Here is a 52567-nt window from a genome sequence, read left to right as displayed (position 1 = left end):
AGCACTCGATTGCAATTACTTTACCGTATTTGCTGTGCTGTTTCTTAAATCCTTTACTAGTAAGCCTTTCAAGACTTAACGGGAAAAGTCAGGATCAATATAAGTTTTGAGTTCTTCTTGTTCGTAATATTTCTGAAAAGTATTGCGGCGTGTCACAATGCCATCATTGTAAGCAAGTTGGGTTTTGCTGGGAGCGTTAATCAGTATTTGAGCCGCGACAATTAAAACTTTTCCGGTGAGTTCCCAAGCTTGGCGAAGGCTTTGACGGCGTTCTTCTGAATCTTCAATGACGTTGAGGATGTAACCCAAATTGACCACATCGGCGGCGGTGCATGGTACATCGGGATAGTAGTAAGGGTCCCAGCCTGCACTGGTGTAACCTAAATTTTTTACTCGCTGCACATCACCACCGTAGCCGCAACCGTAGTCAAAAAAAGTGGTGTGTTGATGCAGAATTGCCCATTCTATTGCTAATCGGACGGGGCGAGATAAATCAGTGCGAGCGATCGCAGCTCTATGACGCTCGATTTCTAGCGCTTCAGGCATAATATTAGTTGTCAGTTAACAGTGAACAGTTAACACTCAACTAATATCCTTTCAATTTTTAACCGCTAGTTCAATTAAATCTTCAATTTTCTTGATATTTGGATCGCCTGCTAAGTAACCAATACCGCGATGCAAATGCAAGCGAAATTGGGTGGCGAGGGTTTCTTTGTCTGTGGGATAACCATCATTGTGACAGCGTTGCTTGAGGGCGAGGAGGAGAATATCGGACATTTCGCCACCAAAGACGCGCCAAGTCATTTCGACGTTGCTATCCTGGGGAATTGGGACAGGAGAGGGTGCGGTTGATTCTGCGAGGGAACGACAAAACGCCCAACGGCATAGGATATTCCATTGGTCGATTTTGGTGCTGCGTCTAAGTTTGGTAAGTTGGTCTTTGGCTGCTTGAGAAAGACGAATACGTTCTATTGGTGATTCCATAATTTTTAAATTGCGTAGACGCGTAGCGGCTTGTCCTTAGACATCGCTCAATTTTCTAATAATATCTACTACCAAAAATATCCTGCTTGGATAGTTGTTTGGCGGGTAGCGGAGTCATATTTGAGTAGGTATTCACGGGCGATCGCTTCGTTTTCTCGCAGTGTTTCTACTTCTTTCTTTCCAATCTCGGTATCGGTAGATAGCAGAATTACTTGGTGGCTGGCAGATGGAAAGTAACGTTCAACTAAGTTGCTGCGGTGGGAAGAGTCTAGTCTCCCTAGTGGCGTATCGATGGCTACTGGTAGGCGGTGTCCAGAGACTTTGGCTAAACCCCAGAGGAAGGCGATCGCTAGTAGTTGTTTTTCACCAGCCGAGAGGCGATGTTTAGGGACTGGTTTACCATTGAAATCATATAAGGAAAGTCCGAATGTATTGGTATCAATGGCGATGCGATGTACTAAGTCTGATTTATGAAGGAGATAAAGGAAGCAATTTTTAACTTCTTCCTCTAATTTATTGAGCTTTCTCAAAGTTAATTTTTCACGGAAAATCTTGAGTGTGTCTTGAACTTTAGCCGCAGAGGTAATAATATGTTCGTTATTTTTATGTTGAATATTTTCTACTGTATATTCACTTAATTCTTTTTTTGACTTGGCAATAATAGTTTCTAATTCAGCTAAACGGCGGCGAATTGTTTCGTAATTTGCTTTAGCTTCGACAACTTTATTTTGTGCCGTTTCTAGTGCTTGACGCAGCTTTGTATAATCTTCTGGTGCTGCTGCTGTTTGCACTTGTCTGTCCAAAGTGATAATTTCTTCTTCTTTATTTTTGATAATAGCTAATTTTCCTTTGGCATCAAGTTGATAATTTTGCAAGTGATAGATGATATTATCTAGCTGACTTAACGTTTCATCATCAGCTAATAGCCAAGGTGTTTCCATATCAAGAGTTTTTGCATATAAATTATTTATATCTTGGACTAAAAATGATTTAATTTTTTCAACTTTTGTTAGAGCAATTTCTACCTGATTTAGCCAAGAGAGGAAGCGCTGATCTCGCTCAATTAACAAATTTTTGGAAATTTGTATTTGTCGATGACGAAATTCTTTTTCTCCCTGTGCTTGCACCTGACTAAGCAAATTGGGAATTAATGCTAGGGGTAAAACATCAGCCGCCAATTCACACATTAACTGACGGACTTGTTCAACTTCCACAGTTTTCGCTTTCTGTTGTAGTTCTAGTTGACTGCGTTCTGCTGCAATCTTACCACCATCAGAAATGAATTTATCAAAAGCTTCCTGCTGCTTTAGTTCTAATTCTTCTAACTGATTTTTGAGTGATTCTAATTTCTCTCCTGTTGTTTGATAATCTTCTTGCTGTTGGGTTAACCGAGTTTCAATTTCCTCTATGTTTGCTAAATCCTTACTATTACCAACTTCTTTACGTTTGCGGTTGACTAAAATATCCAAATCAACTGCTAAACGATCAGATAATTCTAGCCCTAAAAGTCCCCGAATGGCTTCAATTACAATCTGTGGTGGTGATTCCTGTTCTGCAAGGTTTCTTACTTGTTCACCATCGAAGAGAAATAAATTAGAATTCCTAATGGCAGCAGATTTTCTATATAGTCATCCCAGGTATTCACCAAAGACTCAACAGGCCAAGTATCATCATCGCCTAAAATTCCCAAATAATCTTTACCATCTTTAGGGTTTTTTTCCCAAGTTCTGACAATCCGATATTTTACTGGTTTATCATCTTCGATGTGTTCAAAAACTAATTCAATCCGCGTTTTTTCGGCAGGGTTAGCTTTACTATTAACACATTGGTTCAGAAAATCGTTATAACTCAAATTACCACGGGTAGAACATTGAGCGCGATGACCATAAAGCGCAAGGCGTATAGCATCCATTAGCGTAGTTTTTCCCCCACCATTCATCCCACCTAATAAAATAATTGGGCGCGGATTTTCATCTTTTCTTGGATCAAGATTGATTACTTGTCTTCCAGAGTAAGGGCCAAAGTTTTGTAGTACAAGTTCAAGAAATATCATTGATATTTAAGAATAAAATATATGGCAAATGGAATTCACACGGTATTGTCCGGTTATTTGTGTAGGGTGTGCATTGCCCACCCTACCATATTTTTTACTAGCCGAATTAGAGTCAATTGGTCAAAATATACCTAGTTAAGATACTCATGACTTCTCCAGGGTTGGAACTAGGTAATAAAGGACTCCATTCATTAACTTGAGCAAAACCCAGCTTGTAAAGGGTCAAAATTGTGTTGTTAACACCTGTTTTAGAACCATAAATTACTACTTTTACAAACTCTCTCGTTGGTGTTATTTCTTGAGATTCGTTGGCGGAAACAAGCGGCAAGATGGTTGGAAAGGTATCTGCCAAAAAGCTTTTAGTCATTGGAACTCACATATTTTTCTAGAGATATTTATGTCCCGTATACGGGACATAAATATCTTACACCTTTTGTCGCTTATACGGGACATTTACTTGGTTAAAAGCCTTTGACACAATCAAAAGCATGGGAAAAGCAGGAAAAGCGCTGAAACAGGTATTAGAGACACATGGCATTAGCCAAAATAAGTTAGCAGTGACAATGGGAACTGGACGCTCAAATGTTAATCGCTGGGTAAATGAGATAATGGACCCTGTAGCGGAGGGGGTGCTAGAAATTCGGGATGCACTCAAGAAAATTAATCCAGCCGCAGCAGAAGAGTTTATCAAGCTGTACTTGGGAGATGCTGATAAAGATGAACAGCAAACTTAAAGCTTCGTCTCTCTATTTTTAAATTTTATATTTGTCCAAGTCTTAGCCTCATCAGCAGATTGTGTAGCATTGGTTACGTCAGATTCTTGTGTTGTTACGTCAGCTTGTGCATTCGTGACGACAAAATCTGCTAAAGTTAGCTGCTTGACCTTTTCAATATCACCTTGTTCAACAGCTGTTTTCAAATCCCGTTTCAAATGAGCATTTTTTACCGCTTCATCTTTAGAACGCGAACTAGTAATAAAGCATTTTTCCAATGTGTCGTAGATTCCCACACGACGTGACATTTTACGAAATTGACGTTCTGTATCCAAAAGCTTCGCCATCAGTTCTAGGTGCATCGCGTCATCTGCACAGATTTCTTCTAACACAGCCCATTCATCGCTACCTAATAAGCTAAGGTCAGCGCCAGGACGGGGGTCTTGAAATTCTTCACCAGTTACTTCTTGATAAATACGAGGTAAGCTATCATCAAATTCGTGTTTGTCTTCTAGCCAAATACGGCGAATTTCGCTCATTTCTTCTAAAGTAATTAGGGTGATGTCGCGCATATTTTCTGGCGCTGTACGACGGGTTTTTGTTTGTGCTTCTAATAATCGTCTGAGCCAATGTTCCCGCCAATATTTAGTATAAGGGCCAGGTATTGGTTCAACAGAAATTTCCCCGTTTTTATTGCGTTCAAATAGTTGGACATCTCCCCAAATTCTTCTAAAATCTCTTTTGTCCCAGTCATCTTTAATATCTAATTGATTGCGGATATCTAATAATGGCTGCATCCATTCTTTCTCTTCATCATTTTGGAGCATTGCCTCCATCGATTTATCCTTACTAACGATTGTGCAAACCCAGCAGCCAAATCGAGAATCACCACAGCTAGGAGTAGAAGTATCAACAACTAGTGGACATTCATTATCGGCTGTTGCACCTCGATACATAGTGAATAAGTCTTTATTACTATATCCCCAAGAATTTTGCCACTGATTTAAATAAATCCAAACTTCATCAGTACGCCAATCTTCGATAGGAAGATAAATCAATGAGTTAGGTCGGTTGGGATTAGTATTTATGTGATCACGCACCCGCCATTCTCTATGTTTAGCCATCGTAGCAGCACGTTTAGTACTTTCAGCCTTGCGTGTACCTAAGACAAGAATTACTTCACCACTAGACCTAATAACTGCACGGATAAAGCTGTCAGATGGTTGAATTTTAAGACGTTCAGTACACCATCTAAATCTGTTTCGCGGTGCTGGGTAGCCTTTCCCAATTAAGTTTACCCAAAAAGTATCCTTAATTGCAGGATAAAGCAAATGGGGTTCAATTGGCATTTCTTGCTCTTTAGCAGCAACTTTCATCTGTTCTAAAGAGTTACGTACCCAAACAGAGACCACAGGGTTTTCTACCAGCGTATCAGTTGTAATAACATGGATGGTTTTAGTTCTCTTTTCCTGGGGGAGTGCTACGATCGCATTCCAGATAAGCTGTAAAGTTGCAGTACTATCTTTTCCGCCCGAATAGCCCACCACCCAAGGTATCTCATCTAAACAATACAATTCTTGAATTTCAGTGGTGAGAGCTTGGATGTAGTCCACTAACTCTGCTACAGTACGTGGTTGCTTAACTTGATTTTCTGGTTGTTGTGCTGTAGTCATTTCTCCTTCTCTCTGGAAACACTGGCGTAATATCCGGGCGAATAGAATTCGCGGCTACACAGACAAAACCCACCTCCGTGGGTTGAAGAAAAGTTTTTAAAAACTTTACTAATATCAAGTTTTTTGGATAATTAAACTACATAATACTATTCTGTTTTTAAAATTTAACATGAAAGATAGTGCATCTGACCCAACTGTTGACATCGCTAGAGAGTATCTGGAACGAGAAAACAAGGAAAAACAGGTACTAGCTTTACTCCTGGAGAAGTTTTTAGGGAGAAAAGATCAGATTCCCGTTCAAAAAACCGAGATGGGTGGTACTGAAGCTTATGTTAGCTCTGTTACACTGGAATGGTTCGCAGGTCGGGTTCACTTCGCCTCTGGCTTACCTCTGTTTCAGAAAAAGTATAATCCAGAGACTGATAATGTCGAAATTGACGCGGATAGTATTGATGAAATTCAGCAGCGTCCCCTTGATTGGTCACGTCAAGCACCGCTAGTCCAGTATTTAGCGGCTCGACACAACCACAAGTTTCCGCCGGTACTGGTAGTGATTAATCAACCCTGGGTAGATAATCCCAAAGCTACTGAGTGGAATAACGAAGGACGCGCCATCAAGTCTACGACTGATTTTATACCTCTAGATAAAGATGGTAAGGTAGGTCTGCTAAATATTTCTGAGGATGATGTAACCATTTATGCACTAGATGGTCAACACCGATTAATGGGGGTTCAGGGGTTGATGGAGTTAATTAAAACTCGTAAACTCCAGCGCTATAAAAAAGATAAAGGTGCTGATGACAGTTTTATTACAGTAGATGATTTGATAGAAAAGTACCAAGTAGACCTTGCTTACTTGCAAAATTTACCCAAAGAAAAAATTGGTATTGAATTCATCTGTGCGGTAGCGGCTGGGGAAACTCGTACCCAGGCGAGGCGTAGAGTCAGATCGATTTTTGTTCATGTCAACCTGATGGCTGCACCCTTGACTAAAGGACAACTAACACAGTTGAATGAGGATAATGGTTTTGCGATCATTGCTAGAAAAATTGCAGTTACGCATCCACTATTAGAACAACGACAAGAGCGCAATCCCCGCGTTAATTGGAATAGTGCAACAGTGGCTTCCAATTCTACAGTTTTGACGACATTGCAAGCTCTACAAGATATGTCTGAGCGATATTTGGCTCAAAAGTTCCCTCACTGGAAACCCTTGGAGAAAGGTCTAATTCCCATGCGTCCAGAGGATGAAGAACTTGAGCAAGGAATTGAGGAATTTAGAAAACTGTTTAATTCTTTGGCTAGTCTTTCCAGTTATAAAATTTTAGAACACGAGGATACACCAGCTTTACGGCGCTTCAGCTTTGAGAAAGATGGAGGTGAAGGAAATATGCTTTTCCGTCCAGTTGCTCAAGTTGCATTAGCCCAAGCTTTGGGAATTTTAGTTTTTAAAAAGGGTTTTTCTTTGGAAGATATTTTTAAGAAACTGCGGAAGTTTGACCATAAAGGTGGTTTTAGTGGTATGGAATATCCCCAATCTCTCTGGTATGGGATTTTGTACGACCCAAATAAAAAGCGGGTGCAAGTTGCTGGACGAGATTTGGCGGCGAAGTTATTGGTTTATATTCTGGGTGGAATTCAAGAACAGATGGAACGTGCTGAACTTCGTAAGGCTTTGGCGGATGCTAGGACTGTGGAAAATAAAACAATAGGTTTTGATGGCGAGTTTGTTGAACCTAAGCAAGTAGGACTTCCATCTCTCCTGTAAGGATTGTATATAAAGTGACGTTTCTATAGTTGCATTTAGCCAAAGTATAAGTGTATAATTTTGTGAGTGTCCAGTTGGGCACAAAACATAAGCAAGGCGTTCCGTAGAGCGCAGGAAAAATAAATGGCTACAAAAATAACAGCTCCTTTCTTTGCTACTGCTGCTTGTAAAGCATACAAAGAGGACAAAGAGTCCAGTAGAGTAATTTGGAATCTGACAGTCCCTTTATGCGAAGTGCCTCAAGGTTTGCCTTTAGATCCCAATGCCAGACTAGCCAACGAAAATCGGCGGACTGTAAAGAGTATGTTGACTACTCTGGCACAAAAGCCAGAAGAGTTTATTTTCTACAACAATGGAATTTTAATTGTTGCAGACTCAATACAGGTTAAAGGTCATGGTGCCGGTGGAGGGTTTGATGTTGAGCTTTTACTTGTTAGTTTTGAGGAAGGACAGGAAGACAATTTCATCGGTAATGGTATCGTAAATGGTGGGCACACTTATACTGCTATCACAAAAGCCCGTAGTCATTACGATAAATTAAAATCAAAAGGATCTAAACCAAAACTTAACCAACAAACTGGTAAGGCTGACTACTCAGAGTTGGAAAATGCTAGTGTGCAAATTTTTGTGCTGGTCAACATCAGCCAAGAAGAAATATCAAATATCAGTAGGTATCGTAATACTAGTGAGAGTGTTGAGGAGTTTAGTCTTAAAAACCTAGCTAAAGATTGGGACATCATCGAAGAATACCTTCCTGCTGGATGTAAACCTTATGTTGCTTTCAGAGAGGGCGAAAATAAGCAATTCGATGTGACTGATTTGGTTCGTCGCCTTGCTTGCATTAATAACAAGTTGTATCCCTGGCGAGGTTCAGACGGTTCACCTAAAAATCCTAGTGCAACTTGCTCTGCATACGGAACTCTCATTAAGAATTGGAAAAAGGAAGACTTTAGTGAGATTGTGCCTTTACTTAAAGATGTACTCTATATTGAGGAGTGTCTTCGTGATGAGTATGATCGGCAAAAAGGGCTGAGTAAGTTAAACGGCGTTGAAAAAAAGACTTATCAGTTCATCACAGGTAAGCAATTTAATCACACCCTTCCCATTACTTTCGTATTTCCCATTCTTGCAGCCTTCCGTGTATTTATCAAAGATGGAAAGTGGGAGAGTCCTGTCGAAAAGTTATGGGATGAGATGGGAAACACCCTCTTAAATAACTTGCTAACTGCCTACAGAAATGAGGGGAGGGGAAATCCAGCCGCCTTTGGGCGTTCTGCTTCAACATGGTCTAACCTTCTTTTAGTTCCCATGTTGAAATTAACTGAATAGTTAAACTTATCTGAGCGTTAATAACTATACCCTTATTGGCAGTTAAACTCTTATATGGGTATAGTTTGATATTTATTTCATCTTGATTGAAATATGTTTTCACGATGCCATTGTAGCGCTTCCAGTTCTGGAAAGAGTTGCTCTGTATTTGGTATAAGTGTTGTTTCACCATGAAAATCTTTCATAGATTTAGTATAGGGAGATGCTTCTTCCAAATCATTACTAACTATAATTTTGTATTGTTCATCTACAGTAAACCAACCGCGATCAAATGCCCAATGATGGTTTTTACACAGTGCTATTCCATTATGAATTCTACTATCATAGAATTGTGATAATGGCTTTATATATGCGCCATCAACGATGTTTTTAGTTAGAGATTTACTTACTTTTAACCCACAAAAAGCGCATTTGTAATCATAAATATTTACAATGGCTTTCCTGAAAAAAGCATTTCTAATTACTGCTTTTCTTAACCTCCATCTATGATTAGGATCTAAATTACTAGAATCAATAGCTTTGTCTATTTCTAAGGGTACATCTTCAAATTTTGGTTAATGTTTAAAAAACCTTCTATCGTATTACCTTCAGATGTTAGCCAAGTTGAAACAAGTGCATCAATTAATATTTGCTTAGAAATTTCATTCAAGATGAAATTAAATAGTTCATCATCCAAATGTGCATAGTCAACATCTTCCTTGAGTTTGGAAATTGTTTGCGAACGACCACCATCATATCCAGAACTATACTTGAGATACCAAAATTTACCATTATCATTTTTTAGATGAAAAAAAGGAAGCGCAAAATCACTTCCCTTAAAAGTACTAGAAGCAAGTACTTCCCAATACTTCTTGAAGCTATCAATCAATTTATCTGATATAGTAATACGATTATCTGTGATTAAATCTTGTGTAATTAGGTCAATTATAGATAAAAGTAATATAGGTTTATTAAGAGCATCACCCTTTTTCTGACTTTTATATACCTTAATATTAGAGAAACATTCACAATAATAAACTAAACTTCTCTGATTTACTGGCTGTTGTGCTTTACTCATTGTTTCATATTTTTATAAATCACAAGTATTTTCTCAGTCTGTTTATAATTATTAAGCGTGGATTGATGGTGATTTATGAAAGAAATTTGCTTAAATCAAAATCCTCTTCTTCAGAGTTATCTTGAAACCTTTCAGAACTGAGTATCAATAAAATTCTTTCAGAATAATCTACTGCACCCCGGATTTCTGATTGTAGGATTTCAAGCCCGCCATTGGCATATTCTTCAAAGATATAATTACGTTTTTCATTATTGTTTCCTTCTTGGAGAGATAAAACTTTTATATCTTGAGTTTCAACAATTGCTATTAAATTTATTACCGTATTATATCCCCTGACTATGAACTGTTCTTGGGGTATTGGTGATGGTTCTCTTTTAGAAATCTCTCCCAAAGGCACACGTCTTTTATGCTTTGCACCCAAAGCTGCTGCAAACACAATCACATCAGCAAAAGTCTGAAAAGGACCTGTTCCACCATCTGAAGAAGTTAAATCTTTAACCAACTCAGCCTTATCTTTAGCAACTCTAATTCTGCCAGTTTCAGCCATTGTTTTAATATCTAAATTGTTGCTATTTTAACCAACAGCCAAAAGCGATGCTTACGCACTTACCAAAGTACTATTTTATATTAGTATGCAGGCGATCACTAAACAAACGGCGATACTGAATAAATTTACGACCTCTATCGTAAGCTTCTGTACTAGGAGAGAGAACTTCGACAATTAGACAAGGATACTGAATAAATTTAATCGCTTGTCTGTCCCTTTCATCACAACTCACCACAACATCTGGATAGTGAAATGATCCATTTTCAGATACACCTACTTTTGCATCCGCCATAAAAGCGCGACACGAACCTCCTCGTAAGTGGCTTTTTAACGCCGAAGCCAAATTGAGAACAATAGTAGTATGGGGAATAGTAGCCCCAGTCATGGCGAAGACTTCACCATTGATATATTCGTATTTAATATCTTGGTGTTCTTCCCATTCCAAGTATTCCTGGGGAGTCATATACTTTCCTTCTGCACTCGCAACCATAACTTCATCCTTTAAACATTACGTTCAACCGCGATAATTTCAGTATATTCATACTCGTTCGGACTTTGTTTTACCAAAGGATATCTTTCCCCAGCCAACTCAATATAATCTTGTTCGCAATCCGGCTTAGATGAATAATACGTAAGCACATATTCTCTACCGATTCTGTCTGTCATTTCTGCTTCTACTTCACCCCGCCACTGAGTCTTAGTAACTAAAACTATCAACTGATTCGCTAATTGGGGAATTGTTTTAGCAATATGTCGCCGCGAACTTTCATCTAAACTACCGAAAGGTGAATCCATGACAATTGGGAAAGTGCTACTATCGGGAATCATCATCATTTTACGCTTCTCACTCCATTCCCTTACTTTGTCAATGATGCTGGCAATAAAGGATAAACTGAGAATTTGATTCTCCCCAGTGGATGCTGCAACTGGCGCTTCTATACCTGTGGTATTTTCCACTAATGTCAGTTCATATTTATCGCTAATTCTAGGAATGTATGGAGTCACAGAAATTTCGGTGAATATCTCTTGGACTCGCTTTTCTAGTTGCAGCCTAAATTGTTGCTCTTGACGATTTCTAACTTCTGTTAACCTTTCGATTGCATCTTGAGTGGCGTGAATCCGTCGCTGTGCTAAAGTTTGCTTGTCTTCATTCAGCTTTTGTTTAGCAATTTGCTTGTTTAAACCTTCAATTTCAGTTGTGAGTTGAGCAATTTGCTGCTGATTTGCACCCTGTTCTCGATTCAATTCATCAATTTTACTTTCAATTTCATCTAACCGTTTTTGTAAACTGCTAATTTCTTCATTAGCATCTTTTCGTAACCGTTCTTGAATATTGTCTAAATCGCCTTCAATTTGGGATATGCTTTGCCTTAATTGATTAATTCTAGTTTGTTCTCTATCAACTTCTTCCCAAAATCCTATCGCTTGCTTATCAATTTCATCTACTTGAGCGCTCATCCGAATTGCAGTTTCTTCTACCGCCGAAGAACCTGCTCTATTTAACCAGGTACTCACATGAGTATGAGAATGATTACCCTCATGTAATTCTGCACCACAAATACAGCGTTGAGAATTGAGTAAATCATTGACAAATTCCCGCGAAATTCCTGATGTTAACTCGCCTCGCTGCTTCAAATCATTGATAATTCCTTGGAACTGTGCTGTAGTTTCTGACAGTAAAACGGTATAACCCCGCGCAGAAATAACTTTTTTTAGCGCTTCCTTAGTTTTTTTATATTCTTCTTGGTTCGCCGCTTTCTGAGATTCTAAATTCTGCCATCTTTCTTGCAATTCCTTAGCAGCACTCAGTTCTCGCAAACGGTTACTTGTCTCTTTTTTAAAAGTTTGTTGATATTCTAACTCTTCTTTAATTTCAGTTTGCCGTTTTGTAATGTGTTCACGCTCTCGCTCTATTTTTTCTTGCTGTCGTAACAGTTGCTTAGTTTCGGAATCACCAATGACTTTTAACTCATTTTCTAGAGTTTTTTTAGCATCTCCCAAATGTCTGATGGAACGATTAATTACCTCCACACCCAAGAAAATTTTTGTAGCTTCGGCAATTTCAGCTTTTTTGTCAGAACGGACTATTTCTTCAATTCGTTCACCGTCAAAGAAAAAATATTGATGTAAAGTAGCGGGTAAAATTTGATTAATTATATCATCTGGTTGCTGAATTGGTATATTCCATTTACCATCATCCGCACCAACCCACATGGTTAATTGAGTTTTGCTAGCGTCAAAGTCACTTTCGTTTTTGTAACCCCGACAGGTGCGTTTAACTCGATAGCGTTTACCTTCATGTTCCCAGCCAATTTCTACCCAACATTCTACAGCTTGAGCTTTTTGAGTTTCGGCGATCGCCCGCTTATTTACCAACTGCTCTATCGATGCAAACGCTGCACTAAATTTATCATATAATACCCACGTAAAGGCATTTAGTAAACTAGTTTTGCCAGAGCCATTATTGCCATGAATAATTGTCGTGTTGTGAACATCTCCACCAGCCAGGATCATCTCTGGTGTCATACCATAAAAGGAGCGAAAGTTGCATAGCTTGATTGAAGTCAGCTTCATCGCACCTCTTCCTTAATAATGTCCAAAATATTATCATTTATATGGCTGTTAATCTTCTTATCTAGCCTGCCTTTTTCCAGCTTCCATACCCGCTCAATAATTTGCCGTACTTCCGGTGGAGCGCTGGTTATTGGCTCCTGTACATCGTCGATATTCGCCTCTTGTGACATATTGAGTTTTGAAATATACTTTTTCTATATTTTAACTTTCTCTAGTGCTTGAATCGCCTCAGTAAAGCCACTGTTTGCGTTATCTTTTAAATCCTAATTTTCTTCAAAAAACGCTTTATTCTTTAATTGTTTTCTGTTATTATCAATTTCAATAATCTTTTTTATAATGGGATGTAAATAGTTTTTAGATTTTTAATTATATTGCATTATAATTAAGCTCATAAATTTATTATTTCATACTTAATGCTTCTTTTTTCAAAACTCGAAAAATTTTACAAAAAAAGACAACTATTCTCTGGTTGATCATCAAATATCTAATAACCCATATCGCTTTTGTAAATCAAGTAACTTCATTCTTGCTTCACCAGCGTTATCAGCCAAATCAGCAAACTCTACAAACCGACGTAATTCCTTTTTCAACAGATTGCGCTCAACTTCTATAGTTTCTCTATCTAAATCTGGTGGTAAAACAATCATGTCAAATATTGTCGCGCGTTCTTTAGCCGGATGAGGACGTAAAACTCGTCCCCGTCGCTGGATAAACTGGCGGGGATTACCAGAACTTGATAAAATCACCGCAGTTTTAATTGCCGGAATATCAACACCTTCATCTAAACAACGAATTGCGACTAAACCCTGCAACTCGCCACTTTCAAATTGACGGCGTAATATTTCCCTCTCTTGTAAAGTTGTTTGAGCGGTATAAGTGCTTACCTTATACCCTAAATCCACTCCCAAAATTTTAGCCACAGCTTTAACTTGGCGTAGGGATGAACGTTGTCCTGCATCATGTGAACCATCGCTACAATAAAAAAGAGTATGAGTAGTTTCGCGGCGAGTTGCCATTAATTCATGCAAGGCGGTTAATTTATTTTCTGCTGCACCAATTAATCTTGCTCTTTGCATTAACAACGGCTTTAAATCTTCATTGTCTTCAAATCCCGATTCGCCATTTTCTCGATCCCGATACAGTAGCGATCGCCCAATTCTTTTAGTTAACTTTAAATAGGCAATGCTTTCTGCTTCAGTTAACTCTACCAACACCGGATAATACAGATAATGTACCAAAGCACCTTGAGCGATCGCATCCCTCAAAGTAAACTCTGGCTGGAGAACTGGGCCAAAATAATCAAATATAGATTGCGTACCAAAATCATCAAAATACCTCTCCGGTGTGGCAGATAAAGCCAGTCTCAACCCAACGCGACGCGGTAAACTTTCTTCTAACTTGGGTGCGCCTAAATTATGCGCCTCATCCCCAATAATTAAAGTTTTGGCAGGAAAATATTTGAGTTGAGACTGAAAACCATCTCCAATTAAAGTGGAGTTCGTAGTAATCACAGTCACAAACCGTTGAGAACCAGAACGCAGATTATAAATTTGCGTAGAAAGTTGACTTTGCCAAGTGCGTAAATTCTCAAAGGCTAAAATAGGTTGCAAATTAAATTTTTCACATTCTCGCGCCCATTGGGTGACAAGATGGCGGTAAGGACACACCACCAACAACACTTGTAAATTAATCTGCTGATATAATTCACAAGCGATCGCTAGTGCAGTAATCGTTTTACCACTACCAGTAGCCATTTTCAGCGTCCCTCTGCCATTGTTGGTAAACCAGCTAGCGATCGCTTCTTGCTGATATTGCCGCAATTGCAGAGATGGAGGCATTTTTGGGCATCCTGGTAATGGTTGCGTGTTATAACTGCCCTTACTTTCCCTTGCAAATGGTAATTTTAATCGAAATACGCCACGGGGAGTATCCCCGTGGTCACTTTCGCGGAAAGTAGGCAGTTGCTGCACTGAATTTGGCGTCAGGTACATATGTTAAGCACAAACGTGGTGATGAACCCAAGTAATAAGTTAGGAGTTAGGAGTTGGGAGTTAGTAATTTAAAACTCATAACTGATCACTTTCTTATTACTCAGTTGTAACCGCGCCAAACACCAATGAGAGAACCTTGCACCTGCACTTGTATAGCGCTGACTTCAATGGGATTGTACTTAGGATTTGCTGGTTTGAGGGTAACGTGATCGCCTTGGCGATAAAAACGTTTTAAAGTGGTACCGAATCCATCAACTCTGGCGGCGACGATGGTGCCATTTTTCAAATGATTTGGTTCTGCTACTGGACGCAGGAATACCACATCGCCATCAGCAATTAAATCTTCAATCATGCTATCGCCAGTTACCCGCAAAGCGTAGGTTTGGGGAGGTAATGATAAATTAGAAAAGTCTAGATGATCTATAGCATCAGTAAATGGTTCTATTAAACCACCAGCAGCGATCGTCCCCAAAATTGGTACACCTTGCTTTACAGGACGCAAAATCCGAATGGTTCGCGCTTGGCCTTCAGTCCATTCTATATATCCCTTAGTACGTAAATGTTCCAAGCGACTTTGAATTGGTGCTGGTGACTTCAAGTTCATCCCTTGCATCATTTGCCGAATTGAAGGCGAATGCTGGTGCGATCGGATGTATTCTGCCAACCATTCGTAAAGTTCTTGTTGAGCTTCCGTTAGACGTTCCATAAATTTGCGGGAAGTAATTATAAATGTCTCTAGAACATTAGTACTACAAAAAACTCCCTATAACAAGAGAAAAGTAAAAATATGAAAGGCAAAAGAAACAATATTCTCTTTTCTTTTACCCATTTATTTTGGATTTTTTACCAAGATAGTAGTCAGGAGCCAATCGCACATTAGCTATTCTGACTCCTGTACAGACGCGATTAATCGCGTCTTTTTTCATTCTGCCCCTAAGATACTGGCAAGTAAAGCCTTTTGGGCGTGGAGGCGATTTTCTGCCTGTTCCCAAACTCGTGATTGGGAACCTTCAATAACAGATCCGGTAATTTCTTCACCACGATGGGCTGGTAAGCAGTGTAAAACAATTGCCTCTGGATCAGCAAGGCTCAATAGCTGCTCGGAAATTTGGTAAGGCTGGAAAATAGGCAGACGATCGCCTGCTTCTGCTTCTTGCCCCATACTCGCCCAAACATCAGTATAAAGTACAGCAGCTCCCTTAGCGGCTAATTCTGGATCATGAGTGAGGAGGACTTCAGTTTTGTGATTAGCGATCGCTCTTGCTTGTTCTACAATCCTTGAATCTGGCTCATATCCGCTAGGGGTAGCAATTTTAACATTTATCCCCACCAAAGCACAGCCCAACATCAGAGAATTAGCCACATTATTTCCATCACCCACGTAGGTTAAAGTTAACCCGGCTAGGGTGCCAAAGCCTTCTTGAATCGTCAATAAATCCGCTAATACCTGACAAGGATGTTCTGCATCGGTAAGCGCATTAATAACCGGAATCTTCGCATAGTGAGCAAAAGTTTCCAATTCCTGCTGTGCAAAAGTGCGAATTGCCAAAATATCCAAATATCGATCTAACACCCGCGCCGTATCCTGCAAAGGTTCCCCACGACTAACTTGAGTGACATTGGGGTTAAGATCGATTACCTGTCCACCCAGTTGGTACATCGCTACAGTAAAACTTACCCGCGTGCGAGTTGAGGCTTTGGAGAACAACAACCCCAAAACTTTATTACACTGCAACTTCAGCTGTTGTGATTTAAGTTGAGTTGCCAATTGCAGGAGTTCTTGAAGTTCTGTAGAACTGATGTCCGCTAGACTTAATAAATCTCGTCCGATCAACGCTGCCATGCTTCCGATGTGTAAAGAACAATTATATATTTCTGTTGCTTTACCAGCCGGATCAAAAAAATACAGTTTTAAACCTGTACCAGATATTTTTGCGTCCAGCCTATAATTTGAGTTAGCTTTTGTTAAGAATATTAATTTATCAACTTTATTAGTGATTCTGATCACTGATTTTTTTCTGTTTGATCACAATTGCTACGCAGCTTAAACCATCTACGGGACACAAAAGCAGTGATATTCCCAAAATATCTGGTCTTTTAGTCTAATTTAGGAAGAAGGAGATATTTTTTAGGAATTATAGCTAGACAAATAAGTTGATTATGGTATAATTAGAAATTGTGGTTGCTATTTTAGAGCGATCGTTAAACCCGCCAGCATAGCACAGTGGTAGTGCATCCGACTTGTAATCGGAAGGTCGCGAGTTCAAATCCCGCTGCTGGCCTTGACGTAAAATCAGTAATTTCAAGCGCCAGACCGAGTTCTGGTTTTTTATTATTTTGAGAATAAAACGATTTAGAGTAATAATATTATGCTAAATTACCCTAAATCATGCTAAATCGTAGAATCTTTTTAGCTCAAATTTAGCCAAGATGTCAGTCGATGAAATGGACAGTTGAAGCTATTAATGATCGCCTGAAAGCAGGTAAAGTGGGTGTGAAAGTGGAGATTAGGGGCGATCGCTTATCTCTTCGAGCTACATTTCCCCCCAAGCCGCGCAGTAACAAGGTTATTTGGCATCAACAATATTTATCTTTAGGCATTTACGCTAACCCTGCCGGACTTCAAAGAGCCGAAGCAGAAGCAAAAATCGCTGGGGGACTCCTGGCGCGTGGAGAATTTGACTGGAGCCGATATCTGGCAGAGTCCGAACAGACTTCGCTTAGGAGCGAATATTGGATTGCCAAATTTGAAGAAGACTATTATGCCAGGCGTGGGAAAAATCCCACAACTGAAAACACATGGAAATCTGATTACCTGAGCGCATGGAAACTGCTTTCTGGCGAACTAAATTTAGAAAACTTGATTGCCGCCGCTTGCAGCGTAAAAGCCAATACCAGAAAGCGAAAATTAGTCTGTGAAAAATTTACAACACTAGCCAAGTTTGCTGGACTGGTAGTTGACTTATCACCTTACACTGGCACCTACGGAGCGAGTGAGTCATTACCCCGCTACATCCCCAGTACTTCAGAAATTGAAGAGACGCGATCGCTTTTTGATGATCGTCCTGATTGGCAGTGGGCTTATGGTGTTTTGAGTTGCTATGGTCTTCGTCCACATGAAATATTTTTCTGCGAAATCTCATCAAAGCCGCCACACATATTAAAAGTATTGAGAGGCAAGACAGGAAGCAGGGAGGTATATCCCTACCATCACAGATGGGCAATTGAATGGGAGCTATACAAAACTTACCAGTTGCCTTGCATGGGCAAAACTTTTAAAGATTACGGTAACAGAGTAAGTAAAACCTTCAGCAGGCGGAAGGTAAGCTTTACACCATATTGCCTGCGCCATGCCTTTTGTATCCGCCTCAGCACAGAATATAAAATACCCGTCGCAGTTGCAGCAGACTGGACGGGGCACGATAGCGCGGTATTCCTGAGAATTTATAATCGTTGGATATCTGAATCTGAGAAGCGACGCGTGTTTGACGAAAGCTTGGCATACTCCCCCTTGATTAGTCGCTCCAATTATTAGCCACCCTTAGTTAACTCCACTTTAAACTCAGCAAAAATTGTCCTCATTTCACATAAAGACAGCTTGCATTCATTGCGTGCTCTCGCCCATAGTCTTTTGGCTTGAGCTTCTGTGATTGTTTGGGCGAGACCATGACTACTATCAGAACCGCCGTAGTTCGGTGGGACATACCCACCATCATCTTTAACTTGCACCACAGGACATCCTTCTCTTCTACTGTTAGCCTTACCACACCACTGTTGAGCATGGAGAGGCAAGGCATTTACGCAAAATAAGACGGTTTCAGTAAGCAGCATTGCGGACACTAATATTGATGTTGTTATATACTTATACTTCATGGTGTTTATTCCTTTTATTGGTTTGGACAAGTGCGTAGGCGTAAGCCTGTCGATGCGATCGCCAATCTTTGCCGGGCAGGCGATCGCTTAAAACTAGTTTTCGATACCCCAGGAAAAATTTTTCCTGGGGTTAATTATTCAGGCTACAATTAATTCCAACTCCGGCTTACAAATCCGCTCCCAATCCTCGACCACGAGCTCGTCAAAGGGTTTATCTAGTAAGTCGTCGAGCGTTACTACATCCTCTAGTCGTTGATTCAAAAAGGTTTCCACAGCTATTTGATGCTTGCACTTGGAGCCTCGATAATGGCAATCAGCACACTCGCAGCGTTGATTAACTTCAGGGTGATTGGGGCGAACGACGTAGTGATTTCCGTTCTCGGAGTTAGCAACTACAAATTCATTACCGTTTTGTTCAAGCACCTGGATGGCTTCGGCGCGTTCAGTGCGCTCTAACAACCTCTTCTCCTGAAGTCTGGCAACAGCTACTAATGACCCCTTAATCGCCGATTCATAATCAGCGAATACAGTCTCGACAAGATTGCAAATGTAACCGTCATTTGCAAGAGTGATGCGAACCAAAACACCATTTACGATGCCTGCGGCGGTAAACAACGCCTCCCATGTTTCAGGAGCCACTTTCTCGAATGCGATGACTTCATCCTCAAGGGTGAAGGCTTGGAGTGATTGACGCGAAAGTGTCCACGGGGATACTCCCCGGTGGCGCATTTCGCGCAAATCAATAACAGCTTCTTGGGGCGTGGCGAACGTATCAAGGCTCATGGTGTGACACCAGTTGCAATCCCAGCCCATCGCAAGATCACCCATCACCACATTCTTTTCATCAAGCACATCCCACACAACTGCGTATTCACAATTTACTTGGGAGCAACGAAGGAGGAGACCACCGATAAAATGAGTATCGCCTACTATGGGCAAGTTGGTGGGTTGTTCGTTGTTTTGTTGTTCAAGGGGTTCCCCAAAAATTTTCGCTTGTGCAACTACCTGGGGCTGGGCTGCAAGGATATCAGTGATGCAATTTTCCTTGGAGCGACGGCGAGGGATGGTGAGGCGATCGCACAACTCATGTAACTGACCTCTTGAAAAATTTTCCAGGTTCTCGCGCGTGTGAATTGGCTGTGTCATAATTTTTATACCTGATGTTGTTATTAAGGTTCCAAGAGCGCCATTTTTCTTTGCTGGAGGGTGGCGCTTCTTGGTGTCTGTATTTAGTATAGGCAAAAGATTTCCCAGGTCAAGTTTTTGTGTAGGCTGCTGCGTAGGCTCTTGGTAGGACTAGCTTGTAAGCTAGGCAAAAACTAGGCATCCGAGTAAGATTAGGTATAGGCAAATTAAAAGCCAAAAGTGAACAACGAGGTAAACGTAGAATGCCAAGAAATCTTGGGGAAGGGGAAACTCAAATGAACTTCCGCATCCCGGAAGAAAAGAAAGATGCTTTCATCAAAAAAGCTAAGGCAAGTGGTACTTCTGCCAGTCGCCTTCTATTGGAATTCATTGATAATTATTTAGGGTTATCGCCAAAAAATGACGAAGAAATTGAGGACATCAAGAAAAAAGTCGCTGAACTTGAGGAATGGAGGGAGCGTACTGAAACAATACTGGGGGAATTAGCAGCCTGAGAAGCGCATCGGAGCAACTCAGGCAATCACGCGAACGCATCCGCCAGTTTTTAAAACCACCAGAAAAAACCCCTGAACATTAGCATTCAGGGGTTTTGAAGTTTTAGTACTTTTTGCCTTTTAAGAAAGGCTTGCGCTTATAGGCTAGCTAGCTACTAGCCTATAAAAATTATAGGTTTATTATTGACTATAGGAAATCATTAGTATAGGCTAAAGTTGTGATTGGAAATTTTTCATATACCAATCAACACTGTGATCGCACCTGAGCCATCAGAAATGTGATCGCCCCAACGCAAATCGCACTTGTGTCAGCATTTGCAATTTGCCCCAAGCCAGAGGATTAAAAACAGTGTGCTGCTGCCCTGATATCAGTAGCCAATTGCGGCATAACTGCCCTGCGGGATAACTTCAGGCACTGTTTCCTTTGCTTTGGGTTCTGAACCTTGAAAACTGAATATGTCACCCTAGCATTGCAGATTTGTGGCAATGCTAGGGTGAATCACAATTCGTCTAGTTCTTTCCTGAGAGATTCCAGATCCACATCTGCGTATTTTTCATTTTTTATGGGCTTAGGTACTGCCGTTGGATTCAAAAGCTCTGCTTTCAATACCTCTATGTCGTCGTCGATATCTTTCTCATCCATCTGAGAAAGTTTGTATTCGAGGCGTTCCCAGACATCCCACTTATCTTTAGGCTTCTTAAGTTCCTCAATTAGTGTTTTTGCACTGGGTGGTGTCAATGATTTTACAGGGCTGCACAAAACTCTAGCGATCTGATTTCGGAAATCATAGATAATATCAAACACCTTAAACTTCTGCCAAAAGCTAGACTGGCGTTTCTCATCAATTGGTAAAACGAGAGTTTCACCAATTCGGGGAAGCCACTTACAGTTTGATAATTCAGCCACTATTTTGGTAGATCCATCGGCACTCCAAACAATGCGGAGCTTGAAATCTTGAGGGTTCGGTGTCAAAAAGGGTGCATTATCTTTCATCATCTTCCCTGCCCAAAAAGTAAGGAGAGAAGCCCGATCACAAAGTAGCACAGGATAGCCGAACCGATAACACCAAACGCGACCTTGAGAGATAGCTCTTTACTGAACTTAGCGAATTCATTTCTGAACTCTTTCATCTCTTGCCGCAAGGACACAAGCTCATCAACTGCTGGGTTTGGTTTCTTTTGTGGATCAGTCATGGTTTTGGAATAGGACTGTATCTAGAAAGCCCAAAACCAACCCACGTCTAACCACAAGAGTGAAAAAATTTTCATCCAATTAACTTTTCAAAAACGGATGCAAAATTCATCCGTATTCGGAAAGTTACCTTTCCACAAAAGCGATCGCCTTTCTCGTACAAAGTGCGATCGCCCTCAGCAACCAGAGGCAAAATAGCGCTTTTGTAAGACTGTTTGCTGGCCACAAAAAGCGATAACCAAGGCTTTCAAACGTTATCGCACCAACCGCGAATCACATTTGTCGTCAGCATTTATGATTCGCACCCACTTAGAGGATCGAAAACGGTGCGCTGCTGCCTCATTATCAGTAGCCAACTTGCGGCACAACTGCCCTGTGAGATGACTTCAGGTATCGTTTCCAAAGCCCTTGGTGAACCAAATCATCGGAGCTTAATTTAGCTCCGATGATTTGACAAAATACTCATTCAAAATTTCGGTAACGCTGCCACAAATCATGTGCGATCGCTGTCTTCTTATCCGCAGCGACTTTTAAGTTCGTTGTTATAGCGCTCCACGTCGGATTTGTTCATAGCTTTACTGCCTTCCCTCTTGAGTATTTCTTGCCCTGCTTGTTCGTAGCAGTTGTTGCTGGAATTATCGGAAGATCCTCTAAGGATTAAACCAATTGCAAAAGGAGCTAAACAAATTATGGAGGCAACCAAAAGCCCCCAAGCAATCATGGTCTTTTCATTCTGAACAGGCTTTTGATCTGTCATAAAAATTTTTGTGGCTGGAATAGAACTATACCTAGCAATCCCAAAACCAACCCACACCTAAACACAACAGTGAAAAATTTTTTAAGGATGAATTCCACAAAATCAAGCAACAAAGATCACCCTTCTTTAAGTTTCTGACAAATAATACAACTATTACAATAAGTGAAATATTATCACTTATTCCGAAGATGCACAGTTTCCGACTGATATTTGCACAAATGCGGATAAAAGCCCTTTCAGAATTTACCTCTGGCTTAATATCCGATTTAGAACAAGAAGGTTTTACGTTCCGCGATTTACTTCTTGCCCTTGCCGATTGGTCAGAAAATCAATCTAACAACTGGCAAAACGCTGCTTATTACCTAGAGCAAGCGGCTAGTCCTCCTCAAGCTCAATCCCAGCATGAATCCCCATCTGATCAACCAAAAGCTGAATAAGCCTAAATTGCTCAGTTTTATTCAACAGACGAGCGATCGCCATTACATCCTCGGCTTTTTTAGGATCTGGCAGTGCTTCTAGCTCCTCTCCTGTGATTTCGGCTATCAGCTGGAGTAGATTTCTCCCAGTTGCATCCGCGATCGTTTTCAAATTGTCCAAATCAGGATCGCTGCTGCCTAATTCCCAATTTCTCAAAGTTCCAGGATTTACCCCCAAATCCCTGGCAAATTTTCCCTGGCTCCTATCCGCCCTAGTTTCACGAATTATAGCCGCCAGTTTTTTCCTATCCATGAAGAAGTGCAAATTTCTACTGTAAAGATTTTGCACTTTACTGCCACATAATACTACGTAGTTTATACTTAATATTAAGCTGATAAAGTTCAGTTACTAAACTAATGAGCAAAATAATTCCAACAAGTCTACGGCTACCCGATGAAATCAAACAAAAACTACAGCAAGAATCAGAAAGAACGAAAATCCCTTTGACCGGACTTATTCTTTTTGCCATACAAAGCTGGCTTGAATACGAGGACATAACTTACTCACTTAGGCTGCCTGGTGGGCAATGCATTGAGATAACAGCAATCCAGGATACCAAAAAAAACAGCTTAACGACTTAGGGCATCTACAACTAATAGGTTATGGAGCAATTAGGGGCTTACAAAATTACGGAAGGGGAAAATGCGGTCAACACAACCAGGGAGACGATGCCACACATGGGGTTTTCCCCGCCACAGGATGCGCGAAGCGCCCTACAGGAACAATTTTCCAAGACAAGACTTATCCCCGAAAGCCAAATTGAGGCTCTCGTAGAAAAGCTCGTTAAACAAAAGCTAGCAGAAATGTTAGGAGTGACTACCACTGACCGAGTTCAAAGGCAGTGGTATGACACGGATACTGCCTACTCCCTGCTGGGACTTAACTCGGATGAGCAGTTGCGGGTAATGGTGCGAGATGGAACCTTGCGCGTTGGGATTGAAGTGCGTGATGTGCGAAGTCCCTCTTCCCAAATTCCTAGATATCAGTTTCACATTGAAAAGTGTGAAGCGAGATTGGTTTTGCCGCCCGAAAAACGGCAGGTAACAAAAGCAAAAAAAACGGCGTAACTCTATAAAAGTCACGCCAAATTATTTTCTTTCTCAAGTACTTGAAAAAACTTAATTAGGCTTAATTATGACACAAAGACTTAATAATTTCAAGTCCTGGAATCCTCATGAAATAAAGGTTCCGACTTTTCTAGGTATTGACAAAACAGAAGTCGCAAAAGTTATATCAAGCTTTCAAGCTGACGGTATTATTCCCGACATTATTATCAGTGAATCGGGAGAATTAATTGAAGGCATTCATGCCTTAGAAGCGGCTAAAAGTCTAGACCAGGAAATGGTAATGGTGACAGTGCAGCCGCCTATCATTGAAGTTCCTCCGCCGTTATTTACTACTATCAGTGCTGAGTTGCTATATGTTCATCCCTTGAATGCGTCGATTTATGGGGAAAACGAAGACCTCCAGTTTCTGAAAGAAGCGATCGCCTCCACTGGTTGGATAAAGCCCTTAATTGTCACTCTCGACAAGTTCCTCAACGGAAACGAGAGATATAGGATAGTTTCGGGAAACAGCTGCTTCAAAGTCGGTTGTGAGCTAGGAAGAAAAGAATTTTTTGTTGAGCTAAAAATTTTCAACAGTGAGCAAGAGGAATTGAAAACCTTGCTTGCAGGCAACGTGGGTAGAGAGAAAACTATAGAGCAGAAAGTTCGTGAAGGGCTTCTATGGGAAAAAATCGAACGCGAGGAGTCCACATTACGAAGCAAAGCAGGGAAAAAAGTAGACCCCGTGAAAAATTTTTCACAGGGTAAAACCCGCGATAATATTGCAAAGCGTGTTGGACTGGGCAGTGGAGTCAATTACGAACACGCGGTCGCTGCTGTTCGTGAAATGGATAATTCAATTGATGCTCCTGTTGGTAGTGTCCAGCATCATCGGCATCAGCAATTCAAGCAATTATTGTCTAGGACTAGAGGTGTTGATGCGGCATACAAGTTGGTTAAGCCAGCAGTTTCCCCTTCATTGGATATACAGCAGCGCTCTCTTAAAAAATCGCTCCACTTGGGCGAAGCCCAAGACCGCGTTTTTCGCTGGATACCCAAGCTACTTGAACGGGTAAAAATCATTGGTGGCCCCCACAAAGGGAAACTGGCCACTGTAAGAGTCGTCCTGAGTCTTGAGGTGATGGCGCACATTGATGGTGCGCCTGAGAATAAGCGCGACAATATTGCATTCCGGCATCTTGAGCCTAATACAGAGGAAAAAACTTTTACATCTGTTGCCCAAGAAACAGCTGCCAAGCAAAAAGAGATGGGGTTTGGGCGGGGGCGATCGCAATTACTCCCGGATTTGGCTCGAAACGTTGGTTCGCCAGTAGAACAGCAACCAGCTTTAATTACCAACCTCAACGTTATTGGTGATGTGCTGGTGACTGAGGTGGCGATCGCACTTCTTAAACTCACTCCTAAGCAGCTGCATGAGGTGATGTGTAAAGTCGAGCCTGAACTAACAAGCGCTCACTTGGAAGCTATCTGGAAAGCCTTGGAAAAATCTTTATCACACAAGGCGGCGTAAATGAAGACTACCTCTGTAGTTATTAAATTATCAACAGATGATTACATAAAAATCATCGCCGGAAAGCCAATCCAAATTCCCGCAGCAAACTTGCTACTAGGCAAAGAATACAAGCTAGTAAATATAGTCACAAAAACTCATCTGTTCCGTTACCCATATTCAATTATTGGAGATTGGAGTTATTGGAAATAATGCAGCAACTAACTTTATTTGATATCCCCAGCACACTGCCGATTGAGTACTATCCTGGCTTCTTACACGGCAGTGAGGTTGACGCTCTAATGGTTCACTGCAAGGCTTTGCAGTGGCAGCAGAATGAGATACGAATGTTAGGCAAACCGCTTCCAGTCCCCCGACTGGAGTGCATGTATGGCAAAGAAGGCGCGAGTTATGTCTACTCAGGCAGTGTCAATCTTGAGGCGCGTCCTTGGACACCAGAGTTACTGTATACATGCGATCGCATCACAATCAAAACTGGTTTTGAATTCGATATCGTCATCGGCAACCGCTACCGCACAGGTCTTGACTCCATCGGCTGGCATAGCGATGATGAGGCGTCAATGGGGTATCGTCCAGCAATCGCCTCTATTAGCCTGGGGGCTTGTCGAAAGTTCTCAATTAAACCCAAAACTAAAGGCTCAAAACCCACTCATTTTTGGCTTGAGCATGGCTCTTTATTGCTCATGCTTCCTGGATGTCAGGAAGGCTACGTGCATCAGTTACCCAAAGACAATAACTGCTTGTTTGAAAGGGTAAACCTGACTTTTAGACCTTATGGAAGGTTCAAATGAGCAGCAGACCTGATTCACCCTGTTACTATGTTCAAGCTTTCTATGGTCTGGTAAGAGCGCATGGAAAGTTACACAGGTTGATTAAGTTTGTTGGCAGAATCGAGTTATTTCAAAAATCAGAATTTGATAACGAAGTAATTAAGGAAACCTTTGACGACATTGAGGGTGAACTCGATTCTGTGCGCCAAAGCATTGACAATTGAAGGGGTCAGTCTTCCCAAAAAAAAGAGGCTCCCTTGCCAAAAAAAACACGTACAAGGAAACCGACGAATCTAATATGATTATACCATTTTCTAATCAAGAGATATCCGAAGAAATAGCGATTTATCTATGGGAATCATCAGAAAAATTCCCTGTAGAATTTGAACTAGCCTGTTCCTGGCTTGGCTATTCAACCAAAGCCAATGCTAAGAGAAAACTAGTTAAATATTTCCGCAAAGACTTAGACTACAAGGTTTTCATCATCTTGGATGAAAACTCCAAAGGAGGCAGGCCAGAAGAAAATATCTGGCTGACCGTAAATTGCCTCAAAGAAATGGGCATGATGGCGGGAACAGAAATTGGGTGGCAAGTTCGACAGTATTTTCTTCAATGTGAAGAGAAAGCTAAGGAATCAGCTAAAACAATTGGGCAATTGCAATGTCAGATTCAGCAGTTACAAGAGAATTTTGATCGCCTCTCCTACCAAGTCCAAAAAATTCTTCCGCCAACTAGTGATTTCATGCCGTCAGGATGGGATGCCAGCACATGGGCATTGTTGCCACCACAAGACAAATATCACTTCCGCTATCTCTATCAAAATTTCGGCTTCCAACCAGATGAACTTCGCGCCACACCTATCAACTTAGATGCAGATGCAAGAATCCAGCAAAGACATGAAATGGAGCGAATTATTGGTAAGGTAACACCCACCGAAATGTGGAGATTAGAAGACGCGAAACAAGAACTACTACAGCGATTCTGGGCAGAGAGAGCGAGTGATGAATAATTTTGCTTCTTTCACGCTAGGCCAAATCAGTACGCCAGTGAATATCCTCAAAGAATTTCTCGAAATTTTTAATCGTCGCCACAAATGCAAAGCCGCAATCCTTTCTTGGTTGGATGGCAAGCACTTCTATGGGCAAGAGTGGGTTAGAACAACCAATGAAAATCTGGGTGAAACACTAGGATACTGTCGGGAAACAATCAGCAAGCATCTCAGGGAATTGGTGACTGATAAGCTGATAGATGAATTGCCAGCACAATATTTTCCAAAGGATACAGCAAATATCTACAGACTAAATCCAAATTGGCTGCCACCAATAGAATTTGAGAAATCCGAATGGGCTGAATTATCAAAGGTGCTTGGCTTCTGGAAATATCCAGATATATTGTCAAAAGCGTTGTTTTTCGAGGAAGCGACGCTCCAGGATGAGCTAACGCTACACTATCGCCACGGGGATGCGGACGCCAAGCAGACAACTCTTGGAGAAGCTGCGCCAACACGTCGATGCGAAAAAATTGACATAGATAGGCCAAAAAATGAGCCGATCAATGCGAATAATCCGCCAACATTAGAAACTAACTTAAACTTTTTTAAAAATAACAACACTGATGTTGCTGAAAAAAAGGAAGCGATGGAAGAACCGGAACCAGATTGGGAGTCCATCGTTGCTGCAACCAATACTTGGGAGCAAAACCAGATTTCTCACTTCGTTGAAAAGTCAGAACAAGTTGACTCATCTGACGAGATAGATCCTCATGATGATTCATCTTCCGCGCTGGAAATTAAGGCTGTTTCAAATTTAATTTCATTGCCCACAAAAAATGAAATCAGGGAGACTTGCACTGAGCTAAAAAGGCTGCGGATTAATCCAGATCCATGTTTGGGGGTGATTAAAAAATATTGGGGCAATGTGGCAGGGGCGATCGTGCGGGTGAAGGAAGCGATCCAAGAGGGTTGGTGCGACAACCCAACAGGATTATTCATCAATAGTTGTCAAAGTGGAGCTAAAGCTAAAAATGCTGTGACATCTGACATAAAGACCTGGTTTGACTGGGCATATAAGCAAGGAATAGTGCGTGGAATGGAGGGAGGGCAGTGGGCGTTTCTGCCAGATGGAAGCCGATTGCTACTCTTAGAAATGATGCGGCGTTACCCAATGGAGGGTACATGATTAAAGCTTTTCATCCTCCCATTGAGGCAGACTTTGATTATTGCAGTCACGGCGGCTATTTCCCTTGCCGTGTGTTGGCAAGAATGAAGCTTGCGACAAATATCACCAATTGCTCAACAATACTGTTTTTAGTTGAGAGTATCGACGGAGCGTATCAAGACTGGATTCACTATTCGATGCTGCGAATTATCCCTAAAGAATTAGCAGATAGAGCTTACGACCGGAGTGAGGAGGCGATCATCGGATGAAAGCTATTAGCCTGTGGCAACCTTGGGCTAGCTTAATTGCGATGGGCTTGAAGCAGTATGAAACCCGTTATTGGTCGCAGTCGATTTCAGGTAGGTGATCGCGTTCGCGACACTTTCCCTAGTGTTAAGCCAAGAACTGGCATGATCGCAGACACTCTAGAAATTTGGGTGATCGTTTATTGGGATGGGGTCAAACACTCTCCCAATGGTCAGCAGTGGAGTTATGAGTATTTGGAAAAAATCAAAGATGATTTACAAGTCGTATGTGTAAACTTACAGCAGGAATATTGTTTGCCGGTGGCGGAGGTGACACAGAAGGTGCGATCGCCGCAGGATACAAACCCCAATGGGCGATCGAAAATAATCCCTACGCCGCAGCTGTCTACAGAAAGCGATTCCCAAGTGTCCAACTCATTGAGCAAGACATTACCACTCTCACCAACGAATTTATCAGAAGTCTCTACAGTGTCGATATCATCATTGGCGGAAGTCCTTGCCCCGATTTCAGTCTTGCTGGAAAACGCACCGGGATTGAAGGAACTCGCGGACAGTTGTTTTTTGAGTTCGTCAGATTCCTTGAAATCCTCCAGCCTCCAGCTTTTCTTTGGGAGCAAGTTTCAGCAGTCCTCTCTAGTGGAGAAGGGCTTGATTACATCAAAATCATTGACGCGTTGCTCCAGGTGGGGTATTTGGGGACTTGGCAAGTGCGAAATGGGAATCGACACGTCCCCCAAAACCGAGAGCGATTATTCTGTGTGGGTATTCACAGGCGATATCAGAGCGACAGTGCCTAAGCCACAAAAGAAGTCTTTAGCTGAGATTTTGGGTGCAATTTCTATCAATTCAGCTACCAAAGAATCAATAGAGCCAGCAGTCTTGGATATCCACCACGCATCTGGAGGTAGACTGTATAAACAGGAATCGCCCTGTTTACTTAGTCCTGGAGTTGGCGGTCGCAAATTTTCTGTTATTTATCGCGCTGCTGGGAGCGATCGCATTTACACAGAAGAATCCCCGACGTTGCGAAGCCTCTCAAATACTGGCGGCAATCATCAATCTGGAAGTGGGGCCTTAAAAATTCGTGAAGTCTGCCGGGCAGAAGATTCTGGCAGGCAAGATCCACGTGAGTATCAAGGTGAAACCTACCTTGAGCGCCCTATCAATGCTACAGAGGCAGAGCAATTGATGGGGTGGGAGGTTGGTTCAACGGCGATCGGAATTAATGGTGAAGGTGATGAAATTACTATTAGTCAAACTCAGCGAATTAAGATGTTAGGGAACGGAATTATCCCAGCAGAAATTACTGATATTTTGACTGCGATTAAGCCTTTATTGGAGCGCAAATTAGAGAGTGAGATTCCTGCTGGTTTGATGTTTGCCTATCGCCAATTACGGCAACAGGGGATGAGTCATCAAGCTTCTATAAAGTCTCTTCATCAATCAGCCCCACCTCATTAAAAGTAAAGGGCATATTGGCATTAAGGGCGATCGCTTTTAGTTCTGCGATCTGGTTTTCGCTAGGTACAACAGGAAGCCCTTTTACTATCTCTGCCCAAACTGCTTGAAGTAGTGGATAATCTTCTTTAGCTAATCCAGTGTAGCCAAGCGGAGCAATGATTGTTCGTAAATTGTCTACTGCGTACTGGTTAGAGCTATTCATTAAGATTCCTCCTAATGCCATACTCATTAGAGCCTCCCGATTAAATTGTCCCCAGTTGGGCTTATTTATTTGCTCTGTAACTAACGAACGATGAAGATTAACGAAACTTTTGACCTCTTCGGATTCATTAGATAAATCATCCGTGAGGGATATAGATTTTCCCATCTTGATACCATTGATGATTTCTCTAATCAGCAAGCTGCCATCTGGACGAAAGGCGATCGCATCTAAAGTCATAGTATTTCCTCGCTTAAAAATGCTAATAAAGCTGTTTCATTAGAGTAGTCAATATTACCTCCAAATCTCATGTTATTTGGAGTTACTGGCTCAGGGCAAAGGTATTCTGAAAGTGCGATCGCTATTTCTTGACTTGCATCATTTCTCAAGAATAAATTAATAAAAAAACCTTCTATTTCTATATTCTGCTCAACCCTGTCTACTGTCTGTCGCTTGTAAATCTTACCTATTACAATCAAACAATGGTTGGATGAATCCGTAATATAATTATTTTCTTCATCAATAAAAGATAGTTTTTTTAAAACTACTTTGGCAGTTTCATGGTCAAGGAATTTTAAATAATAATCAGTGTTCATGTCAACGTTAAATTTTGGATTTGTGGTAACTTTATACCCCAGTAAACTAGTCTTTTAATAGGAGCATTTAAACACAATCCATTCTGGTTTCCTATATATAAAATATTTACAGTAGGTAATGATGTAGGGTTGTTACTCGCAGAAAGTTGATTATTATACGAGGCACAAATTAATCCAGACTCTAAAGAATAAGCTGATTTACTTCTTGTGTTAGAAATCAAAGCTCCCATAGAAATATCAAAGTTACCAACATTTCTATATGACATTGCCAAAGTTCCAGCAGGAAGTATCTGCGCGGCGAAACTGTACCCTCCTCCAAGCGTAGTATTATAAAACGAGTAGAAATAGCCACTGTTAGGCGTGATAACCGCTAAGGGCGTATAAGCATCACAATAAATAGTACTTTGAGCAGGGTTGTACCAACTAGAAAAATTACTACTGTTTATATAACAATTATCAGCAGCACGAGTAACTGTTGCACCAGTTGTTGGAATATAAGAACTAGGATTTGCCCCTACTTCTACTTGTGCGCCCCACATGTAGAGTGATTGCCCAACAACATTACCAAAGCTTCCAGTGGTGCTGGCCAGTCTAAAGTCAAACCTATTTTGATAGGCTACAGAACTTCCTACCGTGGCTGTAGCTGAAATTCTGTACCACCCGTTTGGATAAGGTGTAATCGTGGCTGAAACAATCGCTGTATCTGAAAAAGATACTGTTCCGGTTTGCAAATCAAACCAACAACTTGCGTTTCCACTAGCAGGGAGCAATCTTAATATAAAATATCGACATGTATTTTGCTTTACAAATACGCTCGATGTGTAAGTAGTATTTGTAGTTGCATTTATGGAAAATTCAGTAAATCCACATTCGGAAGTGGCTGATGTTGTAATCAACTGCGCGGTATTCGTCCCGTCGGGTGCATTTGTTGCATTAGCAGCAATTGTAACGCTACCGATACCCCAGGCTGCGGATGAAAAATCACTACTAGCTTGAACTAGGTTAGTTCTTTGCTCCTCTATCAATAATCCCAGGCTTTCTAGAGTTATTGGGTTATGAGTAAATCTAGCAGCATCGGTTGCTGCTGTCTGTATCAACCCATCACTACCAACAAAAGTTCCACTAGAAGCTCTAGAAAAAGTAATTAAGTTTGTTTTAGAAATATTGTCAACTAAAGATTTATTCTTTGCAAAATTCAAATCTAAGGCTGGTCTAACACCCCTATAGATTAAATCGCTTCTAACGTTTGGTTTCATCAACAGAGGAATCATAGTACAAATCCCTCTAAAATTACATCAAACCTTTCTCCGCTACCGGGAATATAAGCGTTAGCAGCTTGGAGAGTGAAGAAAATTGAAGTTGACGCGAGCTGCATCAACCATTGTCCGGGGTCACTGACACATCTACTATTAGCAGCAAAATTATAGGTGTTATAGCAGGGAATTATTTGTCCTCCTAATTGGGCTGTAGCATCGGCAATCGACAATTGTGAATTATCGTTAGTTACTGTAAAAGTAGAGCCGAAAATTACTACATTTATGAAAGGTAAAACTGTTTGCGCGATATCGCTAATCACCCTCGCGTTAGTAAAGCAAATAAATGTGCCAGCAGTCCCTCCAAAAGAACTTAAATCTGCGGTTAATATTGTCGGAGCAGAAGTCGAATTTGTGATCGCATCGTTCACAGTATACTGTGTTGTATCAGCCGGACGGGTAAAGTTTGCTACTGCACGAAAAGCACGAATCCCACTTCTACCTATAAAGCTTGAACTTGGCCCCAAGACAAATGCTGCATCAGTTGCAGGAGCAATGCTCAAACTATTTGCTGCTGCTTTTGCTCCAAGAGTTGAAGGGAGGCGATCGCGCACTGCCCCCAAGACCAAATCAGTTGCTGCACCAGTTGGTAAAGTAATCGTCCCAAAAATGTTGTTGAGGTTCCAAGTGCCTAGCTGTCTTGCACCAATGTTTTCGTTTGCTCTTTCAATATTATAATTTGTTGGAGCAGAGCTTAAAATCGTACCAAGAGAAAGATTAAGCCAAATAGCAGCAACAGATGGCGTGCTGCTATTTATATCTAGGATGGCAACTCTAGAAAGTAAATCCCCAACAGAATAACCAGTGCCATTTGCCAGCACATCATAAAAATCTGTCAGAGTGTCTTTGTCAGTAGTTGCCAATGGGCGCAATCCCGACCCTGGTATTGCTGCGCTACCAGATGGATCTGTAAAAATAACGGCAATTGTTCCTAAACCCTCGTTTACAATATCACGACGAACATAAAAAGAGCCACTATTGTCTGTCCAGATCGTCGAAGCAATGTCAATTTGTGCTTTGATTGCGTCTCTTACTTGTTGTAGAGTTATGTCGGTAGCCGCACCGTTTGCCAAAGGAGCGTCCACAGGTAATCGACCACTTACCAACGCATTCGGTAGGCGATCGCGTATTTGTGTTTCTAGATCAATTTGAGATTGTTGTTTGGCGGCAGAGGCATCGCTACTACTGCCACCACCGCCAAAAGAATTAATGACATTGCCACTCGCATCAACAATATTAGTTTTCTGGTATGGCGTTTCTTGGTATGTCATTGCGTTTGGCTTGTTTTGGGGTTGGTTCTGCTACGGCTACAACTGGAGAGAGCGTCTCAACTAATGGAGGTTCTGGGCAAATAAGAGGAATTACGACTGGTGTCGCAGACCAGCCATTCCTAATCCATCCCGGTGCATCAACAGCGGCGATTTCACGCGATCGCTTGCCATCTGGGCTGTAAAGAGTAACAGGAGCGCTCATGATGTCAAAAATGCTCCGTAATTTAAGTTGCCAGGGCTACCGATTTTTGTAGCCTTAGCACGGGTGTAAATAATGTTGGGATAAGGAGTATTGGGTAAATTCTTCTCTACCCATTCACCGCTCAAAGGAACCTGGAAACGCCCAGCAACTCCTGTAGGGATAACGGTTCCGACAGGGACGAAAGTCACATTATCGGCACTTGCTTCAATCGTGATTACCCACTGTGCGCTACTAGCAACATATCCAGTGTGGGCAACCACATCTACAACAGCTTTGTAATAGCCAACTTCCGCCGGATTGACGTTTGTATTTGCAGCTTCAGCAGTTGTTGTGGCGATCACAACAGCAGTTGTCAAATCGCGCAAAATCAAATATGCATCAAGTAAAATCGCACGGCGATTGGCGATGGTTGAACGAGCCATATATTTTCAAGGAATGAATAATTTTTGGACAGACGCGTTGGCGTAGCCTCTCGTCCCTTGCGCGTCTCCGACAGGAGAAGAGAGGAACATCGCGTCTCTACGAAATCGGTGGAGCATTGGTGATCCCATATAGCCGAGCAGCTGCCCGACCGTGATAACAGGCGATCGCTGTATACCAATCGACCCGTGTCCTAAATACCGGCTTGGTTTCCAGTTCCCCTAAATCACGAGAACTGACACCATACACGCCATCTACAGCACCTTGAATGCCATTGAGCATCATTTCTTTAAAACAGACACAATAAATGCTTTGGCATTGAGTGCTGGATGTGCCATCGGGACTTGTTTCAGTAAAGTCCATGATGGTGTTGCCGTTGTTGTCGTAGTCGGCGATGAGAATTGGCAAACCGTTATACATCATTACTCGGCTGCCAAACTGGTCTTGAGTAAATTCAATGTCACCCGAAACAGTGCGGTTTCTAACCGCTTGGTTGAGTTTGCGTCGTGCTGATTTACCCATGATTAGGTGCGTGGGCGTATCTACCACGTCAATCAGCTGATCAAGCCTTTCTAAAGAAAGTGGCCCGCCTGCGTCGTTGTTAGAGACTAGTTGTGTGCCCGTTAGCCGCACTTGCAATCCGTCGAAGCCACGCGGATCAATGCTGGAGTCGCCTTTAATAAAGTTATAAGTCCAGGAAAGGGCTAAGGCTTTGACCTTCATCATTTCATGTACAGAGCGGACTTGCTCACCTTGCATATCGATGATGGCGCGGTCTACGTCTAAGTCTCCGCCAAAAATTTTCAGCGCTTCCGATTGAGGATTTAGTACCCCAACTGACTCTTTATAGCCTTCGTTGATGCCACGAAATCCTACGCCAGGAAGTTTATCTTCGCGGTTGTAATGTTTACCGGTTCCTGCCACATCCTCGAAAGGAATGACGCGGAGGATGTCAGAAGACGCTGCATATTCTTCAATAATTGTTGCAGTTTGAATGGAGGGCGCAACTTTCGCTGCCTCCAAAAGAGTTATTGCCATAATCGTGATGTTTCGACTTCGCTCAACACAAGTGCCAAAAATTTGTTGCCGTTCGCCATCGGCATCACGCCTACGACTAATGAAATAAGTAATAACTGTCTTGGAAAATCGCTTCACTTGGGATGCATCCCAAGACCGCGTTTTCCGCTGAGTCACTCAGTCAGTTCTTATCACTTAATTCCCAATGCTCTTGACCTTGATAGTCGATCCGAACGAGAAGGTATTTGCATAATTTGCTCTCGCACCATTCCCGTGTTTTGGCTGCCTTGCCCTCGTGTCATTCCAGATCCGGCTCCATTGCTAACTGGATCAAACAGCGAAGCCGTGGGCCCGCCAGAACGCAATTTGAACATCAAATCATCAACAGTAAAAGGTACGCCTTTGGCATCTCTGAGGATTGTTTTGTCCTTGGGATCGATGATGGTGATTTTCCCGGATTCTTCATCCAGCACGATATAATTAGCGGCGCGATCGCGAATCAAATCAAAATAAGTCAGCCCATCATCATCCTTGCCAGACTTGCCGCCAGTTGCATAGAAAGATTTTTCGAGAGCGTTGACAATTTGAGCTTGTCTATTGCTCTCTTGCAGTTGTTGAATTTGCTGCTGTAGAGATGTTTTTTCGCCAGTCCAGCGCTCTTTTAATTCAGCAAAGCCACGCTGTTCTTCGAGCTTGCGTTCCTCATAAGAAGCGGCTATATTTTCTAATTCTCTGTATTTAACCGGGTCGATACCCTTGATTTTTTCTAAATTTTCTGAGAGTTCAGCAACCTTGGTTTCTAAATCTTTAGCCTTTTTAGCGACATCATCTCGCTCTTTACGAGTGGCTTGGGCTGTATTAAGAATTTTAGTGATTTCTTCATCACTGTACTGCTTGGTCTCAGGCTGTGTAGAATTTGGTTCTGATTCTGGCGGCATAACGCATCACGCGGTATATTGTCGCTATCAGTTTTCCCGGTATTAACCAAAGCACACCCACATAGCCAATCGCAAGATATGAGTGAAAAGGTATAAAGCTAAATCAATAGGTAGCAGTAGTAATGCTAAATTTTGCCGCATTTGCCAATAGTTGATTAGTTGCTCCCACTCAGGTTCAATCGCTTGCAGTGCAGACAACAAGTTATCAGAATGCTCATTTTCATCTCGAACAATTTTATTTATTGTTTTGCGGACATCGCTTGAGCAAAACTTGGCTAATTGTTTGTAAAAGCTAATTTGCAAATTCTCCAAAACGTGCATAAAGGCAAGTTTGTTAGACAAATCATAATCAGATGCCGTTCTCCCTTTAAAAAATAATCTAGAACTCAAAAACCGAGTACTTATTCCATCAACAGGCTCACCCCAATCTCCTTCGCTCCAGGTTAAGCGATTCCAATTTAGGGATTCTGGTTTGTCTATCAAATGCTGTGGTGGCAAATGCAATTTTAAGTTGGCAAGAGTTGCGAAAGCTTGAGCATGTCTATATTCACTCACAGCTTGCTCCTCTAATAAATCCTTTAATTCCGGATATAAAACTGACTGGCGACGGCAAAATAAATAAACCCCAACTTCCAGCCGCTTGAGAATATCAAGCATCAGATTATGTGGTAGTTTGATAAAAATACGAGCAAGTATTTTACAAGCTAATCTGTTAATCATCAAAAATACCCTAATAACGTAATTACGTTGCCATTAATTACAAAACAAACCCCGTCTAAATAATTGCTATTAGATGGATTTTTAGCAAATATCGTAATCCACTGATAAGTTGAATCAATAGTAATAGTGAGGTTGCCCCCATCCTCTGATAGTTGAGCAACAGGTATCGATTCTCTACCGACAAGTAAAGTATTGGGTTCTTGCGACCATCTGTAGATTGCGATCGCTTGACTGCCTGACTGAATATTGATATTAAATCCAGGCTGAATTATTAATTTTAGATTGGCTTGCGGCGCGTAAAATTGAAACGCTTTACCGCTTCCACCTGCTGAAGAGGTGCATTGGGAGGTACAAATTATTTGCCCTCCAAAACTAGCAGAGCCACCACCTGCACCACTGCTTTTAAGCCACCTACCAGTACTGGGATTGTCAGATGGCGTTACTACCAAATCATCATCTGGTGTGGCAGTACTGGCGTTTATGAAGGTATACCAAGAAGGAATTCCAGAAGCATCAGATTTTACTAATCGAGAATAACCGTCTATCCTCTGAGTTGAAGTTAAGGTTTTGAGGGTTGGGATATCGGCGATCGCATATCCAGTCTGAATCGTCATAGGATCGGGTACTGGGGATTGGGTATTGGGGATTAGTTGTTATCTTTGTCCTTAGTCCCCAGTCCCTAGTACCCAATCCCTAACGTGGCATCGCATCAATAATCGGTATCCCGCCCACTGGTGCAATTAAGCTTACTTGGTCGCCAATTGCGAATACGCCATTGGAAATTGCCCTCGCTGAAAATATTTGTTCTGCGGTATTTTGGACGTTGTATTGCCCCACTTGAGCATCGTAATTGAGGATCTTGACACTGTTTTCGAGGATGCGATCGCTCGTTTTTTGGGTTTGGACTAGCTTGGAGTGATAGATGCCTCGATTAGTTAGCCCAAGTGATCGCAGAATTGATATTTCGTTCATCTATAAGCATTCCTCATAAAGGATGAAAGCTGTTACAAAAAATCACTGAATCTTTAGGTATTTTATAATACGGTGTGGTAAAAACTCCATTATACTTAATTTTTCCATCTGCTTGTATATCCCATTTTTCTACACTTGCGTTACTGTCAGAAATACTGACTACTGAATATATTTTTTTATTCACTATATTGTCACTGCATGAGTTGATACCACTAATTTCATTGATATATGTGTCACTCAAAAAGGTGGACGCTATTGGATTTAGTGGGATTACTTTTAATATACTTTTATTGATAAATGAGCCAAAGTGTGACGAACTTGCTTTACGAAAAAAGTAGGAATAATAAGAGCCATTATCTGTAATTAACTTATTTAAAAATGAAGTATAAGTTTTTAACGAAATTTTAGAGATTATAACGTTAATCGTTAATTTACCTGTATTGGTATAAACTGCATTAGATATTACACCTCTAATTAATGCTGGGAAACTACGAATTGCGTTACCGGGGATACTCCCTGGTGGCACTTTCTCGTCAATGTTTACGTTAAATAGTATCGGTTGACCAATAGCACTATTAACCTTGAAATCTTTATTATAAGTTTGTTCGCAAACTAAGACAACGTTAGTTGAATCTTTGTCGATATCCGATAAGCTAGTCCAGCTAGATATTATCAAAAAATCGCTGTTGTCTAAAATAATAGTATTGCCTAGTTTGTTAGTAGGTTTAACTTTAAGTGTTATAACGTTATTTGTCTCTACAAACTCATTATCACTTTCATCAACAAAGTTTCCAATCTTAATCTTCCGAGTCGCGCTCCAAATTTGATATAAATAACCATCGGTTGTTTGTTGAGCTAAAAAGATACCAGAGTAATTTTCTAAATAGTTTTCTTCAATAACTGGGGGAATTAATGTAGGGGCAGATCCTAATGGAGGAGTAGGGATAAAACCCCAAATAGTTGTTCCACCGTTGGGGAAAGTATATGTAATTGTTGTAGTCCCGTCTGGATTATGTACTTCTAGACCTAATAGAGGATAAGTTCCGTCGATGAGTGTCACAGAATTTATGGTGGTTGTTAGCCAGTTACTATAATTCTGTCTTCCTCCGTGAAATAAAAAAGAAGCAAAAATACCAGGGAAATATGCCCCATCTGGAATAGATGCCACATTGGTAGGTGAACTATTAGAAGTAGGTCTTAGAGAAAAATAAAAAGTGGCTGGTTGAGCTGTAGCAATACTCGTTCCTGTACCAAAAGTACCCCCATTGATTTGCAAAGAAAATTGTGATTTTCCTCCATCTGGGAAGGTATAGCTTTCGTCTGGGTAGGTAAAGGAAAAAGATATAGTACTCGGAAGTATATAGCTAACCCCAACCCCTTGAAGATAGTTAGTAGGATCTAGTTCACCGTACACGTAACTTACAAGAGTTCGCTTAAAGCTAAATAAAGAATTTGGATTTTCTGGTGTCCAAGTCGAGGCGTAAGCATCTACTTTGTTACGCCTCAATGCTCGTCCATAGGTATCATATAAAGCTGCTTCAACAATATCAACAGGAAAATTATGAATTTCTAAATCATGGATCATATTCCGGGTTGGAGAACCCGAATTGGACTCCCACAATCCGTTACCTAGATAATATTCAACACCGTTAATAATCGGATTAGTAATTGCAACAGGTTCTTTTAATTTATTACTTTTAAATAAATATTTTCTTAATCTAGCTTCTGTATACTTCACAGATGCCAGATATTTGTTAGTGCCTAAATTTGTGATGTAGCCAATGCTAGATATATCTGTGTTTAGAATTTTTTGTGGAGTTGGGCGATCGCCCCCAATATAAATATCAAGATGAATGCCATCAGAGTTATAAAGATAAAATAAAGTTTTGACCCTGTATGGTTTATTGATTATAGGTTCTACATTTAATTCTATTTTTTTCCTAGGCATCGCATCGTATTTGGCAAGTACCCCACCTCGCCTGAGCCTGATATTTTCACCCAAGCCTACTGCTCCATTGGTTTGAGCGCTGCCATAAAAGATATTTCCATTGTCATCTTGTAGCCTCCCCAAGCCCAATTCGACATCAAAGCCAGTGTAAATAGTGGGTGAAGATTGCTCTGACCACGCCTCTGCTACATCGCTTATTTTTTGCTGGTACAAATGGCGGTTAACAAGTGATCGCGCCTTCAAAATATCACTAGCTTCCTGTGACATAGCCGCTATTTAGTACTACGAGGGGAATTTGGTAACTGTAACCCTGCCCATCCGGTACAGTAATAGGCGTTGATTCCACAGCATAAGCAACGATGATACCGTTGGCACTCCTAGCGCGAAACGTGCCGCTTCCAGTATCTGTAATATCTATTGTTGTACCGCCACCATTGGGTTGGAGCTGGAAGTCGTTTGTAGTTACTGAAGAAACTTGGTAGATAGTGCCAGCAGCAATGCCACCAGGGAGTGTAGCTAGAGCATCAGGTGTAAAAACTAATTTATCGCCATTAACAAATCCATGAGCGGTTATGGTAATGCGATCTGAGCTTGGATTAACGTTGGAATTAGTAAAAGAAATTGAAGAAACTGCTGTCGAATCAGCAATCAAGAAAGCTGTTTGGAACTGAAAGCTACCACCTAAGGCGCTGAAACTAGCGCCAATGATCGGTAATTCGTGGCGAAGGCCCGTAGTGTCGTAGCTGCCATCTGAGCCAAAATTAGCGAAAGCCCGTGTATAGCCAAAGTTGTTCAGTAGTTCATTTGTTATAAAATCGGCTAATGAACTGCTGCGGGATAATGTTGCAGTGTTCGCCAAGCATAGCCGAAATTTGCTGGCATCGGGGGGAGTGCTGCCACGGAATAAAATTTTGGCTGATTGACTTATCCAGAGGTTAGTAAAAATTCCGGCTGGCATGATTAGACAATGGACATTGGATATTGGGCAAGCAGGGTATTAAGGAATAGCTACAGAAGCCTATCCCAATCGACCTCATCCCAAATCAGTGATTCCCATGTGGGTGACGTCGCGATCGCATTCCAGGCGCTTTCATCTACGCCACCCCAATTAACATCCTCCCAGTAGAGTGAAGTGAAATCTCCTGTAAAGCCTGCACCAATCCCTATACCTAAAGGCAGTACAAACCCACTACTCCACTGCCCACTTTCACCCAATCCCAATTGGATTTGTGAAGTAGTTGTGGTCAGCAAGTAGGCGTAAGACTTGAATTCAATCCCTAGCGCCATCCCTCCAGATAAATTCTCAATTTCTATATATGGCAAAGTCACCGCACCAGGTATTACCACGTTGCCGTCAGCCGATAGTGTTACACCGTTGATTATGGTGCTGCCATCCGGCGTAATCGTCACATTGCCCACTACAGCATTACCTTCCGGGGTGATAACTGCGCCACTAATGATCGCACCATTAATAGAAAGCGTACTTCCAGTAATTGCGATCGCCCCCTGCACTGGAATTGCTGATTGCGACTGCCCTACCCAAATACCATCACACGAAAACAAAGCTTTTTGGGCTGTAACCACCCAGCTGCAACCATCGGCTAAATAATTTTGGGCTGTACCGTCGAACTCAGTCACATTAACGCCAAACAATGGCTGATAGGCATTGAGTAAACTATTAGGAATCGCCCCCGCCATCTCCTGCCCCTGCCACCTACCTCTGAGTAATTTGCCTTCGAGTTTAGCGATCGCTTCAAGTTGCCGATTCGCGCTACTTCCGCTACTGATATAAAATTGGGTATTGGGGACGGTAATGCCGGCTAAGAAGTCCACACTGTAGGTGCGCTCACGCTGCTTGAATTTGCCGCTACATGGGTCTTGAAAGGTAGCTGTGTAGGTTACAGGATTTTCTTCTATGCGTTTTATGGTTGGACGGCGCTCGGCCGCGGGTGGCGTTTCTTGCCCTGAATTGGAGCGGCGTTTTTCGTCTGAATCAAAAGTCAGCCCTAATTTCTGCTTCGCTCTGTCGTTCACGTCATCAGAATATTTGATCGTACTACCCCCCTCAGTTTTTATTAGGGGCTTTAAAGTGTAGGTTTCGTATTGCCAAGTATATTTGTCAATCTGTTTCCATTCTTCATATTTATATTCGGAAATTGTTAAATATTCTGGTATTGTGTCCCAATCGTCCCAGTTTTCATTGGTGCCATTCAAGATAGTTACTGCAAGTTCTTGAGTCTGGGTAACTTTATTTAAAAGCACTTCTTTGGGACTATAAGTAAAAGTTTCTGTAAGGACTTTGGTATTCGTTAGTCCGACAAAATTCCCGACGATAAAATCGGGTCTAGCCTCTTCAATCTCTGCCAGATACTGAGATTTATCTGTGTTGAAAGTAGTGATTCTTTGCTTTAACTTCCCACCATCTTCAACATTTTCAAACTGCGATTCCTCAATTCGATTTTCGCCCAAGAATAACCGGAATAATTCTGGCGGTAGTTGGGGAGGTTCGGCAAATTTATCCCAGAAAGCTCTTGAGACAATCAAGCCCCAAGGTTTTTCAGTAACTGAAGTAATTGTGAATTTTCCCTCATCTTCATCCCACTTTTGGTTTTCTGTCGTTTTATTAATTATTATCAATCCTGTGGTATCGGGATCAAGAATTACGGGGGAGCCATATTGCTCAGTAGTAACTTCATTATCAAGTTCAATCTCCCGCGTTATCATCTGTGTCCCAACAGCTTTAACCTTTTCGCAAGGTGACTCTGCCCCACCCAATCGGCGATACCAAAGCTCATTTTTGCCAACTGTCAGAGAAACTAGAGATTGAGTTGATTCAACATTAACCCTTGTTATTCTGAATTGCTCTTGATTATCAATCCACCCTATCTTGTTGTTTGCGTATAGTAATTTCCCAGCAGATTGCAGGTAGGAGCCGGAAAGATTTAATGGGTAATTATAGAGAGTATCTGAAATACCACCAAGCACAGTAGTAATCCCTGCTTCGCTCAGAAGCTTGGTAATTACAGAGTTTGCTGTATTTGATCCATTAGATTTATTGTCTGCCTTGCCTGGATCAGTGGGTTCCTTGAAGTTGAGCAGGGTAATCAAATCGCCAACTTCCAGAGTTAGCTGCTGTTTTTCCGTGTCATATTTTGGTGTTAAAAGTCGCAGTGTCCCCCGTGGGTGGCGTCTTAGTTGCCCACTGGTATCAGCAATATCCAGTGTGACCGCCTTTCCCCGACAAAATGCGCTAGGACTTTTGCGATCGTCTAGGGATTGAGTAAAGCCCAGGGCCTTGCCTAGCAAGATTTGCCCAGTAAAGGTAATTAGCCCAGATTGGTCAAGATGGCTATCGCTACCTTGAAAAGAGATGAGGCAAGGGGTAAAATCTACACCTCCAATTAATAAACGGACGTTTCTGGCTGATTGGTTTACGGACATGGGTGAAAAGCGAGCGCATCTTCAAGCCCATGATTCCTATTGTTGGTTTACTGAGTAATAGAGTATTTTAAACTACTAATCAAACACGCATTTCGTATAAGTGGTTGCATTGTTATATTTGAGCGGTTAAATGAATAGGTGCATTATGACAACTACAGACTTTTTAGATAGATTGGTTGGAATTTTTCAAAACGCGATCGCATCCACCCAAGAGAACACGCAATTGAAATCTGAAAACGCGCTCTTGTTAGCAACAAAAACAGACCTACAAACGAAGTTGGATGCTGCCACGACAGCAAGCGCAGATTTACAAACAAGGCTTGATGCGACTACAGCTTCCTTAAATGCAGATGAAATCGAGAAAGCCGATACAGCGACCAAACTGGCTTCATTAGAGCAGCTTGCTTCTCAACTTGAATCAATATCTGCTCCTACTACTGTTTAAGTACGCCACTTGACGCCAGTCCGCTCAAGTCGGGAGACCCGCCCACACGGCTGGCTCCTCAACTTGGGGAGACCCCAAGACCACAGTGGCTCCAAAGATTTGCTTCTGCAATCCGTCGGCGGCGTAAACCCACTTCCACGTTGCTCCCCGGATTACAGTACAAACTGAAAACTCGTGTAACTTCTGCAACATCTTTCCAGCGCTCAGAATTTCTAAGCAGTGTGCTGATACTGGTAAATCCTGAAGAATTGTAAAAATTAGCACCTAAATTGTAACCAAAACTCAAGATTGCCCCTTTTTGGTTTTCCGTCAGGTCATTCCAAGCGGGGATTTTTTGTAGATGGGGTAAATAGTCTCTTTTAAGCTGTAATATGAGCATCTCATCAGCAGCCGATTGGATGATGCTTTCCCCTAACTGCCAGTTGCCTCCATCAGGTTTTTGAGTAGCACCCCAGCCAATGGTAATGGGTTTTCCGCCGGTGCGCGGGTCTGGGTAGGCATGGAGGTTGCAGCCCTCAAATTCTTTGATCAGGTTTACGCCAGATGTTGGTAGATCTGTTATGGGCATTGGGCGATCGCCATTATGGGCGGGTATTGATACGCTCATAATTCCTTTGCTAATCTTCCAAAAACCGCGACTGGAGGCGCACTTTTGACCTGGATCAAAATCAAAAGTTTACTAGTATATACTAGTAAACTGAAGCGCCACTCAAGGTAGCACTAGTCAACCAATGCTTAATAGATGGTAATGCGGCTTTTAGTTCAACCAGATGTAGAGCAACGATTTTGGGACAAGGTTCAAAAACTTGAGTGTGGGTGTTGGCTCTGGAAAGGTGTTAAAACAAAGTACGGGATTGGGCGATTCAAATATAGAGGTAAACTCAGATCAGCGCACAGGTTTGCTTATGAAGTTTTTTATGAAGCCATCCCTGATGATGTTTGGATAGTTAGAAGACCTGAGTGCAAAACACCCGGATGCTGTAATCCAGAGCATTTAATGCTAGGCGATCGCTCTATTGCTATGGGCAATGGATGTCAACGTGGTACTGTCAATCCCCCAGACAATGCTTCAATTATTAATACTCAAGAACATAAAATAAGTCGTAAATTTACACCTGAACAGGTAAAAGAAATCAGGTTACTTTTGAGCCAAGATGTCAGCGTCATATACTTGACCTGGAGATACCAGGTAGATGCTCACACGATTTACAGAGTTAAAAATAATGAACATTACAAGGACGTGTAACGACTTGTAAAGCAAAACCGCATTCTTGCGGTTTTGCTTTATCTGTGGGACGGGCGACTCGCCCGTCCCAGGAATGATTGCCAGGCGGACTCCTAAGCTAATTTTAGGCTAGAAGAAGTTTTCATGACATCTGAGCGAAGTCTGATCGTGGTTCACTACACTGGGACAAAAATTGGTGACTCTGCCGGAAATGCGCTGGGTGGAGTATCCCCCCGGTCACTTTCCCCTTTTGACCACTTGGGCGTGATTACTAAGAATTATGAGCGCGATAATCCTAAATCTCGTCTTACACTGACTCAAATCATTGAAATATTGCTAGGTGACCCAAAACAACATCATCAAGTGTTTAGGCATATCCCAGGCTCCTCAAAAATGGAACGTGGCGAGGTTGTAAGTTTGACATTATTTGTCAATGATTACGAATCAGTTATCAAGTAGCCTTATCCAATTCCCTCAATACAAAATTTGTCACATACGGATATAACTCATTCCTCTGCCACTGAGATTTCGGCTCAAACATCCGAGCATAAAACCGTGCTGGGTAAGAAACACCACCTGTAAAAGAGATTTGGGTTCCCCCAGATGCTAGTGCTCTCGTCCTTGCCCCCTGCTCAACAAAATCTTGGATACTGTCGTCCACCGTGATTCTGTAATTACCTTGAGTTCGGCGGAGGCGATCGCACTCCCCAAATATTGCCCCCAACGCCCACCATTGAGTTTGAGTTACCATTGCTGAAACTGTCCAAATGTGCTTAGGTTCATAAACTGGGCCAGAATCTAAGGGTGTGCCGACGATGCTGTATTCAGTCATTCCAGTGTCGGCGAAAACGCGATCATATGACACAAAGCGCTTAAGCGTGACTGATATACTACTGATCGAGAGGGTTAGCTGCCGCATAAAAAATTTTTCAGGTGCGGGGTTAGGATCAGATTTCCTATTTTTGGGTTATGACTGAAGCCGAACTTTTTCAGTGGTTAGAGGATAACTTCAAGCATCACCGTACTGTGCAGTACTCACTCTACTTTTTGAAGCATGTAAGGCTACTTCTACAATCAATGGTGTACAGAAGCGCGGTGATTTGGTTAGATGAGAAAGATGAGTCCGTAGCTTATCTTGACAAGGTTTTGAAAACATACATCAACTTATTATCAATAATAAAGAGATTCGATAATATAAACTCAAAAACTGCCTGATATTAACGAAATCGATATTAACAAACGAGGCGATCGCCCTGACTCCATGAAAAATTTGTCACAAGCATAATCTCCATCAACCTATAGCCAACCCCAGGAAAAATTTTTCACAGGGTTCACATTCCCTGTGCCATTACCTGACCACGACCAATTCTGTTCATCAAGTCTGCTGCATCATCAATTGGGTTAGCCGTGGAAACAGAGAGATTGCGGGGTGTATTAGCCAATGTGATAGTGGTAATTGAGTAATTGCATTTTCTAAAATTTAAAACTAGAAAACAAAAATTTTAGACTGAAAGCTTAGAATAACCGTGGAGTGTAACCTTCAACGTGAGGTCTCTGAACTATCACTCCAGGATAGTCAGCAAGATATCCAACAGTAGCAGGAATTTTTTTGATAAGAGTCTGGTCTGTTGTATTGAAATAATCTACTTTTAATCTTATGGCAGTGGCCAGGTGTAAGGCATCGTATGGCTTTAATTTGTATGTCCACACTATATGTCTAGATATCTGAGCCATTTCACGTTCAAAGTTAGCAACTTTAATCCATGATTGCTTAAATAATTGGTCTATCACGTGTTCTTTGCTCTCATCAAGTTCAGCCTCTCCCTTGATTTTTATCACCTCAGCCATCGTGAAAGCTGAAGTGAAAAGCTCTATTACTCCTTCTTCTGCCGCCTGAAGGATTGTTTTACACTCATAAATTTTGTCGGATTCATTATTAAGAAATCCTAAGAAAACACATGAATCGCAGTAGTGGCGTTGCTTAGTCAACTTTCACCCCCTAGATTTCGGAAAATATCCGTCAGGTTAGGCATTTCACTAGGGTCTGGTAATACTTTTAGCTCTTGAACTTTAATATTGACTTTCGGCCCATGTGTTCGTTGCCGGATTACACCAAAAAGATATATTCTTTTGCCCAAGGCATTCCTAGCTGTTTCAAAAAGACTATCTGGGAAATAGCATTTGATAATTTTATTATCTATAAAGTCACGAATTCCTAAGGATTGCTGATTAGCAAGACTAATAGAAACTAATTGTCCCTCTATGGAACCGTAGGATGCATGAAAATCTTTGATGATTTCATCGACATGAGAAGAAATGCTTGTAGTAACCTGAATTCTCCCAGGATCTGCTCTAAACTCTATTTCTGCAAAATTCTCAGGATCTAGCATCTCGCTAAATGCCCTAGCACTTATTAAAGCTTTGTTTGTAAACAACACAGGGCGCTCAGGTCTTTCTTGAAGAATCTCTAAACCCCTTACAAACGTAGAGATAACTTGAGCAGGTCTATTAGGTTCAATCTCATCACTGATTAAGTTAGCTTCTGCTGTTAAATGAATACTTGCACTACTGATAGATGAAATAGACCATTCAACACCTGGCTTGCCTGTGCTAGATATGCTTCTATCCAACTCAGACAATATAGTTTGAAAATTCTCTAAAACCTTTTGAAATTTTTCAAGCGGAAAATATGGGCCATCAATGTCAATGGTCAGCTTGTTACTAAATTCATCCGCTTTGTGTCTCAAGTCTTGATGCCGCATTGCATTAGCCCCTGATTGTATCACTCTGGTGTATTAATCAGGCGAATTATTAAGCCTATTTTTAATTAGCTTATAGTACAAATGTATCATGAATAAACGGAAGCATACTAAAGTCTAGCCTTCTGAAAATTTTTCACATTCCCGCCCCACAACCTGACCCCAGGAAAAATTTTTCCTAGGGTCACATCCCCTGTGCCACAACTTGACCACGACCAATCCTATTCATCAAGTCCGCCGTGTCATCAATTGGGTTAGCCGTGGAAACTGTGAGAGAACGAGGTGTGTTAGCCAATGTGATAATCGCACTTTTCAAAGCATCTAGCCTCTGCTCAATCCCCTGATTCGCCATTTTCAACGCCTCTACAAACTGATTGCCTTTTGCCTCCTCACGCGGTTGAATGGTAGTTGAGTTTACAGCAAGAGCAGTTTTATCCATTGGCGGCATATCAGCCTTGTTACTAGGCAGTGCTGCCCCCAATGTTGGCAACTTCGTTTCATTTCTGTCTTGAAAAATCGCTCCACTTGGGGAAACCCCAAGACCGCGTTTTTCGCTCTGCCGCATATAGCCTTCAAAAATATTCTCTCCTGGCTTGAGTTCTAGTTTGGGCAATGGATTGATGTTAATACTGCTAGGCAATACTTCTTGAGCGAGGCTTTCTGTCCCCTCCCGTTGCCTCTGATAAGCCTGAAAAATGTTTTCTCCTGGCTTGAGTTCCAGTTTAGGCATCTGGTTGATATCAATCTTCCGTGGAAGTGTCATCTGTGGATCTTTTGATCCACTGGTAGATCCCGCTTTTATCTCAGCCGAAGACAAACTCATCGGTCTACGTGCTTTTTCCCCGGTTTCCACTAAATCTATTGCACCTTGTCGTTGGCGTCTTTTTTCGCCGTATTCAAAGCTCTCGGTTTGAGCGCCTTGAGTCGCTTTCTGTTCAGCAGTAGCATTGGCAGCAATCTCAGGTTGGTCATTGAGATTGGCTTGAGCATTAGCGACACGCTCATTACTCAAATCAATCTGTTTATTGGCAATTTCTAGATTAGTTTTAGCGGTTTCAATAGCCAATGGATCTTTCTTGGCGATCGCAATTTTCAAAGCACCACTCGCTTCGTTTTTAGCTTTTTGAGCGGATAGCTGTGCCCCTTGGGCTTCATACAGAAGCATAAGAGCCGCGATCTTCTGGCGCTTGAGGTCATTTTCCAGTGATTTGCGCTGAAACTCCTGTTCTTTTTCCAAAGCCATTTGCTTAATGAGAGCTATCCTGTTTTCAGCTTCAATTCTTTTCTCTTTAATCTGCAACTCTATAACTTCAGGTTTGGTATTGGAATTTACCTGATATCCCATGTCTCTTAGTTGCTCACGGGCGGCCATGCGGGTTCGGCGTTTGACGTTTGGATCTTTGAGTTTATCAACCAAAGACTGTGCGTCATCAGTATCAGTTTTCTGATTTTCAGCAGGTACGAGAGAGGCGTCTGACAATGCCTTAGACAAACTCTGGCGCGATTGTTCTAATTTGTTGGTGCGCTCTAAACTTTGATTGTAAAGGTCGAGCTTTGCCTTGGATTCATCAAGTTGAGAGGTTTGCTTCTTGAAGCGATTTTCCTCGGCTTGCATGATGCGTTGGATGTTATGCTCAACGCTCTCTCTACGCTTCTCTTCTTCCTCAATTTGAAAAGTTGTTAGCTGTGAGTCTAAAGCAGCTATTTCATCCTTGGCATCATGCTCATTTTTGACACGGGACTTGATAAACTTAATCTTGTCAACTACCTCTTTTTGAGCAGCTTTATTTTTATCAATCGCTGCTTGGTCTTGAGCTTGTGGGGTCAATCCCGCCGCCAAAAGTCTCTTATCAATTGCAGTACTGTCAATTGTTTTATTTGTCGTAATGTTGCGCTCAACAATTGCACGGTATTTTTCCTCAGCCGCAATCTTGAGATCAATTAATTGCTGATGACTCCTAGCTAATTCCAGATTTAGAGTCATCTGCTCCTCTGCAAACTGTCTCTGATTTCGCCGCCCTTCTTTATACTCTTGTTGGTTTTGAGCAATCTTGGTTTTAACTAGGGCAGTGTTACCGACGGCCGCCTTTTGGTCAATGGAGTTCTGGTCTAAGTCGGCGCTGTCTTTGGCGCTTGTGGTTATCCCTGATGCCAGTAGTCTAGTTTTTACCCCAATGGTACTAGTGGTTTGAGAAAGAGCGATCGCCGATTCCGCCTTTTTATTAACAAACTCGATGTCTTTGAGTCGTCGTGCAATGACTGCCTGTTGCACAGCTAGCCTATTTTCGGCTTCTTGCTTCTCTAAGTTGGTTTGTTCGGTGGTGAGTTCACGCTCTTTTTCGGCAAACTTCTCTGCACTGATAGCACCTTGGTCATGATAAGTATGGAGTGTAGCCAATTGTTGGTTAAGGTTTTTTTGTTGACTTCGCGTGCTAGCTAGTTGGATTCTGGAAGTTTTTTCAGCAGCCACTTCTTCTGTTATCGACATAGCCGTTTGGGCATTTCTAACAGCTGTAATCTTCTGATTTTCTGCCTTTTGGGTAGCAGCGCGAGAGTTAGCGGCACTGTCATCAATTTTGAAGAAAGCATTGTCCTGCACAACTTGACTACGCTTTGTTTTGGCCTCAAGAGTAACAGCTTGGGTTTCGGTGAATTTAGCCTTTGATTCACGACCAGCTTTAAGCTGCTCTAGGATGCCTTTATCAGCTTCATCTGAGGTGTTTTTAAGTATGTCCTCGATTTTGGCAACGCTAGAGTCTGGGGTAAGTCCAAGTCTTTTTAAAGTAGCTTGAAAATCAGGTTTATTCGCTGCCTCTTCATAGGTTTTGACAGCCAACGCTTGCTTCGTCTCATCAGTTTGAGCCGCTTTATACTCAGCATCGGCATTTTTAAATGCTAGTTGCCTAGTAGCTAATTTGTTGGTGGAGAAGCCTGCGATCGCAACTCTTGCATTAGCTAATTTGTTTTTTGCAAGGCTTTCTTTGTTCTTCTCCTGCCCCTCAGCTAATGCTAAATTTAGCCCTCGCAAGGCATTTGTAAACGCTTGTATGGGGTTAACCCGCAGCGCTGCTAAGGCGGATTCTGCTCCTGCCTTAAGACCTTTAAGCAACTCATAGGATGATTTTAGCTGTTCGTCCATTTGAGCAGCTGCCTCTGTCCCTCCTGCTGTTTTGATCGCCTCTGGAGATTTAATCTCTTCTCTTTTAGCCTTAATAGTATTAATTTGTTGATCTAACAGGGTTATCTGCAAGTTATAGGGTTTAGCTATTTCTGCTCTTTTGTCATTTAACTGCTGGATTTTGATATTTTGATTATCTAAGTCTTGTTTTGCTTGGGCTGGAATTGCTAGACCCTTGTCTGTGTAATCACGTTTTGTTTGGGCTTGAAGAATTTGTCTTTGCTGTTCAGCTTGCGTCAGTTCAGTATTAACAGCAGGAAGTCTCCCAATGTCACCTGTGCGAGTCTGGAGTTGCTTAATGGCTTTGCGGGTATCAATGGCTAAATTTGCACTACCACCAACAAGATCCCCAATGCCAGCTTGCATCTGACTTTGTTCGTAACTTCCAAAGGTTTCTTTATTGCCACTGAAAACATCGCCTCCTCTGAAAGGGCCAATATCCGCGTTGTAAACTGGGGCAAGATAATCATCGTAAAACCGTCCAAATCCACTAGATGCAACTGGTTTTATACTTGATTCTCTCGGTTTTCCGGTATCTTTCTCAGGCTCTTTACCCGGATCTCCAAACGCTTTCCTTGATTCTTCTGCGGCTCTTTTAGCAGCTTCTCCTGCTTTATTGAAAGACTGGACTAATTCTGTGTTGGCTGCTGAATTTACAAGGTTAATGGCTTCTAAAAGTGCAAAAATACCAACTGTAATCTGGGCTGAGAAAGAATTATTGATAGTACTAGCCAACTGAGAAAAAGCGCCTCCTAATGTAGCCCCAGCTGCTTTGGTAAGAATCAGTTGTCCGATTATTGTCCACAAAGCTTTACCCAAATTAACAAGCAAAGCCGCAGAAACAGCAGCGATAATAATTGCTATTTCCTTGCCAATTTTAGCTACTTGCTCAAGAGTATCAGATAGAGCATTTAACCCCAGTATTGCAGCTGGTGCAACGCCCTCGCCAACACCCTGCTGTAAGCTTAAAAAGGCATTTTGGACTTTAAAAATAGAGCTTTGGGCGTTTTTGCCAGCAGTTTTGGCAGCCTCTCCAAATTCAGATTGCAACTGTCGTGATAGCTTCGGCAATATATCTTGTGAAATCGCTTGTCCCGATTCCATGAGCTTGTTCAGCTCTGCCTCGCTCATACCAGCAGCGCGAGCAAAAATAGCCATTGCTCCTGGCAAGCGATCGCCCAGTTGTTGACGAAGATCATCCGCCCCGATCCGATTTTTTGAAATCATTTGTGAGAGAGCCGAAATCGCCCCTTGGGTATCCTCAGCACTGAGTCCTAGAACTGTACTAGCTTCCGAAATACCTAGGAAAAGTTCACGGGTTTCTCTCCCCTCCAATGCGGAACCTCTTGCAGCAGCAGCTAACTGAGTGAAGCCCTGAGCCGACTCTTTAAGCGGAACCCCTAAATCCTCAACAGTTTTCCTGACAAATGCCAGATTTTGAGCGCCTCCCGCACTTCCCCCTGATGCAAAATTGAGAGCAGTTTTAAGGCGATCAAGTTCGACGAATGCTTTAAAAGCGTCTGTTGACAGCTTATTCAAAACACTCTGCAAAATCATCCCACCCTGAAAAGCCAAAAATCCTTTGAAAAGCGAAGACAAAAGCCCGCTGAAATTTTTTAGGATAGGGAAAGAGCTTTCAGCTTGATTTTTAATATTCTTGAAGATATTTCCGATCGCACTTGCACCTGTATCTCTACCATCTTTTCCAATTTTTAAACCAGAAAGGAATGCACCTATCCCTCGATTTGGATCGGCTTTACTCTCAGTATTAAGAGTTCTCTTGACTTCGGTCGTGATGTTAGTTGCAAGATTGATCGCTTTTTCTTTCAGAGAGTTTAGTCTGGAGATAAGCCCAAAGCCAATAGATCCCGAACGAGTATTTTGATCTGGGAGTGGTGTTGATACAAGAGTTTTATAATTATCCTCGGTTGAGGAAGACGTTTGTTTTGACGGCAAGTTTAGAGCTAGTCTTCGGTCATGTGCTTCTTGAGCATATCTGGGGTCTAGTACCCTTCTGTCGTGTGCAGCCTCAGCATATTTGAAGTCAAGAGCATTTCGGTCATGT

Annotated in this window: 55 protein-coding genes, 1 tRNA gene and 3 pseudogenes; 20 read left to right on the top strand and 39 right to left on the bottom strand. The window is 41.8% G+C overall.

Annotation, left to right across the window (positions count from 1 at the left end; all coding sequences use genetic code 11):
- Positions 1 to 93 precede the first annotated feature (93 nt).
- The 4 genes and pseudogenes from V7K21_RS19430 to V7K21_RS19415 all read right to left on the bottom strand — a co-directional run.
- Positions 94 to 546 (bottom strand): annotated as a pseudogene (locus tag V7K21_RS19430) (DNA phosphorothioation-associated putative methyltransferase); the annotation flags it as partial.
- Positions 547 to 597: 51 nt separating this feature from the next.
- Positions 598 to 984, bottom strand: a complete 387-nt coding sequence (gene dndE, locus V7K21_RS19425) for a DNA sulfur modification protein DndE (protein WP_335176892.1) — start codon at positions 982 to 984, stop codon at positions 598 to 600.
- A gap of 68 nt (positions 985 to 1052) precedes the next feature.
- Positions 1053 to 3037 (bottom strand): annotated as a pseudogene (gene dndD, locus V7K21_RS19420) (DNA sulfur modification protein DndD).
- A gap of 112 nt (positions 3038 to 3149) precedes the next feature.
- The gene (locus V7K21_RS19415; RefSeq protein ID WP_335176891.1) at positions 3150 to 3404 is read right to left on the bottom strand and encodes a hypothetical protein; all 255 of its coding nucleotides are present in this window, start codon (positions 3402 to 3404) and stop codon (positions 3150 to 3152) included.
- 121 nt (positions 3405 to 3525) lie between these two features.
- Here V7K21_RS19415 and V7K21_RS19410 point away from each other — a divergent pair, with 121 nt between their 5' ends.
- Entirely contained in the window at positions 3526 to 3771 is a 246-nt protein-coding gene (locus tag V7K21_RS19410) for a helix-turn-helix domain-containing protein (protein WP_335176890.1), read from the top strand.
- Here the strand turns inward: V7K21_RS19410 and dndC are convergent.
- Positions 3768 to 5423: a DNA phosphorothioation system sulfurtransferase DndC gene (gene dndC, locus V7K21_RS19405; protein WP_335176889.1), complete on the bottom strand. Its 1656-nt coding sequence runs from the start codon at positions 5421 to 5423 to the stop codon at positions 3768 to 3770. The genes V7K21_RS19410 and dndC overlap by 4 nt on opposite strands.
- A 169-nt stretch (positions 5424 to 5592) precedes the next feature.
- Here dndC and V7K21_RS19400 point away from each other — a divergent pair, with 169 nt between their 5' ends.
- Positions 5593 to 7191, top strand: coding sequence for a DGQHR domain-containing protein (locus V7K21_RS19400; protein WP_335176888.1), 1599 nt, complete (start codon positions 5593 to 5595; stop codon positions 7189 to 7191).
- 123 nt (positions 7192 to 7314) lie between these two features.
- Positions 7315 to 8520 (top strand): AIPR family protein, encoded by a 1206-nt coding sequence (locus V7K21_RS19395; RefSeq protein ID WP_335176887.1) that lies wholly within the window; start codon positions 7315 to 7317, stop codon positions 8518 to 8520.
- Positions 8521 to 8597: 77 nt separating this feature from the next.
- On the opposite strand, the gene V7K21_RS19390 is transcribed toward V7K21_RS19395, so the two are convergent.
- From V7K21_RS19390 to argF, 9 genes and pseudogenes are all read right to left on the bottom strand, one after another.
- Complete coding sequence (locus V7K21_RS19390; RefSeq protein ID WP_335176894.1) at positions 8598 to 8885, bottom strand: HNH endonuclease; 288 nt, start codon at positions 8883 to 8885, stop codon at positions 8598 to 8600.
- A 164-nt stretch (positions 8886 to 9049) separates the two neighbouring features.
- The gene (locus tag V7K21_RS19385) at positions 9050 to 9577 is read right to left on the bottom strand and encodes a hypothetical protein (protein WP_335176886.1); all 528 of its coding nucleotides are present in this window, start codon (positions 9575 to 9577) and stop codon (positions 9050 to 9052) included.
- Between the two features lie 73 nt (positions 9578 to 9650).
- Positions 9651 to 10124, bottom strand: coding sequence for a DNA phosphorothioation-associated protein 4 (locus V7K21_RS19380; RefSeq protein ID WP_335176885.1), 474 nt, complete (start codon positions 10122 to 10124; stop codon positions 9651 to 9653).
- 103 nt (positions 10125 to 10227) lie between these two features.
- Positions 10228 to 10614: pseudogene (locus tag V7K21_RS19375) on the bottom strand (Uma2 family endonuclease); the annotation flags it as partial.
- Between the two features lie 11 nt (positions 10615 to 10625).
- Entirely contained in the window at positions 10626 to 12698 is a 2073-nt protein-coding gene (locus V7K21_RS19370) for an AAA family ATPase (RefSeq protein WP_335176884.1), read from the bottom strand.
- Entirely contained in the window at positions 12695 to 12868 is a 174-nt protein-coding gene (locus V7K21_RS19365) for a hypothetical protein (RefSeq protein ID WP_180277607.1), read from the bottom strand. The genes V7K21_RS19370 and V7K21_RS19365 overlap by 4 nt, the downstream gene beginning before the upstream one ends.
- A gap of 306 nt (positions 12869 to 13174) precedes the next feature.
- The gene (locus tag V7K21_RS19360; RefSeq protein WP_335176883.1) at positions 13175 to 14689 is read right to left on the bottom strand and encodes a DNA phosphorothioation system restriction enzyme; all 1515 of its coding nucleotides are present in this window, start codon (positions 14687 to 14689) and stop codon (positions 13175 to 13177) included.
- Positions 14690 to 14789: 100 nt separating this feature from the next.
- A complete protein-coding gene (gene lexA / locus V7K21_RS19355) occupies positions 14790 to 15395 on the bottom strand; it encodes a transcriptional repressor LexA (protein ID WP_335176882.1) in 606 nt (201 codons plus the stop codon).
- Between the two features lie 216 nt (positions 15396 to 15611).
- Positions 15612 to 16532, bottom strand: coding sequence for an ornithine carbamoyltransferase (gene argF, locus V7K21_RS19350; protein WP_335176893.1), 921 nt, complete (start codon positions 16530 to 16532; stop codon positions 15612 to 15614).
- A 367-nt stretch (positions 16533 to 16899) separates the two neighbouring features.
- Between argF and V7K21_RS19345 the strand changes: the two genes are divergently transcribed.
- Positions 16900 to 16971 (top strand) — tRNA-Thr (locus V7K21_RS19345).
- Positions 16972 to 17129: 158 nt separating this feature from the next.
- Positions 17130 to 18224 carry an integrase gene (locus tag V7K21_RS19340; RefSeq protein ID WP_335176881.1) on the top strand — a complete coding sequence of 365 codons (1095 nt, stop codon included), beginning with the start codon at positions 17130 to 17132 and terminating at the stop codon, positions 18222 to 18224.
- On the opposite strand, the gene V7K21_RS19335 is transcribed toward V7K21_RS19340, so the two are convergent.
- Complete coding sequence (locus V7K21_RS19335; RefSeq protein WP_335176880.1) at positions 18221 to 18562, bottom strand: hypothetical protein; 342 nt, start codon at positions 18560 to 18562, stop codon at positions 18221 to 18223. The genes V7K21_RS19340 and V7K21_RS19335 overlap by 4 nt on opposite strands.
- A 138-nt stretch (positions 18563 to 18700) precedes the next feature.
- Positions 18701 to 19804, bottom strand: a complete 1104-nt coding sequence (locus V7K21_RS19330) for a hypothetical protein (protein WP_335176879.1) — start codon at positions 19802 to 19804, stop codon at positions 18701 to 18703.
- A 179-nt stretch (positions 19805 to 19983) separates the two neighbouring features.
- Between V7K21_RS19330 and V7K21_RS19325 the strand changes: the two genes are divergently transcribed.
- On the top strand, positions 19984 to 20202 hold the full coding sequence (locus tag V7K21_RS19325) for a hypothetical protein (protein ID WP_335176878.1): 219 nt from the start codon (positions 19984 to 19986) through the stop codon (positions 20200 to 20202).
- A gap of 499 nt (positions 20203 to 20701) precedes the next feature.
- Here V7K21_RS19325 and V7K21_RS19320 read toward each other — a convergent pair whose 3' ends face one another.
- From V7K21_RS19320 to V7K21_RS19310, 3 genes are all read right to left on the bottom strand, one after another.
- Positions 20702 to 21199, bottom strand: a complete 498-nt coding sequence (locus V7K21_RS19320; RefSeq protein WP_335176877.1) for a hypothetical protein — start codon at positions 21197 to 21199, stop codon at positions 20702 to 20704.
- Positions 21196 to 21396: a hypothetical protein gene (locus tag V7K21_RS19315; RefSeq protein ID WP_335176876.1), complete on the bottom strand. Its 201-nt coding sequence runs from the start codon at positions 21394 to 21396 to the stop codon at positions 21196 to 21198. Before V7K21_RS19315 ends, V7K21_RS19320 begins: the two co-directional genes overlap by 4 nt.
- A gap of 512 nt (positions 21397 to 21908) precedes the next feature.
- Positions 21909 to 22151: a hypothetical protein gene (locus tag V7K21_RS19310; RefSeq protein ID WP_335176875.1), complete on the bottom strand. Its 243-nt coding sequence runs from the start codon at positions 22149 to 22151 to the stop codon at positions 21909 to 21911.
- 188 nt (positions 22152 to 22339) lie between these two features.
- On the opposite strand from V7K21_RS19310, the gene V7K21_RS19305 reads away from it, so the two are divergent.
- Complete coding sequence (locus V7K21_RS19305; protein WP_335176874.1) at positions 22340 to 22588, top strand: hypothetical protein; 249 nt, start codon at positions 22340 to 22342, stop codon at positions 22586 to 22588.
- Here V7K21_RS19305 and V7K21_RS19300 read toward each other — a convergent pair.
- On the bottom strand, positions 22527 to 22880 hold the full coding sequence (locus V7K21_RS19300) for a helix-turn-helix domain-containing protein (protein WP_335176873.1): 354 nt from the start codon (positions 22878 to 22880) through the stop codon (positions 22527 to 22529). The two genes, V7K21_RS19305 and V7K21_RS19300, sit on opposite strands and share 62 nt — an antisense overlap.
- Positions 22881 to 23230: 350 nt before the next feature.
- Here V7K21_RS19300 and V7K21_RS19295 point away from each other — a divergent pair, with 350 nt between their 5' ends.
- From V7K21_RS19295 to V7K21_RS19250, 10 genes are all read left to right on the top strand, one after another.
- A complete protein-coding gene (locus tag V7K21_RS19295) occupies positions 23231 to 23695 on the top strand; it encodes a hypothetical protein (RefSeq protein WP_335176872.1) in 465 nt (154 codons plus the stop codon).
- Between the two features lie 67 nt (positions 23696 to 23762).
- Complete coding sequence (locus V7K21_RS19290; RefSeq protein WP_335176871.1) at positions 23763 to 25205, top strand: hypothetical protein; 1443 nt, start codon at positions 23763 to 23765, stop codon at positions 25203 to 25205.
- Entirely contained in the window at positions 25206 to 25397 is a 192-nt protein-coding gene (locus V7K21_RS19285) for a hypothetical protein (protein ID WP_335176870.1), read from the top strand.
- On the top strand, positions 25397 to 25996 hold the full coding sequence (locus tag V7K21_RS19280; protein WP_335176869.1) for an alpha-ketoglutarate-dependent dioxygenase AlkB family protein: 600 nt from the start codon (positions 25397 to 25399) through the stop codon (positions 25994 to 25996). Before V7K21_RS19285 ends, V7K21_RS19280 begins: the two co-directional genes overlap by 1 nt.
- Complete coding sequence (locus V7K21_RS19275) at positions 25993 to 26199, top strand: hypothetical protein (protein WP_335176868.1); 207 nt, start codon at positions 25993 to 25995, stop codon at positions 26197 to 26199. Before V7K21_RS19280 ends, V7K21_RS19275 begins: the two co-directional genes overlap by 4 nt.
- Before the next feature lie 74 nt (positions 26200 to 26273).
- Positions 26274 to 26984, top strand: coding sequence for a hypothetical protein (locus V7K21_RS19270; RefSeq protein WP_335176867.1), 711 nt, complete (start codon positions 26274 to 26276; stop codon positions 26982 to 26984).
- Entirely contained in the window at positions 26977 to 28152 is a 1176-nt protein-coding gene (locus V7K21_RS19265; RefSeq protein ID WP_335176866.1) for a helix-turn-helix domain-containing protein, read from the top strand. The genes V7K21_RS19270 and V7K21_RS19265 overlap by 8 nt, the downstream gene beginning before the upstream one ends.
- Positions 28149 to 28400 carry a hypothetical protein gene (locus V7K21_RS19260; protein WP_335176865.1) on the top strand — a complete coding sequence of 84 codons (252 nt, stop codon included), beginning with the start codon at positions 28149 to 28151 and terminating at the stop codon, positions 28398 to 28400. Before V7K21_RS19265 ends, V7K21_RS19260 begins: the two co-directional genes overlap by 4 nt.
- Before the next feature lie 263 nt (positions 28401 to 28663).
- On the top strand, positions 28664 to 29194 hold the full coding sequence (locus tag V7K21_RS19255; protein ID WP_335176864.1) for a DNA cytosine methyltransferase: 531 nt from the start codon (positions 28664 to 28666) through the stop codon (positions 29192 to 29194).
- The gene (locus V7K21_RS19250; RefSeq protein WP_335176863.1) at positions 29112 to 29858 is read left to right on the top strand and encodes a hypothetical protein; all 747 of its coding nucleotides are present in this window, start codon (positions 29112 to 29114) and stop codon (positions 29856 to 29858) included. Before V7K21_RS19255 ends, V7K21_RS19250 begins: the two co-directional genes overlap by 83 nt.
- On the opposite strand, the gene V7K21_RS19245 is transcribed toward V7K21_RS19250, so the two are convergent.
- The 14 genes from V7K21_RS19245 to V7K21_RS19180 form a co-directional block, all read right to left on the bottom strand.
- Positions 29821 to 30297: a hypothetical protein gene (locus V7K21_RS19245; protein ID WP_335176862.1), complete on the bottom strand. Its 477-nt coding sequence runs from the start codon at positions 30295 to 30297 to the stop codon at positions 29821 to 29823. The two genes, V7K21_RS19250 and V7K21_RS19245, sit on opposite strands and share 38 nt — an antisense overlap.
- On the bottom strand, positions 30294 to 30653 hold the full coding sequence (locus tag V7K21_RS19240; RefSeq protein WP_335176861.1) for a hypothetical protein: 360 nt from the start codon (positions 30651 to 30653) through the stop codon (positions 30294 to 30296). The genes V7K21_RS19245 and V7K21_RS19240 overlap by 4 nt, the downstream gene beginning before the upstream one ends.
- Positions 30650 to 31924 (bottom strand): phage head spike fiber domain-containing protein, encoded by a 1275-nt coding sequence (locus tag V7K21_RS19235; protein ID WP_335176860.1) that lies wholly within the window; start codon positions 31922 to 31924, stop codon positions 30650 to 30652. Before V7K21_RS19235 ends, V7K21_RS19240 begins: the two co-directional genes overlap by 4 nt.
- Positions 31921 to 33237, bottom strand: coding sequence for a hypothetical protein (locus tag V7K21_RS19230; protein ID WP_335176859.1), 1317 nt, complete (start codon positions 33235 to 33237; stop codon positions 31921 to 31923). The genes V7K21_RS19235 and V7K21_RS19230 overlap by 4 nt, the downstream gene beginning before the upstream one ends.
- Positions 33203 to 33439, bottom strand: a complete 237-nt coding sequence (locus tag V7K21_RS19225) for a hypothetical protein (RefSeq protein WP_335176858.1) — start codon at positions 33437 to 33439, stop codon at positions 33203 to 33205. Before V7K21_RS19225 ends, V7K21_RS19230 begins: the two co-directional genes overlap by 35 nt.
- Positions 33436 to 33861, bottom strand: a complete 426-nt coding sequence (locus V7K21_RS19220; protein ID WP_335176857.1) for a hypothetical protein — start codon at positions 33859 to 33861, stop codon at positions 33436 to 33438. Before V7K21_RS19220 ends, V7K21_RS19225 begins: the two co-directional genes overlap by 4 nt.
- Before the next feature lie 97 nt (positions 33862 to 33958).
- Positions 33959 to 35053, bottom strand: a complete 1095-nt coding sequence (locus V7K21_RS19215) for a major capsid protein (protein WP_335176856.1) — start codon at positions 35051 to 35053, stop codon at positions 33959 to 33961.
- A 14-nt stretch (positions 35054 to 35067) separates the two neighbouring features.
- The gene (locus V7K21_RS19210; RefSeq protein ID WP_335176855.1) at positions 35068 to 35814 is read right to left on the bottom strand and encodes a hypothetical protein; all 747 of its coding nucleotides are present in this window, start codon (positions 35812 to 35814) and stop codon (positions 35068 to 35070) included.
- Positions 35815 to 35856: 42 nt separating this feature from the next.
- The gene (locus tag V7K21_RS19205) at positions 35857 to 36534 is read right to left on the bottom strand and encodes a hypothetical protein (RefSeq protein WP_335176854.1); all 678 of its coding nucleotides are present in this window, start codon (positions 36532 to 36534) and stop codon (positions 35857 to 35859) included.
- A complete protein-coding gene (locus V7K21_RS19200; protein WP_335176853.1) occupies positions 36534 to 37148 on the bottom strand; it encodes a hypothetical protein in 615 nt (204 codons plus the stop codon). The genes V7K21_RS19205 and V7K21_RS19200 overlap by 1 nt, the downstream gene beginning before the upstream one ends.
- A gap of 79 nt (positions 37149 to 37227) precedes the next feature.
- Positions 37228 to 37506 carry a hypothetical protein gene (locus V7K21_RS19195; RefSeq protein ID WP_335176852.1) on the bottom strand — a complete coding sequence of 93 codons (279 nt, stop codon included), beginning with the start codon at positions 37504 to 37506 and terminating at the stop codon, positions 37228 to 37230.
- Between the two features lie 13 nt (positions 37507 to 37519).
- Positions 37520 to 39721: a hypothetical protein gene (locus V7K21_RS19190; RefSeq protein WP_335176851.1), complete on the bottom strand. Its 2202-nt coding sequence runs from the start codon at positions 39719 to 39721 to the stop codon at positions 37520 to 37522.
- Positions 39705 to 40412, bottom strand: coding sequence for a hypothetical protein (locus tag V7K21_RS19185; protein ID WP_335176850.1), 708 nt, complete (start codon positions 40410 to 40412; stop codon positions 39705 to 39707). The genes V7K21_RS19190 and V7K21_RS19185 overlap by 17 nt, the downstream gene beginning before the upstream one ends.
- 50 nt (positions 40413 to 40462) lie before the next feature.
- On the bottom strand, positions 40463 to 42895 hold the full coding sequence (locus tag V7K21_RS19180; protein ID WP_335176849.1) for a hypothetical protein: 2433 nt from the start codon (positions 42893 to 42895) through the stop codon (positions 40463 to 40465).
- A gap of 145 nt (positions 42896 to 43040) precedes the next feature.
- Between V7K21_RS19180 and V7K21_RS19175 the strand changes: the two genes are divergently transcribed.
- Positions 43041 to 43340 (top strand): hypothetical protein, encoded by a 300-nt coding sequence (locus tag V7K21_RS19175; RefSeq protein WP_335176848.1) that lies wholly within the window; start codon positions 43041 to 43043, stop codon positions 43338 to 43340.
- 58 nt (positions 43341 to 43398) lie between these two features.
- Here the strand turns inward: V7K21_RS19175 and V7K21_RS19170 are convergent, their stop codons facing one another.
- Complete coding sequence (locus V7K21_RS19170) at positions 43399 to 43947, bottom strand: lysozyme (RefSeq protein ID WP_335176847.1); 549 nt, start codon at positions 43945 to 43947, stop codon at positions 43399 to 43401.
- Between the two features lie 141 nt (positions 43948 to 44088).
- Here V7K21_RS19170 and V7K21_RS19165 point away from each other — a divergent pair, with 141 nt between their 5' ends.
- Both V7K21_RS19165 and V7K21_RS19160 read left to right on the top strand, forming a co-directional pair.
- A complete protein-coding gene (locus V7K21_RS19165) occupies positions 44089 to 44586 on the top strand; it encodes a hypothetical protein (protein WP_335176846.1) in 498 nt (165 codons plus the stop codon).
- Between the two features lie 123 nt (positions 44587 to 44709).
- Positions 44710 to 45024 carry a hypothetical protein gene (locus V7K21_RS19160; RefSeq protein ID WP_335176845.1) on the top strand — a complete coding sequence of 105 codons (315 nt, stop codon included), beginning with the start codon at positions 44710 to 44712 and terminating at the stop codon, positions 45022 to 45024.
- Here the strand turns inward: V7K21_RS19160 and V7K21_RS19155 are convergent.
- The 4 genes from V7K21_RS19155 to V7K21_RS19140 all read right to left on the bottom strand — a co-directional run.
- Positions 45017 to 45397, bottom strand: a complete 381-nt coding sequence (locus V7K21_RS19155; protein ID WP_335176844.1) for a hypothetical protein — start codon at positions 45395 to 45397, stop codon at positions 45017 to 45019. The genes V7K21_RS19160 and V7K21_RS19155 overlap by 8 nt on opposite strands.
- A gap of 683 nt (positions 45398 to 46080) precedes the next feature.
- On the bottom strand, positions 46081 to 46554 hold the full coding sequence (locus V7K21_RS19150; RefSeq protein ID WP_335176843.1) for a type II toxin-antitoxin system VapC family toxin: 474 nt from the start codon (positions 46552 to 46554) through the stop codon (positions 46081 to 46083).
- On the bottom strand, positions 46551 to 47327 hold the full coding sequence (locus V7K21_RS19145) for a hypothetical protein (RefSeq protein WP_335176842.1): 777 nt from the start codon (positions 47325 to 47327) through the stop codon (positions 46551 to 46553). The genes V7K21_RS19150 and V7K21_RS19145 overlap by 4 nt, the downstream gene beginning before the upstream one ends.
- A gap of 181 nt (positions 47328 to 47508) precedes the next feature.
- On the bottom strand, positions 47509 to 52567 hold a 5059-nt coding region (locus tag V7K21_RS19140), incomplete at its 5' end, for a tape measure protein (protein ID WP_335176841.1).

Source organism: Nostoc sp. (genome assembly GCF_036919595.1).
Lineage (GTDB): Bacteria > Cyanobacteriota > Cyanobacteriia > Cyanobacteriales > Nostocaceae > Nostoc.
This window is presented reverse-complemented; position numbering and strand designations above follow the sequence as displayed.

Excerpts from the sequence above, each read along its gene's own strand:
- V7K21_RS19365 (WP_180277607.1), bottom strand. The coding sequence starts at position 12,868 with ATGTCACAAGAGGCGAATATCGACGATGTACAGGAGCCAATAACCAGC.
- V7K21_RS19280 (WP_335176869.1), top strand. The coding sequence starts at position 25,397 with ATGCAGCAACTAACTTTATTTGATATCCCCAGCACACTGCCGATTGAG.
- V7K21_RS19155 (WP_335176844.1), bottom strand. The coding sequence starts at position 45,397 with ATGACTGAATACAGCATCGTCGGCACACCCTTAGATTCTGGCCCAGTT.
- V7K21_RS19385 (WP_335176886.1), bottom strand. The coding sequence starts at position 9,577 with ATGAGTAAAGCACAACAGCCAGTAAATCAGAGAAGTTTAGTTTATTAT.
- V7K21_RS19260 (WP_335176865.1), top strand. The coding sequence starts at position 28,149 with ATGATTAAAGCTTTTCATCCTCCCATTGAGGCAGACTTTGATTATTGC.
- V7K21_RS19335 (WP_335176880.1), bottom strand. The coding sequence starts at position 18,562 with ATGAAGTATAAGTATATAACAACATCAATATTAGTGTCCGCAATGCTG.
- V7K21_RS19300 (WP_335176873.1), bottom strand. The coding sequence starts at position 22,880 with ATGGATAGGAAAAAACTGGCGGCTATAATTCGTGAAACTAGGGCGGAT.
- V7K21_RS19200 (WP_335176853.1), bottom strand. The coding sequence starts at position 37,148 with ATGACGATTCAGACTGGATATGCGATCGCCGATATCCCAACCCTCAAA.
- V7K21_RS19220 (WP_335176857.1), bottom strand. The coding sequence starts at position 33,861 with ATGGCTCGTTCAACCATCGCCAATCGCCGTGCGATTTTACTTGATGCA.
- V7K21_RS19320 (WP_335176877.1), bottom strand. The coding sequence starts at position 21,199 with ATGATGAAAGATAATGCACCCTTTTTGACACCGAACCCTCAAGATTTC.
- V7K21_RS19195 (WP_335176852.1), bottom strand. The coding sequence starts at position 37,506 with ATGAACGAAATATCAATTCTGCGATCACTTGGGCTAACTAATCGAGGC.
- V7K21_RS19395 (WP_335176887.1), top strand. The coding sequence starts at position 7,315 with ATGGCTACAAAAATAACAGCTCCTTTCTTTGCTACTGCTGCTTGTAAA.
- V7K21_RS19270 (WP_335176867.1), top strand. The coding sequence starts at position 26,274 with ATGATTATACCATTTTCTAATCAAGAGATATCCGAAGAAATAGCGATT.
- V7K21_RS19315 (WP_335176876.1), bottom strand. The coding sequence starts at position 21,396 with ATGACTGATCCACAAAAGAAACCAAACCCAGCAGTTGATGAGCTTGTG.
- V7K21_RS19400 (WP_335176888.1), top strand. The coding sequence starts at position 5,593 with ATGAAAGATAGTGCATCTGACCCAACTGTTGACATCGCTAGAGAGTAT.
- V7K21_RS19290 (WP_335176871.1), top strand. The coding sequence starts at position 23,763 with ATGACACAAAGACTTAATAATTTCAAGTCCTGGAATCCTCATGAAATA.
- V7K21_RS19285 (WP_335176870.1), top strand. The coding sequence starts at position 25,206 with ATGAAGACTACCTCTGTAGTTATTAAATTATCAACAGATGATTACATA.
- argF (WP_335176893.1), bottom strand. The coding sequence starts at position 16,532 with ATGGCAGCGTTGATCGGACGAGATTTATTAAGTCTAGCGGACATCAGT.
- V7K21_RS19370 (WP_335176884.1), bottom strand. The coding sequence starts at position 12,698 with ATGAAGCTGACTTCAATCAAGCTATGCAACTTTCGCTCCTTTTATGGT.
- V7K21_RS19340 (WP_335176881.1), top strand. The coding sequence starts at position 17,130 with ATGAAATGGACAGTTGAAGCTATTAATGATCGCCTGAAAGCAGGTAAA.
- V7K21_RS19380 (WP_335176885.1), bottom strand. The coding sequence starts at position 10,124 with ATGGCTGAAACTGGCAGAATTAGAGTTGCTAAAGATAAGGCTGAGTTG.
- V7K21_RS19165 (WP_335176846.1), top strand. The coding sequence starts at position 44,089 with ATGCGGCTTTTAGTTCAACCAGATGTAGAGCAACGATTTTGGGACAAG.
- V7K21_RS19180 (WP_335176849.1), bottom strand. The coding sequence starts at position 42,895 with ATGTCCGTAAACCAATCAGCCAGAAACGTCCGTTTATTAATTGGAGGT.
- V7K21_RS19245 (WP_335176862.1), bottom strand. The coding sequence starts at position 30,297 with ATGACTTTAGATGCGATCGCCTTTCGTCCAGATGGCAGCTTGCTGATT.
- V7K21_RS19325 (WP_335176878.1), top strand. The coding sequence starts at position 19,984 with ATGAACTTCCGCATCCCGGAAGAAAAGAAAGATGCTTTCATCAAAAAA.
- lexA (WP_335176882.1), bottom strand. The coding sequence starts at position 15,395 with ATGGAACGTCTAACGGAAGCTCAACAAGAACTTTACGAATGGTTGGCA.
- V7K21_RS19175 (WP_335176848.1), top strand. The coding sequence starts at position 43,041 with ATGACAACTACAGACTTTTTAGATAGATTGGTTGGAATTTTTCAAAAC.
- V7K21_RS19145 (WP_335176842.1), bottom strand. The coding sequence starts at position 47,327 with ATGCGGCATCAAGACTTGAGACACAAAGCGGATGAATTTAGTAACAAG.
- V7K21_RS19250 (WP_335176863.1), top strand. The coding sequence starts at position 29,112 with ATGGGAATCGACACGTCCCCCAAAACCGAGAGCGATTATTCTGTGTGG.
- V7K21_RS19190 (WP_335176851.1), bottom strand. The coding sequence starts at position 39,721 with ATGTCACAGGAAGCTAGTGATATTTTGAAGGCGCGATCACTTGTTAAC.
- V7K21_RS19415 (WP_335176891.1), bottom strand. The coding sequence starts at position 3,404 with ATGACTAAAAGCTTTTTGGCAGATACCTTTCCAACCATCTTGCCGCTT.
- dndC (WP_335176889.1), bottom strand. The coding sequence starts at position 5,423 with ATGACTACAGCACAACAACCAGAAAATCAAGTTAAGCAACCACGTACT.
- V7K21_RS19410 (WP_335176890.1), top strand. The coding sequence starts at position 3,526 with ATGGGAAAAGCAGGAAAAGCGCTGAAACAGGTATTAGAGACACATGGC.
- V7K21_RS19295 (WP_335176872.1), top strand. The coding sequence starts at position 23,231 with ATGGAGCAATTAGGGGCTTACAAAATTACGGAAGGGGAAAATGCGGTC.
- V7K21_RS19235 (WP_335176860.1), bottom strand. The coding sequence starts at position 31,924 with ATGATTCCTCTGTTGATGAAACCAAACGTTAGAAGCGATTTAATCTAT.
- dndE (WP_335176892.1), bottom strand. The coding sequence starts at position 984 with ATGGAATCACCAATAGAACGTATTCGTCTTTCTCAAGCAGCCAAAGAC.
- V7K21_RS19360 (WP_335176883.1), bottom strand. The coding sequence starts at position 14,689 with ATGTACCTGACGCCAAATTCAGTGCAGCAACTGCCTACTTTCCGCGAA.
- V7K21_RS19160 (WP_335176845.1), top strand. The coding sequence starts at position 44,710 with ATGACATCTGAGCGAAGTCTGATCGTGGTTCACTACACTGGGACAAAA.
- V7K21_RS19275 (WP_335176868.1), top strand. The coding sequence starts at position 25,993 with ATGAGCAGCAGACCTGATTCACCCTGTTACTATGTTCAAGCTTTCTAT.
- V7K21_RS19255 (WP_335176864.1), top strand. The coding sequence starts at position 28,664 with ATGTGTAAACTTACAGCAGGAATATTGTTTGCCGGTGGCGGAGGTGAC.
- V7K21_RS19305 (WP_335176874.1), top strand. The coding sequence starts at position 22,340 with ATGCACAGTTTCCGACTGATATTTGCACAAATGCGGATAAAAGCCCTT.
- V7K21_RS19205 (WP_335176854.1), bottom strand. The coding sequence starts at position 36,534 with ATGATTAACAGATTAGCTTGTAAAATACTTGCTCGTATTTTTATCAAA.
- V7K21_RS19210 (WP_335176855.1), bottom strand. The coding sequence starts at position 35,814 with ATGCCGCCAGAATCAGAACCAAATTCTACACAGCCTGAGACCAAGCAG.
- V7K21_RS19230 (WP_335176859.1), bottom strand. The coding sequence starts at position 33,237 with ATGACATACCAAGAAACGCCATACCAGAAAACTAATATTGTTGATGCG.
- V7K21_RS19240 (WP_335176861.1), bottom strand. The coding sequence starts at position 30,653 with ATGAACACTGATTATTATTTAAAATTCCTTGACCATGAAACTGCCAAA.
- V7K21_RS19225 (WP_335176858.1), bottom strand. The coding sequence starts at position 33,439 with ATGAGCGCTCCTGTTACTCTTTACAGCCCAGATGGCAAGCGATCGCGT.
- V7K21_RS19170 (WP_335176847.1), bottom strand. The coding sequence starts at position 43,947 with ATGAGCGTATCAATACCCGCCCATAATGGCGATCGCCCAATGCCCATA.
- V7K21_RS19310 (WP_335176875.1), bottom strand. The coding sequence starts at position 22,151 with ATGACAGATCAAAAGCCTGTTCAGAATGAAAAGACCATGATTGCTTGG.
- V7K21_RS19265 (WP_335176866.1), top strand. The coding sequence starts at position 26,977 with ATGAATAATTTTGCTTCTTTCACGCTAGGCCAAATCAGTACGCCAGTG.
- V7K21_RS19185 (WP_335176850.1), bottom strand. The coding sequence starts at position 40,412 with ATGCCAGCCGGAATTTTTACTAACCTCTGGATAAGTCAATCAGCCAAA.